Origin of the sequence: Fodinicola feengrottensis, assembly GCF_010993775.1 — a bacterium.
Lineage (GTDB): Bacteria > Actinomycetota > Actinomycetes > Mycobacteriales > HKI-0501 > Fodinicola > Fodinicola feengrottensis.
The window spans coordinates 1-53,964 of sequence record NZ_WOTO01000021.1 but is presented as its reverse complement, the minus strand read 5'-3'; the positions used below and the strand labels follow the sequence as shown (position 1 = coordinate 53,964).

General features: G+C 66.6%; 67 protein-coding genes and 8 pseudogenes. 36 read left to right on the top strand and 39 right to left on the bottom strand.

All coding sequences use genetic code 11. The features are described from left to right. Positions 1–162: 162 nt before the first annotated feature. The 3 genes from GNX96_RS20280 (at position 163) to GNX96_RS20270 (ending at position 1,521) form a co-directional block, all read left to right on the top strand. Positions 163–744: an acyltransferase family protein gene (locus GNX96_RS20280; protein WP_163569294.1), complete on the top strand. Its 582-nt coding sequence runs from the start codon at positions 163–165 to the stop codon at positions 742–744. Between the two features lie 2 nt (positions 745–746). Beyond that, complete coding sequence (locus tag GNX96_RS20275) at positions 747–1,121, top strand: hypothetical protein (protein WP_279580927.1); 375 nt, start codon at positions 747–749, stop codon at positions 1,119–1,121. A gap of 100 nt (positions 1,122–1,221) precedes the next feature. Beyond that, positions 1,222–1,521 (top strand): hypothetical protein, encoded by a 300-nt coding sequence (locus tag GNX96_RS20270; protein ID WP_163569292.1) that lies wholly within the window; start codon positions 1,222–1,224, stop codon positions 1,519–1,521. A gap of 1 nt (position 1,522) precedes the next feature. On the opposite strand, the gene merB is transcribed toward GNX96_RS20270, so the two are convergent. Further along, positions 1,523–1,900: an organomercurial lyase gene (gene merB, locus GNX96_RS53490; protein WP_279580964.1), complete on the bottom strand. Its 378-nt coding sequence runs from the start codon at positions 1,898–1,900 to the stop codon at positions 1,523–1,525. A 113-nt stretch (positions 1,901–2,013) separates the two neighbouring features. On the opposite strand from merB, the gene GNX96_RS53485 reads away from it, so the two are divergent. Next, positions 2,014–2,484: a hypothetical protein gene (locus tag GNX96_RS53485; RefSeq protein WP_279580926.1), complete on the top strand. Its 471-nt coding sequence runs from the start codon at positions 2,014–2,016 to the stop codon at positions 2,482–2,484. Positions 2,485–2,542: 58 nt separating this feature from the next. Continuing rightward, positions 2,543–2,956, top strand: coding sequence for a heavy metal-responsive transcriptional regulator (locus tag GNX96_RS20260; RefSeq protein WP_163569291.1), 414 nt, complete (start codon positions 2,543–2,545; stop codon positions 2,954–2,956). Here the strand turns inward: GNX96_RS20260 and GNX96_RS64210 are convergent. From GNX96_RS64210 to GNX96_RS20245, 4 genes are all read right to left on the bottom strand, one after another. Next, complete coding sequence (locus GNX96_RS64210) at positions 2,953–3,018, bottom strand: hypothetical protein (RefSeq protein ID WP_390624083.1); 66 nt, start codon at positions 3,016–3,018, stop codon at positions 2,953–2,955. The genes GNX96_RS20260 and GNX96_RS64210 overlap by 4 nt on opposite strands. Continuing rightward, positions 3,015–3,359: an SCO5389 family protein gene (locus GNX96_RS67275; RefSeq protein WP_279580925.1), complete on the bottom strand. Its 345-nt coding sequence runs from the start codon at positions 3,357–3,359 to the stop codon at positions 3,015–3,017. Before GNX96_RS67275 ends, GNX96_RS64210 begins: the two co-directional genes overlap by 4 nt. A 775-nt stretch (positions 3,360–4,134) precedes the next feature. Next, positions 4,135–5,451: a DUF222 domain-containing protein gene (locus tag GNX96_RS20250; protein WP_279580924.1), complete on the bottom strand. Its 1,317-nt coding sequence runs from the start codon at positions 5,449–5,451 to the stop codon at positions 4,135–4,137. 778 nt (positions 5,452–6,229) lie between these two features. After that, on the bottom strand, positions 6,230–6,427 hold the full coding sequence (locus tag GNX96_RS20245; RefSeq protein ID WP_163569289.1) for a hypothetical protein: 198 nt from the start codon (positions 6,425–6,427) through the stop codon (positions 6,230–6,232). 172 nt (positions 6,428–6,599) lie between these two features. Here GNX96_RS20245 and GNX96_RS20240 point away from each other — a divergent pair, with 172 nt between their 5' ends. After that, entirely contained in the window at positions 6,600–6,803 is a 204-nt protein-coding gene (locus GNX96_RS20240) for a hypothetical protein (RefSeq protein ID WP_163569288.1), read from the top strand. Positions 6,804–6,815: 12 nt separating this feature from the next. Here the strand turns inward: GNX96_RS20240 and GNX96_RS20235 are convergent, their stop codons facing one another. From GNX96_RS20235 to GNX96_RS53460, 8 genes are all read right to left on the bottom strand, one after another. Then, the gene (locus GNX96_RS20235) at positions 6,816–8,030 is read right to left on the bottom strand and encodes a S53 family peptidase (protein WP_163569287.1); all 1,215 of its coding nucleotides are present in this window, start codon (positions 8,028–8,030) and stop codon (positions 6,816–6,818) included. 30 nt (positions 8,031–8,060) lie between these two features. Next, positions 8,061–8,228: a hypothetical protein gene (locus GNX96_RS20230; RefSeq protein WP_163569286.1), complete on the bottom strand. Its 168-nt coding sequence runs from the start codon at positions 8,226–8,228 to the stop codon at positions 8,061–8,063. A gap of 116 nt (positions 8,229–8,344) precedes the next feature. Beyond that, the gene (locus GNX96_RS20225; RefSeq protein ID WP_279580923.1) at positions 8,345–9,697 is read right to left on the bottom strand and encodes a hydantoinase B/oxoprolinase family protein; all 1,353 of its coding nucleotides are present in this window, start codon (positions 9,695–9,697) and stop codon (positions 8,345–8,347) included. Continuing rightward, positions 9,583–10,065, bottom strand: coding sequence for a hydantoinase B/oxoprolinase family protein (locus tag GNX96_RS53480; protein ID WP_279580922.1), 483 nt, complete (start codon positions 10,063–10,065; stop codon positions 9,583–9,585). Before GNX96_RS53480 ends, GNX96_RS20225 begins: the two co-directional genes overlap by 115 nt. Beyond that, a complete protein-coding gene (locus GNX96_RS53475) occupies positions 10,062–10,457 on the bottom strand; it encodes a hypothetical protein (protein WP_279580921.1) in 396 nt (131 codons plus the stop codon). Before GNX96_RS53475 ends, GNX96_RS53480 begins: the two co-directional genes overlap by 4 nt. A gap of 102 nt (positions 10,458–10,559) precedes the next feature. Continuing rightward, entirely contained in the window at positions 10,560–10,709 is a 150-nt protein-coding gene (locus GNX96_RS53470; RefSeq protein WP_279580920.1) for a hypothetical protein, read from the bottom strand. A gap of 27 nt (positions 10,710–10,736) precedes the next feature. Beyond that, on the bottom strand, positions 10,737–11,924 hold the full coding sequence (locus GNX96_RS53465; protein ID WP_279580919.1) for a hydantoinase/oxoprolinase family protein: 1,188 nt from the start codon (positions 11,922–11,924) through the stop codon (positions 10,737–10,739). Next, positions 11,921–12,163, bottom strand: coding sequence for a hydantoinase/oxoprolinase N-terminal domain-containing protein (locus GNX96_RS53460; protein ID WP_279580918.1), 243 nt, complete (start codon positions 12,161–12,163; stop codon positions 11,921–11,923). Before GNX96_RS53460 ends, GNX96_RS53465 begins: the two co-directional genes overlap by 4 nt. 115 nt (positions 12,164–12,278) lie before the next feature. Here GNX96_RS53460 and GNX96_RS20215 point away from each other — a divergent pair, with 115 nt between their 5' ends. Beyond that, positions 12,279–13,034, top strand: coding sequence for a GntR family transcriptional regulator (locus GNX96_RS20215; RefSeq protein ID WP_163569285.1), 756 nt, complete (start codon positions 12,279–12,281; stop codon positions 13,032–13,034). Here the strand turns inward: GNX96_RS20215 and GNX96_RS20210 are convergent. After that, the gene (locus tag GNX96_RS20210) at positions 13,003–13,878 is read right to left on the bottom strand and encodes a polysaccharide deacetylase family protein (RefSeq protein ID WP_163569284.1); all 876 of its coding nucleotides are present in this window, start codon (positions 13,876–13,878) and stop codon (positions 13,003–13,005) included. The two genes, GNX96_RS20215 and GNX96_RS20210, sit on opposite strands and share 32 nt — an antisense overlap. A 262-nt stretch (positions 13,879–14,140) precedes the next feature. Here GNX96_RS20210 and GNX96_RS20205 point away from each other — a divergent pair, with 262 nt between their 5' ends. The 6 genes and pseudogenes from GNX96_RS20205 (at position 14,141) to metX (ending at position 19,248) form a co-directional block, all read left to right on the top strand. After that, entirely contained in the window at positions 14,141–14,719 is a 579-nt protein-coding gene (locus GNX96_RS20205; protein WP_279580917.1) for a hypothetical protein, read from the top strand. 43 nt (positions 14,720–14,762) lie between these two features. Next, a complete protein-coding gene (locus GNX96_RS20200) occupies positions 14,763–14,942 on the top strand; it encodes a hypothetical protein (protein WP_279580916.1) in 180 nt (59 codons plus the stop codon). Beyond that, positions 14,939–16,045, top strand: coding sequence for an o-succinylbenzoate synthase (menC, locus tag GNX96_RS20195; RefSeq protein ID WP_163569281.1), 1,107 nt, complete (start codon positions 14,939–14,941; stop codon positions 16,043–16,045). Before GNX96_RS20200 ends, menC begins: the two co-directional genes overlap by 4 nt. A 41-nt stretch (positions 16,046–16,086) precedes the next feature. Continuing rightward, positions 16,087–16,525, top strand: a pseudogene (locus GNX96_RS20190) (cupin domain-containing protein). Positions 16,526–16,781: 256 nt separating this feature from the next. Continuing rightward, positions 16,782–18,095 (top strand): bifunctional o-acetylhomoserine/o-acetylserine sulfhydrylase, encoded by a 1,314-nt coding sequence (locus GNX96_RS20185; protein ID WP_163569280.1) that lies wholly within the window; start codon positions 16,782–16,784, stop codon positions 18,093–18,095. Further along, positions 18,092–19,248: pseudogene (metX, locus tag GNX96_RS20180) on the top strand (homoserine O-acetyltransferase MetX). The gene GNX96_RS20185 and the pseudogene metX overlap by 4 nt, the downstream one beginning before the upstream one ends. A 99-nt stretch (positions 19,249–19,347) precedes the next feature. On the opposite strand, the gene GNX96_RS20175 reads toward metX, so the two are convergent. The 3 genes from GNX96_RS20175 to GNX96_RS64190 form a co-directional block, all read right to left on the bottom strand. Next, positions 19,348–19,980: a phosphatase PAP2 family protein gene (locus GNX96_RS20175; protein WP_163569279.1), complete on the bottom strand. Its 633-nt coding sequence runs from the start codon at positions 19,978–19,980 to the stop codon at positions 19,348–19,350. Between the two features lie 117 nt (positions 19,981–20,097). After that, complete coding sequence (locus tag GNX96_RS20170; RefSeq protein WP_279580915.1) at positions 20,098–20,436, bottom strand: Lrp/AsnC family transcriptional regulator; 339 nt, start codon at positions 20,434–20,436, stop codon at positions 20,098–20,100. After that, positions 20,418–20,555: an AsnC family transcriptional regulator gene (locus GNX96_RS64190; protein ID WP_390624076.1), complete on the bottom strand. Its 138-nt coding sequence runs from the start codon at positions 20,553–20,555 to the stop codon at positions 20,418–20,420. Before GNX96_RS64190 ends, GNX96_RS20170 begins: the two co-directional genes overlap by 19 nt. Before the next feature lie 112 nt (positions 20,556–20,667). Here GNX96_RS64190 and GNX96_RS64185 point away from each other — a divergent pair. Both GNX96_RS64185 and GNX96_RS64180 read left to right on the top strand, forming a co-directional pair. Further along, positions 20,668–21,045: pseudogene (locus GNX96_RS64185) on the top strand (Glu/Leu/Phe/Val dehydrogenase dimerization domain-containing protein); the annotation flags it as partial. A gap of 133 nt (positions 21,046–21,178) precedes the next feature. Further along, positions 21,179–21,712, top strand: a complete 534-nt coding sequence (locus GNX96_RS64180) for a Rossmann-fold NAD(P)-binding domain-containing protein (protein WP_390624080.1) — start codon at positions 21,179–21,181, stop codon at positions 21,710–21,712. Here the strand turns inward: GNX96_RS64180 and GNX96_RS20160 are convergent. Then, entirely contained in the window at positions 21,654–21,908 is a 255-nt protein-coding gene (locus GNX96_RS20160; RefSeq protein ID WP_279580913.1) for a hypothetical protein, read from the bottom strand. The two genes, GNX96_RS64180 and GNX96_RS20160, sit on opposite strands and share 59 nt — an antisense overlap. 312 nt (positions 21,909–22,220) lie before the next feature. Between GNX96_RS20160 and GNX96_RS53455 the strand changes: the two genes are divergently transcribed. Beyond that, positions 22,221–22,415, top strand: coding sequence for a hypothetical protein (locus GNX96_RS53455; protein WP_279580912.1), 195 nt, complete (start codon positions 22,221–22,223; stop codon positions 22,413–22,415). 152 nt (positions 22,416–22,567) lie between these two features. Here GNX96_RS53455 and GNX96_RS53450 read toward each other — a convergent pair whose 3' ends face one another. Both GNX96_RS53450 and GNX96_RS53445 read right to left on the bottom strand, forming a co-directional pair. Further along, the gene (locus GNX96_RS53450) at positions 22,568–22,882 is read right to left on the bottom strand and encodes a phytanoyl-CoA dioxygenase family protein (RefSeq protein WP_279580911.1); all 315 of its coding nucleotides are present in this window, start codon (positions 22,880–22,882) and stop codon (positions 22,568–22,570) included. 65 nt (positions 22,883–22,947) lie between these two features. After that, positions 22,948–23,406 carry a phytanoyl-CoA dioxygenase family protein gene (locus GNX96_RS53445; RefSeq protein WP_279580910.1) on the bottom strand — a complete coding sequence of 153 codons (459 nt, stop codon included), beginning with the start codon at positions 23,404–23,406 and terminating at the stop codon, positions 22,948–22,950. A gap of 110 nt (positions 23,407–23,516) precedes the next feature. Here GNX96_RS53445 and GNX96_RS20150 point away from each other — a divergent pair, with 110 nt between their 5' ends. Next, complete coding sequence (locus GNX96_RS20150) at positions 23,517–24,140, top strand: hypothetical protein (protein ID WP_279580909.1); 624 nt, start codon at positions 23,517–23,519, stop codon at positions 24,138–24,140. After that, positions 24,047–24,970 (top strand): VOC family protein, encoded by a 924-nt coding sequence (locus GNX96_RS20145; protein ID WP_279580908.1) that lies wholly within the window; start codon positions 24,047–24,049, stop codon positions 24,968–24,970. Before GNX96_RS20150 ends, GNX96_RS20145 begins: the two co-directional genes overlap by 94 nt. A gap of 167 nt (positions 24,971–25,137) precedes the next feature. Here GNX96_RS20145 and GNX96_RS20140 read toward each other — a convergent pair whose 3' ends face one another. Further along, a complete protein-coding gene (locus GNX96_RS20140) occupies positions 25,138–25,482 on the bottom strand; it encodes a hypothetical protein (RefSeq protein WP_163569278.1) in 345 nt (114 codons plus the stop codon). Between the two features lie 59 nt (positions 25,483–25,541). On the opposite strand from GNX96_RS20140, the gene GNX96_RS53440 reads away from it, so the two are divergent. Both GNX96_RS53440 and GNX96_RS53435 read left to right on the top strand, forming a co-directional pair. Beyond that, entirely contained in the window at positions 25,542–26,120 is a 579-nt protein-coding gene (locus GNX96_RS53440; protein WP_279580907.1) for an alpha/beta fold hydrolase, read from the top strand. Next, on the top strand, positions 26,110–26,433 hold the full coding sequence (locus GNX96_RS53435; RefSeq protein ID WP_279580906.1) for a hypothetical protein: 324 nt from the start codon (positions 26,110–26,112) through the stop codon (positions 26,431–26,433). The genes GNX96_RS53440 and GNX96_RS53435 overlap by 11 nt, the downstream gene beginning before the upstream one ends. Positions 26,434–26,494: 61 nt before the next feature. On the opposite strand, the gene GNX96_RS64175 is transcribed toward GNX96_RS53435, so the two are convergent. Next, positions 26,495–26,737, bottom strand: coding sequence for a cupin domain-containing protein (locus tag GNX96_RS64175; protein ID WP_390624075.1), 243 nt, complete (start codon positions 26,735–26,737; stop codon positions 26,495–26,497). Then, positions 26,722–27,057, bottom strand: a complete 336-nt coding sequence (locus GNX96_RS53430) for a helix-turn-helix domain-containing protein (RefSeq protein ID WP_279580905.1) — start codon at positions 27,055–27,057, stop codon at positions 26,722–26,724. The genes GNX96_RS64175 and GNX96_RS53430 overlap by 16 nt, the downstream gene beginning before the upstream one ends. Before the next feature lie 113 nt (positions 27,058–27,170). Between GNX96_RS53430 and GNX96_RS20125 the strand changes: the two genes are divergently transcribed. The 7 genes and pseudogenes from GNX96_RS20125 (at position 27,171) to GNX96_RS20095 (ending at position 33,950) form a co-directional block, all read left to right on the top strand. After that, the gene (locus GNX96_RS20125; protein ID WP_163569277.1) at positions 27,171–27,419 is read left to right on the top strand and encodes a DUF3311 domain-containing protein; all 249 of its coding nucleotides are present in this window, start codon (positions 27,171–27,173) and stop codon (positions 27,417–27,419) included. A 79-nt stretch (positions 27,420–27,498) separates the two neighbouring features. Beyond that, the gene (locus GNX96_RS20120; RefSeq protein ID WP_279580904.1) at positions 27,499–29,205 is read left to right on the top strand and encodes a sodium:solute symporter family transporter; all 1,707 of its coding nucleotides are present in this window, start codon (positions 27,499–27,501) and stop codon (positions 29,203–29,205) included. Next, positions 29,175–29,816: pseudogene (locus tag GNX96_RS64170) on the top strand (LLM class flavin-dependent oxidoreductase); the annotation flags it as partial. The gene GNX96_RS20120 and the pseudogene GNX96_RS64170, both read left to right, overlap by 31 nt. 100 nt (positions 29,817–29,916) lie before the next feature. Further along, positions 29,917–30,165 carry a hypothetical protein gene (locus GNX96_RS53415; RefSeq protein ID WP_279580901.1) on the top strand — a complete coding sequence of 83 codons (249 nt, stop codon included), beginning with the start codon at positions 29,917–29,919 and terminating at the stop codon, positions 30,163–30,165. Positions 30,166–30,189: 24 nt separating this feature from the next. Beyond that, positions 30,190–31,044 (top strand): tryptophan 2,3-dioxygenase, encoded by an 855-nt coding sequence (locus GNX96_RS20105; protein ID WP_279580900.1) that lies wholly within the window; start codon positions 30,190–30,192, stop codon positions 31,042–31,044. Between the two features lie 251 nt (positions 31,045–31,295). Beyond that, positions 31,296–32,451, top strand: a pseudogene (locus GNX96_RS20100) (magnesium and cobalt transport protein CorA). A 35-nt stretch (positions 32,452–32,486) separates the two neighbouring features. Continuing rightward, positions 32,487–33,950: a mannitol dehydrogenase family protein gene (locus GNX96_RS20095; protein WP_279580899.1), complete on the top strand. Its 1,464-nt coding sequence runs from the start codon at positions 32,487–32,489 to the stop codon at positions 33,948–33,950. A 10-nt stretch (positions 33,951–33,960) separates the two neighbouring features. Here the strand turns inward: GNX96_RS20095 and GNX96_RS20090 are convergent, their stop codons facing one another. From GNX96_RS20090 to GNX96_RS20070, 6 genes are all read right to left on the bottom strand, one after another. Beyond that, complete coding sequence (locus GNX96_RS20090) at positions 33,961–35,076, bottom strand: 5-methyltetrahydropteroyltriglutamate--homocysteine S-methyltransferase (RefSeq protein ID WP_163569275.1); 1,116 nt, start codon at positions 35,074–35,076, stop codon at positions 33,961–33,963. A 10-nt stretch (positions 35,077–35,086) separates the two neighbouring features. Beyond that, positions 35,087–35,446, bottom strand: a complete 360-nt coding sequence (locus GNX96_RS53410; RefSeq protein WP_279580898.1) for an IclR family transcriptional regulator domain-containing protein — start codon at positions 35,444–35,446, stop codon at positions 35,087–35,089. Beyond that, positions 35,376–35,885: an IclR family transcriptional regulator gene (locus GNX96_RS53405; RefSeq protein ID WP_279580897.1), complete on the bottom strand. Its 510-nt coding sequence runs from the start codon at positions 35,883–35,885 to the stop codon at positions 35,376–35,378. The genes GNX96_RS53410 and GNX96_RS53405 overlap by 71 nt, the downstream gene beginning before the upstream one ends. Positions 35,886–36,217: 332 nt before the next feature. Further along, entirely contained in the window at positions 36,218–36,574 is a 357-nt protein-coding gene (locus tag GNX96_RS20080) for an FAD-dependent oxidoreductase (protein ID WP_163569274.1), read from the bottom strand. Positions 36,575–36,659: 85 nt separating this feature from the next. Next, the gene (locus tag GNX96_RS20075; protein ID WP_163569273.1) at positions 36,660–37,109 is read right to left on the bottom strand and encodes an FAD-dependent oxidoreductase; all 450 of its coding nucleotides are present in this window, start codon (positions 37,107–37,109) and stop codon (positions 36,660–36,662) included. A gap of 270 nt (positions 37,110–37,379) precedes the next feature. Further along, on the bottom strand, positions 37,380–37,922 hold the full coding sequence (locus GNX96_RS20070; protein WP_163569272.1) for a PadR family transcriptional regulator: 543 nt from the start codon (positions 37,920–37,922) through the stop codon (positions 37,380–37,382). 201 nt (positions 37,923–38,123) lie between these two features. On the opposite strand from GNX96_RS20070, the pseudogene GNX96_RS20065 reads away from it, so the two are divergent. From GNX96_RS20065 to GNX96_RS20055, 5 genes and pseudogenes are all read left to right on the top strand, one after another. Beyond that, positions 38,124–38,957, top strand: a pseudogene (locus tag GNX96_RS20065) (MFS transporter); the annotation flags it as partial. A gap of 79 nt (positions 38,958–39,036) precedes the next feature. Next, a complete protein-coding gene (locus GNX96_RS64165; RefSeq protein ID WP_390624079.1) occupies positions 39,037–39,381 on the top strand; it encodes a hypothetical protein in 345 nt (114 codons plus the stop codon). A gap of 193 nt (positions 39,382–39,574) precedes the next feature. Then, positions 39,575–40,540, top strand: a complete 966-nt coding sequence (locus GNX96_RS53400) for a glycoside hydrolase family 3 protein (RefSeq protein ID WP_279580896.1) — start codon at positions 39,575–39,577, stop codon at positions 40,538–40,540. Continuing rightward, positions 40,477–41,994: a glycoside hydrolase family 3 C-terminal domain-containing protein gene (locus GNX96_RS53395; protein ID WP_279580895.1), complete on the top strand. Its 1,518-nt coding sequence runs from the start codon at positions 40,477–40,479 to the stop codon at positions 41,992–41,994. The genes GNX96_RS53400 and GNX96_RS53395 overlap by 64 nt, the downstream gene beginning before the upstream one ends. 4 nt (positions 41,995–41,998) lie before the next feature. Continuing rightward, positions 41,999–42,637: a TetR/AcrR family transcriptional regulator gene (locus GNX96_RS20055; protein WP_163569270.1), complete on the top strand. Its 639-nt coding sequence runs from the start codon at positions 41,999–42,001 to the stop codon at positions 42,635–42,637. A gap of 2 nt (positions 42,638–42,639) precedes the next feature. Here the strand turns inward: GNX96_RS20055 and GNX96_RS53390 are convergent, their stop codons facing one another. The 8 genes and pseudogenes from GNX96_RS53390 to GNX96_RS53370 form a co-directional block, all read right to left on the bottom strand. Then, positions 42,640–42,858, bottom strand: a complete 219-nt coding sequence (locus tag GNX96_RS53390; RefSeq protein ID WP_279580894.1) for an FAD binding domain-containing protein — start codon at positions 42,856–42,858, stop codon at positions 42,640–42,642. Between the two features lie 194 nt (positions 42,859–43,052). Further along, positions 43,053–43,457: pseudogene (locus tag GNX96_RS53385) on the bottom strand (FAD binding domain-containing protein); the annotation flags it as partial. Further along, positions 43,438–43,921, bottom strand: a pseudogene (locus GNX96_RS20045) ((2Fe-2S)-binding protein). The pseudogenes GNX96_RS53385 and GNX96_RS20045, both read right to left, overlap by 20 nt. Beyond that, positions 43,918–46,200, bottom strand: coding sequence for a xanthine dehydrogenase family protein molybdopterin-binding subunit (locus GNX96_RS20040; protein WP_163569269.1), 2,283 nt, complete (start codon positions 46,198–46,200; stop codon positions 43,918–43,920). Before GNX96_RS20040 ends, GNX96_RS20045 begins: the two are co-directional and overlap by 4 nt. 165 nt (positions 46,201–46,365) lie before the next feature. Next, complete coding sequence (locus tag GNX96_RS53380) at positions 46,366–46,767, bottom strand: IclR family transcriptional regulator domain-containing protein (protein WP_279580893.1); 402 nt, start codon at positions 46,765–46,767, stop codon at positions 46,366–46,368. Then, on the bottom strand, positions 46,728–47,132 hold the full coding sequence (locus GNX96_RS53375; protein ID WP_279580892.1) for a helix-turn-helix domain-containing protein: 405 nt from the start codon (positions 47,130–47,132) through the stop codon (positions 46,728–46,730). The genes GNX96_RS53380 and GNX96_RS53375 overlap by 40 nt, the downstream gene beginning before the upstream one ends. Further along, positions 47,129–48,463 (bottom strand): APC family permease, encoded by a 1,335-nt coding sequence (locus GNX96_RS20030; RefSeq protein ID WP_279580891.1) that lies wholly within the window; start codon positions 48,461–48,463, stop codon positions 47,129–47,131. The genes GNX96_RS53375 and GNX96_RS20030 overlap by 4 nt, the downstream gene beginning before the upstream one ends. Continuing rightward, entirely contained in the window at positions 48,433–48,579 is a 147-nt protein-coding gene (locus GNX96_RS53370; protein WP_279580890.1) for a hypothetical protein, read from the bottom strand. The genes GNX96_RS20030 and GNX96_RS53370 overlap by 31 nt, the downstream gene beginning before the upstream one ends. A 200-nt stretch (positions 48,580–48,779) precedes the next feature. Here GNX96_RS53370 and GNX96_RS20025 point away from each other — a divergent pair, with 200 nt between their 5' ends. The 3 genes from GNX96_RS20025 (at position 48,780) to GNX96_RS20015 (ending at position 51,660) form a co-directional block, all read left to right on the top strand. Further along, a complete protein-coding gene (locus GNX96_RS20025; protein ID WP_163569268.1) occupies positions 48,780–50,690 on the top strand; it encodes a primary-amine oxidase in 1,911 nt (636 codons plus the stop codon). Between the two features lie 293 nt (positions 50,691–50,983). After that, positions 50,984–51,469 (top strand): SAM-dependent methyltransferase, encoded by a 486-nt coding sequence (locus GNX96_RS20020; protein ID WP_279580889.1) that lies wholly within the window; start codon positions 50,984–50,986, stop codon positions 51,467–51,469. After that, positions 51,466–51,660 carry a hypothetical protein gene (locus GNX96_RS20015; protein ID WP_163569266.1) on the top strand — a complete coding sequence of 65 codons (195 nt, stop codon included), beginning with the start codon at positions 51,466–51,468 and terminating at the stop codon, positions 51,658–51,660. Before GNX96_RS20020 ends, GNX96_RS20015 begins: the two co-directional genes overlap by 4 nt. On the opposite strand, the gene GNX96_RS20010 is transcribed toward GNX96_RS20015, so the two are convergent. Next, complete coding sequence (locus GNX96_RS20010) at positions 51,644–52,519, bottom strand: SDR family NAD(P)-dependent oxidoreductase (RefSeq protein WP_163569265.1); 876 nt, start codon at positions 52,517–52,519, stop codon at positions 51,644–51,646. The genes GNX96_RS20015 and GNX96_RS20010 overlap by 17 nt on opposite strands. A 79-nt stretch (positions 52,520–52,598) precedes the next feature. Here GNX96_RS20010 and GNX96_RS20005 point away from each other — a divergent pair, with 79 nt between their 5' ends. After that, on the top strand, positions 52,599–53,183 hold the full coding sequence (locus GNX96_RS20005; RefSeq protein ID WP_163569264.1) for a TetR/AcrR family transcriptional regulator: 585 nt from the start codon (positions 52,599–52,601) through the stop codon (positions 53,181–53,183). On the opposite strand, the gene GNX96_RS20000 is transcribed toward GNX96_RS20005, so the two are convergent. Next, positions 53,158–53,964: glycoside hydrolase family 88 protein (locus GNX96_RS20000; RefSeq protein WP_279580888.1), on the bottom strand; the 807-nt coding region annotated here is incomplete at its 5' end. The two genes, GNX96_RS20005 and GNX96_RS20000, sit on opposite strands and share 26 nt — an antisense overlap.

Here is a 53,964-nt window from a genome sequence, read left to right as displayed (position 1 = left end):
GCTTGGATCTCGACCCTCATCCACCTGGAATGAGGAGACACGCCCTAGCCACGCGAGCGGTGCGATACCTGAGGATGGTCCTGGGTAGCGCGTAGGGGTGAGGAAAGATCGCTCCCGCTCGCGGGACGCCGGTTCGGGTCGGTCGCCCATAGTTTTCTGGGCATGACAACACCAGCCACCATCGCAGCCGCGCCGGCTCATCCGGCGTCCCGCTGGTCCGCTGCCCCGACCGGTATCCCGCTCGGCGGCCGGGACCGATTCATCGACCTGATCAGGGTGCTGGCGATCGCGGCGGTTGTCCTGCAGCACTGGGCGATGCCGGTGATGCAGTTCCGCGACGGGCAAACCCTGGTCAGCAGTGCGTTGCAGACTCCCGGCGCTCAGTTGGTGACCTGGATCAGCCAGATCATGCCGCTGTTTTTCTTCGCCGGTGGCGCGGCCAACGTGGTCAGCTGGCGATCGGCGCGGCGGCGTACGAAAACCGCGTCCTCGTGGCTTTCGGTTCGGCTGGGCCGGCTGAGTTTCCCGGTGCTGGCGGTCGCCGCCGTCTGGATTCCGCTGCCGTACCTGTTGGAAATGCTCGGCGCGCCGGCCGGTCCGGTGACGGAGGCGACCTTCTGGGTGGCCCGCGTGCTGTGGTTCCTGCCGGTTTACCTGATGTGCGTCGTGTGCACTCCGGTGGCGGAAAAGATGGCGGCTCGTCGGCCTTTGCTCGCCCTTGGCGGATGTTGGCCGGCGCGGTGATCGTGGAAATTCTGCGACTCGCCGTATCTGATTCTTTTGGTTACGCCAACTTCATTTTCGTCTGGCTGCTGATCCACCAGCTCGGTATTATGTACGCCAACGGCCAGTTGGGTTTCCTCACCCCGAAACGTGCCGCGGCCGTCGCCGCCGGTGCGTACGCGACGGTGGCCGCGATGGTGACCTTCGGGCCGTACCCGGTGATGATGTTGGCTCTGCCCGGCGCGTGGGAGCGTCGAACCAGGCGCCACCCACGCTGTGCCTGTTGGCCCAGTGCGTCGGGCTGCTGGCGCTGGCGTTGGCCCTGCGGCCGGCTTTGCTGGCACTGGCGGAGAAACGATTGGTGGACCGGCTCATCAGCGCCGTCAGTGACCGGATGATGACCGTGTATATCTGGCATATGACAGCCCTGATGGTGGGCGCCGGGATCTGTGTGATCGCGCTGCATATCAACACTCCGGCTCCGCTGAGCATCACCTGGTGGCTGACCGCGCCGCTGTGGCTCGGCCTGCTGGCCGCCTTGCTCTACCCATTGGTACGCGTTTTCGGCCGGCTGGAAAGCATCCGGATGCCGCGTATACCCGACGCCGTCGGCCCGGTGCGGGCCACCGTCGCCACCCTGCTGATCGCCGGCGGCCTGCTGGGCATCATGCTGGCCGGATTCACTCCGACGGCCACGCCGCTGCTGCTCGCTCCGATCCGATCCCAGCGGCCGCCGCGGTCGCCGTCGGGCTGGCGGTGCTCAGTCGTACGCCGGCCCGAAAGTCAGTCGAGGCCTGATTCACCTCCGCCGGCGGTCGTCCACTATGGACGGCCGTCGGTGTTGTCGTTTTGTCAACAGCGGCTGGAAAATCTCTCGTCCCGTACGTTCCGCTTGGGCTGCCGTCAAAACGACCGCCGGCTGGCCGGGATTCTTGTCCACCCAGGCCTGTGCGGCCGTACGGCTGGCGAAGAAGTCGAGCAGTGGACAGCAAATATCGGCCGCTGGGCCATCCACGGTCGGAACGACGACCACCACCGCGGCCGTCGCCGGCTCCCAGGTCGTACGCCCGCCCCGAAACTCGACAGTGATCGGCTGGCCATCGGTTGGATCGGCTGACGAGATCGTCGCGTCCACGCCAAGCATCGGAGGCATCCCGAGCGCGTCGATCGCACACATAGCGTAGACCCGTACTCCGCCGGCGAGGGCCACTTGGTGTCGAGTGGGCACTCCGGAAAACGGATAGGCGGCGACGACCGCCGCTGGTCGTCGAGCCGAATGAAATCGCCCTCGTGCAGCGCTTCGAGGACCTCCGGCGGCATGTCCGGCGGCTGGCCGGTCGTCGCGAATGCCCGCAGAATCGCCTGTTGCGCGGTCCGAAGCGGCGGCGGCGCGAGCCGGCGATCGGTGGCCAGGACCGTACGCAGAGCAGGCGGCAGCAGCGTCTTGGTCAGCAGCGTTTTGGTCAATGCGGCCCGGAGCTGGTCGATCGTTGGTGCGCCTTGGAAATCGCCGTTCCCGTCCGGATAGAGCCGGCACGACACGCTCGGTCGTTGGCCGGGCTCGGCGAACGGGTCGATGCCGTCGACCAACAAGGTCGGCGACCCGTACATGCCGGCCGCGGCCGCTCGGGCCGGGGCGTCGATCACCTCGTGAGTGATGGGTGCGTCGGGCGCCACGAGGCGAAGACGCTCGTCGAGCAGCGCCACGTGGGGGCACTCCGAGACGGCCAGTACGCGAAGCTCCATCGCGATCCTCCTTAGTCCGCCTGACGGTAAACCTTCCAGCTGACTGGAAGGTCAAGCCGCTATCGTTGCGGACATGCGGATCGGAGAGCTCGCCGAAGGTTGTGGAGTGACGGCGAAAACTGTGCGCTATTACGAGCAGATCGGGTTGTTGCCGGCACCGGCGCGGACCTCGGCCGGGTATCGCGACTACCCAGTGGCCGCCCTCTCGCGGCTCCGCTTCGTTCGTACGGCCCAAGCCGCCGGACTCACGCTCGCGGAGATCACCGGCGTACTGGGCATCCACGATGCTGGTGCGTCGCCGTGCGCGCACGTGGTGGCACTCATCGACGCGCATCTGGTGGAGATCGCGGACCGCATCGCGCAACTGCGGGCCGCGCAGGTCGAACTCGAACAGCTGGCGGCCCGGGCGGCTACCCTCGACCCGGCCGACTGCACCGGCTCCGACGAGGTCTGTCGGATCCTCACAGCGGCCGGGTCTGGCTGTTAGCAGTTCACTAGCTCAGGGGACTGGTTGAGCAGCTGCGCGCGTACGGACGTGAAGGTCTTCAGGGCCTCATCGGCGGCCGCGTCGGTCGGGGGCGGCGGCCACCCGGTGGCAGTTCTGGAAGGCCAGCCGAATCCCGAAATGCCGCTCCAGCGCGGCCCGGATCGAGTCGCTCGCCATGGCGCGCAGCAGTTGCCCCGCGATCCTGCTCGGTCGGCGGCTCCACCTGGTTGTCGGCGAACGGGCGACCCTCAGCCGTCTTCCCGCTGGCCAGATCGTCGGCTACCCGTGCCACCGTACGGTAGGCGTACGGCAGGGATTCCTTGATGCAGGCAACGAAATCCGCGTCGTCCACCGGCCCGGCGGTGGCGCGTTCAAGGAGTTCCGGGGAGACGGTCAGTGACATGGGTGGGTCCCTTCGGTGCAGAACGGTCAGATGGACATGAAACTCATTCTCATCTTGGCGCCGTCGCTCAGTCGCGTCAACCCGTAGCGCGATGACAACACTGGGTGATAAGGTCCCGCGCCGCGGGTGGGAAATGCATGCCAACTACTCTCCGTAGCCCTCACTCCCCAGATTGACGTCCGCATGGCACCCAAAGTCCGTACCGTCGCACCCTCGCTGATCAGGTGCCGGCCAGACCATTCGGCAGACCGCGCCCGGCGCGGTGGCGATCACGAGCGCGCCGGAATTATGATCCGGATGTAACTGACAGGTTCCCAGAGTTTGGATGCTGTCAGACAATCGGAACTGCTCGGGCCTCAGTGGAGATCCGCATCCAGGTGGGTGGCATCGGCGTCACGTGAGCGATTGTCGGTGGCTAATTTTTGAGAAATGACGATATCCAGGCGTCATTGGAGATTCTGGCTGATCAATCGTACGATGCGCTCGTAAAGGCGCGTGTACTGAACCAGCGAGGGACCTGTCCAAGTCGGCTCGATGACATGAATTTACCTCCGGACTTCCCAACGAATATGCCGCCGGCGCCCTCCAGGGATTCATTCAAGCTGCGGATTCTGCTCGTTACCGGCAGGCGTCTTGCGGCTCGACCGAGCCGGGTTCGACGAGATAACGTCCTCGGCACCCGTCTTCGCCCGGGCAGCGAGTCTTCTACGCTGCGTTCCCACTGTGTTGACGTTGCTGTCCTAACAACTTGCACCTGTCACCACCAGTATCGCTGCTAAATTTGGCGCTGTTTGTCGGTGGTTCTCGGGTTCGGGTCTGCTGAGAAGAATGGGGCGATGGCTTGGGCAGGGTCGTGGGCCGCCGGGTGGTGGTGCCCGGCGGCCGGGTGGGTTTTCCTATGCGGCGAGTTGGTTGATGCCGCGGATGGGTCTTCGTTCGCGGTCAACGTACGCGGGCGGTAGGAATTCAACGATTCCGTCGACGATGCGTACGTCCCAGCCGCCGTGGTGCACCAAACGATGGCACCGGTCGCACAGGAGCACGCAATTTTCAAGGCAAGTATGCCCACCATCGGCCCAGTGCTGCACGTGGTGCCCCCTCGTCCAGCGGGGTGGCCGCATCGGGCGCAGCCTTTGTCTCGCGCTATGAGTGCTTTGCGTAGGGCTGGTGTGATGAGTCGTTCGTTGCGTCCGACGTCCAGCGGTACGCTGTCGCTTCCCAGCACCATCGGAATAATATCCGCGTCACACGCAAGCCGGCGGACGCCCTCTGGGGAAATCGGTGCGCCACTGTGCGGATAAGCGACACCGAGCCGTTCCCGCAGCATGTCCCAGCTCATGGTGATGGTGAGATGCGGCCGCTCGGCACCCTGAATCGGGAGTTTCCCGGAGTCCGCGATCAGATTCAACGCTTCCGCTAACGCGTCGCCGTTGCGCTCGGACACTGACCGCTGATCAGGGGTGCCATTCTCAGCGGGGCGGGGTTTGGCCAGTGGGCTCAGAATTTCACTGAACAAAGTGCCGGTTTCACCGTCGAACGAGCCACTGAAGTTCAGCCGTCCATCTGTCCCGGTGTGCAAGGACTGTTCGCGGCGTGGTTTCTCGTTTTCGTGTTCGGAGGGCGCGGGTCCGTCGGGGTCCAGGTGGTCATGGATGCGTCGCCCGACTTTGGCCAGGCCGGGTGCGGTGTACCGTTTCGCGTGTTCCACCAGCGACGCTTCGGCTTCTTCACGGTCCTGGATGGTTACCCTGGCCGGGAGCCTGGTCACGACCCCAACAATCGTGTCGATTTGGGAGTCGGCGAGTTCCCCGCGGCGCATCGCTTGGCTCGCGATGCTGAGTGTGGGTGCGAGTGTTTCGCCGGTGAGGGCTTGGCTGGGGCACAGGTTCAGGGCTCGTTTGTAGCGTCGGGATGCCTCTGTGGGGGACAGCCGCAGGAGGTCTTGCAGCATGCCCAGGGTGTTGCGGTGCCCGAGCGTCTTGCCGACGTTTCCCCGGTGGATCGCCGCGACAATGTCCAACACCTCGACCTGCAGCAGCCGGACCGCTTTTTTCTTTCTCCTGCAGCAACTCACCCAACTCGTCCGGGTCACACCTCCAGAGCTCTGGAGCAGTGAGGTCATCGCCGGCGGCCATGACATTAATTCTACCGCCGGCACCGACAGTTTGGTCGCGTACGGGTGATCAGGAAATGGATACTTTCACAATAATCCCAACGAAACATAGAGCGCGCGCGTTCAACTCTTGCGAGCGGGAACGTTGGGCCTCTGAAGTAAGGCTCAGCAGCATGGCGCTGATATTTCGAGACCGCGGGCGCTGGAGTGGCTCGCCCCAGCGGCGGCGCTCCGATTGTTTGGCGGCGATCCCACCAGATGGACAGTGTGTGTTGCTCCTACAGATGCTGTGAATCGTGAGAAGTGTCCCCAATGGGAATTTGACTATCCACTGTGGACTCAAAGCCGTCGATGTCGAGTTACGTGCACTAGGCGCACGTGACTCGACATCCACACATCAGTGAAGTCACCCTGCGTACGATCGCCATTCCACCGACGGTACGAATGTGACTGCTGATTTCCAGATGAGGCTGTAGTGACAGAACGGCGGCGCCCTCACGCCAAGCTCTCCGGAGATCACCACCCGGATCGGCCATATGAGGTTCCGCGACGCTCGGTGTCCCCTGGCCGCATCGACGCGATGCGTGCGCCAAACGCACGCATCGCGTCGACGCGGCGAGCCGGTGAGCACGCTCTTCGCGCGAATCGGTGGATCGAGGCTGGGCGCACCCATGCGGACAAAACTCGGGTGCGCCGAGTAGCGAGGCGTCGAATTGTCACTGAACGCTAGCTTTTGTGGCCAGGGGCTGGAGCGTGGTTAGTACGAGTCGGCGTATTTCGCTGAGGGGGCGCCGACACCCGTGACGTCGTCGTAGCCGGCGGTCGCGTGCAGCGGGCCGTTGTGACCGAAGGTGAACAGGGAGGTCGCGATCGGGCTGCTCGGGTCGTGCACGTTGGTGTAGTCGTTGCGGACGACACCGAGGAGCTTGTTGGCGCCGAGCGGGGTGTCCGTCACGTCCTCGAAATTCGGGGTGTCGTAACGGATGTGTAGTCTGTGGGTTGGCGAAACCAATCGCGGTGCCGGCCGATTGTTGGGCGAGGGCCTGGATTCCGGCGAAGACCGGGGTAGCCAGGCTGGTGCCGCCCCAACGGGTTTCGTGATATCGCAGCGAACCGTCTGGATAGAGTTGGCTCTGGCCGACCAGTATGCCGGTGTTGTTGTCGGCGACCGCCGCCACATCCGGCGAGACCCGCATCGGCTTGGCCGCGATGGCGCCGTCCGGGAGCTGTTTTGCCAGTGCTGGTGGGACAACCTGGCGCTGGTACGCGGGCTGCGCGTAGAGCGTGCTGACCCCCCGCCGCCGCTGCCGCTCCCGTACGAGGTCGGGTAGCCGGTGCCCGGCTCAGGCGTCCACGCGGTGCGATCCGCGGAGAGTTTGGACTTTTGGGTGCCCCACCCGATCTGGAACTTCTCCCGGCCGTCCGGGCCGGTGGCCAGCGAGGTGCCGCCGACCGCGGTGGCCCAGACGGAGTCGCCGGGATAGCTGACCCTGGTCGCCGGTCGACCCGGCGCCGCAGCCGGTTTTCGGGTCGTTGTAACCACAGTCGCCGGGAGCGAAATAGAAACCGATGCCCTCGGCCGCGCCCTGCTGGAAAATCCGCTCGTACACGTCCCGGGTCGAGGCCGTCAGCGAGCCGTCCACCGCCGTCGACCACGAGTTGCTGACGATGTCGGCCGAGTGGTTGTCCAGGATCTGGTTGAAAACATCAATGAAATCCGGATCATTGCACGACGCTGCCGCCATGTACGCGACCTTGGCGTCGGGCGCGATGGTGTGTACGGCCTGGATGTCGATGGCCTCTTCGTCGTACCAGATGTTGCCGCCGCAATTGGTCACGTCGGTGTATTGCGCGGGCACGGTCTGAGTGAGCTGACCGGCGCCGAAGCTGGCCATCCCGTGGCCTCGGTAATACGTGTCGGAATCCGCGGCGATCGTCGGTGAGGCATAGGCGTCGACAACGGCGACGGTGACACCGCGGCCGGTCAGCCGCGTACGGTCGAGGTTGTACGCTTTGCGCAGCTCCTTCGGGCCGAATCCACAGGTCGTCCAGTTGCCGGTTGAGCCGTACGCGGCCGGGTATCCGGGCGCCTTCTTTTCGCCGTAATACTGCGAACACGGGTCGGCTCGCACGGTTACCGGTTCTGGGCCGGGGGTGGCGTCGTGGGGCTGGGCGCGGTGCGGTGCGGTGTCGAGGCCGGTCACCGAAAGCACGTCCGCGGCGATTGCGGCTGGTACGGTCACCGGCCCGGTCGGCGCCCGATAGGTGCCCGACTTGGCGGCGAAGTTGTGCAGTGTCGTACCAAAAGCCGCCTGCGTTGCGGAGGTGCTGCCATGCACTGTCAGGTAGTGCTCGTTCGCGCCAGTGACGGTGAGGCCGGTCGACGACAGCCACGACCGGACGGCCCGCACCTGGTCGGCGGTTGGCCCGAACCGGGCGCCGAACTGGGTCGGGCTGAGGTAGTGCTTGAAGGTTGGGCTGTGCGGGTCGGGCACCGCCGTGGCGAAGCTGGTCAGCCCGCGCGGGTCCCGGCCGGTCAGGTAAACCCGCGCGTCCACCGGCGCGCGGCCGCGTCGCTCTGGCCGCGGTCATCGGCCGCGACCGCGGCGGTGGGGCGGGGCGTCGGCGATGGCCGTACGGGCGGCGGCGTCATTCGAGGCCGCCGCGCCGGTGGCCATCGCCGCGACCAGGGCCGGCACCATGGCCGCGGCCGTCAGGGCCAGCAGCCCGGCCCGGTTATTCGATGTGACTCTCAAATGTCATTCCCTTGTAGTGACCTTTGGCTATCTGGCGCCGATTGTCGCCGGTGCGCACCATATGGGTGACCTGATGGCGAGACAACCTTTTCGACCGGCATGGAAAACCGGCCGAATCACTCTGCGCGCAACCGCGCGGTTTCCACCAGGTCCAGGAGATAGCTGCTGGGCGGTCGGACCAGGGCGCCGGCGGTACCGACGTACGAGACAGCGACACCGTAGGCGGACCGTGCGGCCTCAAGGGACACATACCCGTTAACGACATCCATCAGCACGGCCCGCGGGTCACGGGTATACGGGTCGCCGAAGCCGCCGCCGCCGCCAGGCATTTCCAGTAGCACATCGTCGGACGGTTCCAGTGGAACGAGCTGTTTGGCGGGCAGTGCTTCGCCGGCGCCGGTGGTCAGGGCGCCGGTCGCGCCGGGTTGGCCACCGGCGGCACCGGCGGCCGGGAACCGCAGGCGATCGACGTTCGCGTTGACTGACCAGAGGGTCGACGTACCGCAGCTCACCTGCAAGGTTTGTCCCAAACCACCGCGAAAAGCTCCGGCACCGCCGGAGTCGGTACGCAGTTCCCTGCGGTGCTGGCGAACAGGGGTGAGGGCTTCGATGACCTCGGTGGGGGCGGCTCGTACGCCGGTGGGGAAGCCGGTCGCTGAGAGGCCATCCTTCATCGCCCGGGCACCGGAGCCGCCGGCGTGAAAAGTGGTCAGGGTAAAGGGATCTCCGCGCCAGACGCACATCCAGAGCGCGTCGGCGCCGTGCGCGAGCAGGCGGCCAGGCAACGCTTGTGTCAAGGCGGCGAAAATCAGGCTGGGCAGGAAATGGCCGACGAGGTGCCGGGAGGCGACGGGGGCTGGCGGCAGGCAATTCAGCACCGAACCCGGCGGTGCGGTGACTTCGACCGGGCGAAAAGAGCCGGCGTTGTGTGGCACATCCGGGGCGATCGCGGCCTTGATGGCAAAAGACGCGTATGCGCGGGTGTAATTCAGCACCACGTTGACCCCGTGCCGGCTTTGCGGTGAGCTACCGGCGAAATCCAGCAGGATGCGGCGGCCGTCGATGGTCACGGTGACGGCCAGCCGGAGTGGGTGGCCGTCGAAGCCGTCGGTCTGCAGCTCACTTTGGTACGTGCCGTCAGCGGTGGCTTGGAGCGCCTCCGCGAGCGCCCGCTCGGAACGGTCCATGATCTGCGCGGCCACCGGGTCGAGCGAGTCCAGGTCAAGTTCGTCCATCATCAGCCGCGACAAGCTCGCCGCGCCGACGTCGTTTCCGGCCATCTGGGCGTAAAGGTCGCCGACCGTCTCGTCCGGCGTACGAACGTTCGCGCGAATGATGGCGATCAGCTCGTCGTTCAGTTCACCCGCCCGGCTGAGTTTTTCATGATCGGCAGCCGCAGGCCCTCTTCGAAGATCTCGGTCGCCGACGCGGACAGGATGCGGCCGCCGATGTCGGGGGAGTGGCAGCAACTCGCGAACCACGCCACCAGCCGCCCCCGGCGGAAAACCGGGGTAGCCACCGTGATGTCGTTGATTTGGCCAGCGGTCATCCAAGGATCATTGGTGATCAGCACATCTCCGGGCACCAGCTCGGTGGGGCCGAACTTCGCCGCGATATGGGCCATTCCGGTGGCGATGGCGTTGATATGCCCGGGAGTCCCGCCGACCGACTGGGCCATCATCTGCCCGGTGGAGTCAAAGGCCGCGCAGGCCAGGTCCAGGGATTCCCTTACCACCGGCGAGAAAGCGGTGTTGACGAGGGCGTTTTGTTGTTCGGCAAGGATGGCGGTCAGCCGGTTGGCCACGATGGGCACCATAATTGTCATCGGTACGCTCATCGCGCCGGCCATTCCAGGTGGAGGCAGCCGTCCGCGCTCGCCGTGCACTGCGCGCCGGGCGGCACCACCACGGTCGACTCGCGTTCCTCGATCAGCGCCGGCCCGTCCACCGCGAAGTCCGCTTCGAGCTGATAGCGATCAAAGACTGGGGTGTCGACAAAGCCTCCGGCAGCGGGAAAGTACGCAGCTCGGCTGCCCTTTTGGGCAGCGCTGGGAGAAGCCGTGACGCGCAGGGTGAGCGGTTGGTGCGGCCGTGGTCCGCTGACCACCACCCGCCAGGTTAGTACCTCGACTGGTACGTCCGGTCCGACCCGGCCGTAGCGCCGCTGGTATTCGCGCTGGAAGGCCGAAACAAGGTCGTCCGGCCATCGGCCGGCGGCCGGGACCGGCACTCGCAGCTCGCTCTTCCCTGACCGGCGTAGCGCAGGTCCGCGAGCCGCTGATGGCTCATCGCCATCGGGTCGACGCTGGCGTCGACGAGCAGTCGCTCACCTTCACAGCGCATCGACGTGAAGATCTCTTCCACGTCCGCTTGGCGGAAATCGGTCAGCCGGCCCGCCGGCCGAGCGGGCGAAGTCGAAAGCCATCGGTGCGGTCAGGAATCCGACCGCGCTCATCACCCCGGCGGCCGGCGGCACGATCACCCGCCGGATCGGATCGCAGCGCGGCGGCTACCCCCCGGCCGCGTGCACCGGCCCGGCGCCGCCGAAGGCGACCAGTGGCAGCTGGGCCGGATCCTGGCCGCGCTCGCAAGTGTGGACGCGAGCCGCGTTGGCCATGTCCTCATTCACCAGCGTGTGGATGCCCCAAGCCGCGTCCACAATGGACAGTCCGAGCGGTTCGCCGACATGCCGCCGTACGGCGGTCGCGGCGGCCCGCGGATGCAGCGGCATGTCGCCGCCGAGAAAATAGTTGGGGTCGAGATATCCCAGCAACAGATCGGCATCGGTGACCGTGGGTCGCTCGCCGCCGTGTCCGTAGCAGGCGGGGCCAGGCGCCGAACCGGCCGATTCCGGCCCCACCGCTAGTAAACCGAGCGCGTTCGTACGAGCCAATGACCCGCCGCCCACGCCGATCTCGATCATGTCGATGACCGGCACTTTTACCGGCAACCCCGAGCCGGCTCGGAGTCGGTAGCGGCGGTCGACCTCAAAGGCGTGGGTGACCAGCGGCACGCCCTCCTGGACAACGCAGAGTTTCGCAGTGGTGCCGCCCATGTCGAACGCGAGCAGGTCCTGCCAACCGGCCGCGGCGCCGAATGCGGCCGCCGCGAGGGCGCCGCCGGCCGGTCCGGACTCCAGCATCCGGACCGGATACCGGGCCGCGGTGTCCACTGTGGCCAATCCGCCGTGGGAAAGCATGATCTGCGGTGCCGGACCGACGCCGGCCGCCGCCGTCCGGTCGCGAAAGTCAGCGAGATAGCGTGCGGCCAGTTCACGTACGTAGACGTTGGCGACCGTGGTGGACGCTCGCTCGTACTCCCGGATCTCCGGTGCGACGTCACTGGAAATGCAAACCTGAAGGCCCGGCGCCGCTTCCTTGAGGATCGCCGCGGCTTCCTGTTCGTGGTCAGGATTGGCAAAACTGTGCAGGAAACAGATGGCGACCGCTTCGACACCGTGCTCGACGAGCTCATGCGCGAGCATTTGCACGTGCATTCGGTCCAGCGGCAGATCCACCGTACCGTCCGCCAAAACCCGTTCGGGCACGTCAAAACGCAAATATCGTGGCACCAGCGGGCGGGGTGGCTCGAGCATGAGATCGTAGAGTTCGTACCGATGTTCGCGGGCCATCTCCAGCACGTCGCGAAAACCGGCGGTGGTCAGCAACGCGGTGACTGAACCGGTTCGCTCGATCAATGCGTTGGTAATGAGGGTCGTTCCATGCACGAACTGGGTAATGCGCGTTGCCCCTCGACACCCAGATTGCCGATACTCTGGAGCAGCGCCTGCTCCATGCCCCGGGCTGGCTCTCCCGTGGTGGTGAGGACTTTCCGTACGGCAATGATGCCCGTCGAATCGACCGCGGCGAGATCGGTGAAGGTGCCGCCGATGTCGACCCCGGTCCGGATGCCGGCCGGGGCAGCGTCAGCGGACATGGGTCGGCGACCTCCGGCTGCGATGGATTAGGCTCTGAGCACGGTATAGATCGTCCGACGATTAGACAATAGGAGTGTCGATCATCGGAGGAGTTCCACCTACTGGGATGGGGCCATGATCGGGAACAACAGCTCGCTGTCGATCCGGCAGATCGCCGAGATGCGGGCGGCCTACGACCGCGAGAGCACCGCGAGCCGGGTCGCCGCCGCGATCCGCGAGCAGATCGTGGAAGGCGTCATCCGGCCCGGCAGCCAGCTTGTCGAAGAACACATGTGCACGGCGTTACGGGTGTCCAGGAGCACGCTGCGCGAGGCTTTTGCGCAGTTGCAACGCGAACGTCTGGTGGTGCACGAACTGAACCGCGGCGTTTTCGTACGAGAGCTGACCGCTTCCGATGTCGTCGACATCTACCGGACCCGCCGGTTGATCGAATGCGCCGCGATCCGGGAGGCGCAGGAGGTGCCAGTCGTGGTGCTGCGCGACATGCGAGCGGCGATCGAGACCGGCCGGATCGCCGCCCGCGAGCAGCGCTGGCGGGATGTCGCGGCGGCCAGCATTCGCTTCCACCAGGCCCTGGTGGGGTTGACCCACAGCGAGCGGGTGGACGAGATCATGCGCCAGCTGATGGCCGAGTTCCGGCTGGCGTACGCGGCCATGGAAGACCCACGGATGTATCACGAGCCCTATCTGGCCAGGCATCCAGCGATCTTGGAAGCGCTCGGGCACGGCGATCTGATCCGAGCTGAGAGCCTGCTCCGGCGTTACCTGGACGACGCCGAGGCGCAGGTCCTTCGCGCCTTCGGCCCCCGCCCGCTATTTATGAGAAGTCGTCGGACAATCAGTCCGAGTCGGATGAGCTGGTGTCGTTGACCACCGGCTCGGTCAGCCGGCTGATGCCCGGCTTCTCCTTGGCCGATGGCGCGATCACCGAGCCGTCGGCCGGCAGGTAGTCCTGCAGGACCGCCGGAGTCAGCCCGGCCTGCTTGACCGCCTCCAGGACTTTCGCGAAGCCGACCACGAAGTTGTCCTGAAAGTGCAACAGGATGATGTCCCCTGGCTCGATCTGGCGGACGCCGCGGCGCAGGTGCACGATGTTGTTGCCATGCACGTTGACCTGCCACAGCACGAGGTAGTGCAGGCCGCAGGTGGGCAGCACCCGCAATGTCGTGGAGTTGAACGCGTCGTAGCCGAACGGCGGCCGGAACAGCCCCGGCCGATGCCCGAACATCCGCTGATACTTCGACGGGATGCCGCAGATCTGCTGCCGCTGTCGGCCGGCGAACACCTTGGCGATGTTCGGGTGCTGTTCGGTGTGGTCTTCCAGGTGTATGCCGAGGCCTTGTAGCCGGCGGAAGTAGTCCGGCTCGCAGCTGGCGACCGCGCCGATCAGGAACACCGTCACCGGCACGTTCGCCTTGCGCAGCAGCGCTTCGGTGCGCGGGTCTCGGTTGTCGCCATCGTCGATCGTGATGAAGACGACCTTCTGCTTGGTCGGGATGTCCCGTACGACCACCGCACCGCTGTTGTCCTGCGGCGGCGGGCCGGCACCGAGCCAGGCCGGGTCCGGCCGGATCGGCACCCGCTCGGGCCGCGGAGGCTTGTCGAAATGCGGGAGGTCGGGCAGCGCGGTCGTGCCGACCGGCTTGCCGATCGGATCCCGGTCGTTGCAGTCCTTCGAGCGCGGATGTGGCCGCTGCTCAGCGGTCGCTGGCACCGCCCGTCCAGCCGAAGCCCTCTGTTGCAGTGGCGGTGTGGCCGCCGTACAACCGGCCACTAGGGCGCAAACCCCCACAAAAACCGCCAGAACCCCGCGCCTGCCGAGCACCCCCGTGCCTCCCCGTTGAGTTGGGCCGACGATCATGAACAATGTATAGACGCTCGACGGACCCAGGTTGGTTGCTAATGATGCGAAATTGTTGCCCAAAGGTTTTTTTTTCGGTCCGCTCGGCGCCCCCCCCTCTGACAGGGCATTTCGGATGATTCCGCAGGTGGTGGAATTGACCGATCCGGCGTCTTACCGCGCACTCGCCGCCCTTTTCCAGCGGATCTGGCAGGACCCGCAACTGCCGGTCGACCCACCGATGCTGCGTGCGCTCTCGTACGCCGGAAACTACGTCGTCGGTGCGTACGCGGGTGAGGAGATGATCGGCGCCGCCGTCGCCTTCTTGGGCGGACACGGCCTGGGCCTGGATCGGCACCTGCATTCGCACATCACCGGGGTGATCACCAGGCACCGCGCCGGCGGAGTCGGCTATCTGCTCAAGCAGCACCAACGCGCGTGGGCGCTGGAGCGTGGCCTGCCCCGCGTGTGCTGGACGTTCGACCCGCTGGTCCGTCGCAACGCATACTTCAACTTCCACAAGCTCGGCGCCGAGCCGACCACGTACCTCCCGGATTTCTACGGTCCGATGGATGACGGCATCAACGCCGGCCAGCCAAGCGACCGGATGTATATCGACTGGGATCTCGCGAGTCCGCCGGCGGTCGCGGCGGCCGCTGGCGCGGTCGCGCACCGCGCCGGATCTCGCTGGCGCCGAGATCCTGCTCGGCCATGATGGCGAGGCGCCTGGTCGGGCGCGGCCGGTCGGGACGGGACGGGTGTTGGTCGCCATTCCGGTCGATGTCGAGCGGTTGCGGGGCAATGACCCAGCGCTGGCCATCCGGTGGCGCTATGCCGTGCGGGAAGCTCTTATGAGCTGTTTCGCCGAGGGACGTCGGGTCGTCGGGGTGTCCCGCGAGGGGTGGTACGTGATGTCTGGCTTAGAGGAGAAGTCGTGAAGATCGCCGGGATCGAGCTGCGCCGGGTAGCGATGCCGCTGGTGGCGCCTTTCCGTACGTCCTTCGGCACCGAGACAGAACGGGACGTGCTGCTGGTCAGGGTCGACGCGGGGGCGGCTGAGGGCTGGGGCGAGTGCGTCGCGATGTCCGAGCCGCTCTACTCGTACGAGCACGTGGACGGTGCCGCCGAGGTGATCCGGCGCTTCCTGGTCCCGATCCTGGCGGCCGCGCCGAGCGTCGACGGGTACGCCGTCGGGGAGCTCTTCGAGCCGATCAAGGGTCATCCGATGGCCAAGGCCGCGGTTGAGATGGCGGTGCTGGACGCCCAGCTGCGGATCGCCGGCATGTCCTTTGGCGGCTTTCTGGGCGCAGTGAAGGAGACCGTGCCGGCGGGCGTGTCCGTTGGGATTATGGACACCATCCCGGCGCTGTTGACGGCGGTCGAGTCGTATTTGGCGGCCGGCTATTCGCGGATCAAGCTGAAGATCGAGCCGGGCTGGGACCTGGAGCCAGTCGCGGCCGTACGCGAACAGTTCGGTCCGGACGTGCTGCTCCAGGTCGACGCGAACACCGCGTACACCCTCGCCGACGCCCGGCACCTGGCCCGTCTCGACCCGTACGACCTGCTGCTGATCGAGCAGCCGCTGTCCGAGGACGACATGCGCGGCCATGCCCAGCTCGCGAGGGTCCTACAGACCCCGGTCTGTCTGGACGAGTCGATCACGTCGGCCCGCGCTGCCGCTGATGCGATCGCCCTTGGCGCCTGCTCGATCGTCAACATCAAGCCCGGCCGGGTCGGCGGCTATCTCGAAGCCCGCCGCGTCCACGACGTGTGCGCCGCCAACGGGATCGCGGTGTGGTGCGGCGGCATGTTGGAAACCGGGCTCGGCCGAGCCGCCAACATCGCGCTCGCCGCCCTGCCGGGTTTCGTCCTGCCCGGCGACACTTCGGCGTCCGATCGCTACTACGCGACCGACATCACCGAGCCTTTCGTCCTGGAGGACGGTCATGTCCGCGTCCCCACCGGCGCTGGCCTCGGCGTCACTGTCGACTCCGCTGAGCTGTCCGCCCGTACGACTGCCACCGAGTGGATTCCGTTCTGAGGCCTTTGAATTCCGGACCCGTTTCATGATGGACTCGGTGGATGGATGGCGACGCGTTTCATCGCAGGTTGCACCACATCGGCCCGGCGCGGTTCTCCGGTGACACCGGGCAGACCGGCGGCATGCGCCGGGTCGAGGCGATCAGCGGAAAGTCGGTAGGCGCCGAAAATCTCTGGATGGGACAGACCCACGTCGCGGCCGCGACCAGTTCGGCCAACCATCATCACGGGCATTCCGAGACCGCGATCTATGTGCTGAGCGGGCATCCGGAGTTCGTCTTCGCCGACCCGGACGACCCGGCCAAAGAGGTTCGGTTGGTGACCAAACCCGGCGATTATGTCTTCGTGCCGCCGTGGGTCCCGCATCGCGAGGAAAACCCGGACCCGGACGACGAGGCCGTCGTGGTCATCGCTCGTACGACCCAGGGACGCCATTGTGGTCAACCTGCCAGATTTGAGCTGGCCCACAATCACCGACTGAGGATCTGGCGCAACCGCGCCGAATCGGCTACCGTCGGTCGCATGTCACTGCTGGTTGCGCGTCGATACGTCGACTTCATGCGGCTTTCCAGCACTGCGTGTTGCCTGTTCGGCTGATTTCCCACATCTCTGGCCCAGCGCCGAAACTTTCCTTCCAGATCCCGGGTAGTTCCGGGAATCCAGTGCTGTCCGCATGGTCGCGGTCAGTGCTGTCGCCTACCCCAAAAGCCGAAGACAAATCACGTGGAGGACCCGCAATGACCGCTCCAGAGACCGGTTGGTCTTTCGAAACCAAGCAAATTCACGCCGGTGCGTCGCCCGACCCGGCGACCGGCGCCCGGGCCACTCCGATTTACCAGACCACGTCGTACGTTTTCCGGGACACCCAGCACGCGGCGAACCTGTTCAGCCTGGCCGAGGCCGGCAACATCTACACCCGGATCAACAACCCCACCCAGGACGTGCTGGAGCAGCGGATCGCGGCTCTGGAAGGGGGAGTGGCGGCGGTCGCCTTCGCCTCCGGCCAGGCGGCCGAGACCGCGGCGATCCTGACCCTCGTACGCAGTGGTGATCATTTCGTTTCCAGCGCCTCGCTTTACGGCGGCACTTACAACCTTTTCCACTACACGCTGCCCAAACTCGGCATCGAGGTCAGTTTCGTCGATGACCCGGACAACGTGGACCAGTGGCGGGCTGCGGTACGCCCGAACACCAAGCTGTTCTTCGCCGAGTCGCTGGGAAACCCGCGTGCCAACGTGTTGGACGTACGAGCCGTCGCCGATCTCGCGCACGAGGTGGGTGTGCCGCTGGTGGTCGACAACACCGTGCCCACGCCGTACTTGCTGCGCCCGATCGAGCACGGCGCGGACATCGTGATCCACTCCGCCACCAAATATCTCGGTGGCCACGGCACCACGGTCGCCGGCGTGGTCGTGGACGGTGGTACCTTCGATTTTGGCAAGGACCCGGCCAAATTCCCCGACTTCAACGAGCCGGACCCGAGCTACCACGGCCTCAAATACTGGGAGGTGCTCGGCCCGGGTGCGTTCGCGGCCAAGCTGCGGGTGCAGATCCTGCGGGACACCGGTGGTGCGATCGCGCCACTGAACAGCTTCCTTATCCTGCAGGGACTGGAAACTCTCTCGCTGCGGATCGAGCGACATGTGTCCAACGCGCAGGCTTTGGCTGAATGGCTGGAACAGCGGGACGAGGTCGAGAAGGTCTACTACGCGGGTCTGCCGTCGAGTCCGTGGTACGACGCGGCGCGCAAATACCTGCCGCGCGGTGCCGGAGCGGTGGTGGTTTCCTTTGACCTGCGTGGCGGGGTGGCGGCCGGCAGGGCCTTCGTCGACGCGACCGAACTTTTCAGCCTGCTGGTCAATATCGGGGACGTACGCAGCTTGATCGTGCACCCGGCCAGCACGACCCACAGTCAGCTGACCGAGCAGCAGGAGCAGGCCGTCACCGGGGTCACTCCTGGGCTGGTGCGGCTTTCGGTGGGCATTGAGGGCCTGGACGACCTCAAAGCCGACCTGGAGGCCGGTTTCCGGGCGGCCAAGGCCGCTGGATGACCGACGGTTCCGCTCGCCCACCCGCCTGCGGAGCTTGGCGGGTGGGCGACGAGCCGGGCCGGCGGCAGTGGTATGCCGCCGGCCGGTCCTTGCTGCTGGAATCCGGTGACGTGCTGCCGGATTTCCGGCTGGCGTACGAAACCTGGGGCACTCTCGCGCCGGATCGCACGAACGCGGTGCTCGTCCTGCACGCCCTCACCGGCGACAGCCACGTCGCCGGTGAGGCGGGTCCGGGGCACCCGACCGTGGGCTGGTGGGACGGGCTGATCGGCCCCGGCCGGGCGCTCGACCCGGAACGTTTCTTCGTGATCGCGCCCAATGTGCTCGGCGGGTGCCAGGGCAGCACGGGTCCGGCCTCGATGGGCCCGGACGGGAAGGCAGGGGAGCAGGTTCCCGGCGCTGACCGTACGCGACCAGGTCGCCGCCGAGGCCGCGCTCGCCGACGCGCTCGGCATTGACAACTGGGCGGCCGTGCTCGGCGGTTCGATGGGTGGCATGCGGGCCTTGGAATGGGCCGTGACGCTGCCCGACCGGGTGGCGGCCGCGCTCGTGCTGGCCGCCCCGGCGCGTACGTCCGCGGAGCAGATCGCCTGGAGCTGGCCGCAGTTGTGCGCGATCGAGGAGGACCCGGGTTGGCACGGCGGCGACTACCACCAGCTGCCTGACGGCGAAGGACCACATCGCGGCCTCGGGGTGGCCCGCCGGATCGCCCACATCACGTACCGCAGCGAGCCGGAATTGCAGGCCCGCTTCGACCGGAGATACCAGCAGGGCGAAAATCCGCGCGATGGTGGGCGGTTCGCGGTCGAGTCCTATTTGGACCATCACGCCGCGAAGCTGGTCCGCCGGTTCGACGCGCGCCAGCTACGTCACCCTCACCCGTACGATGAACAGTCACGACGTGGGCCGCGGTCGCGGCGGCGTGGAGGCCGCCCTGGGCCGTGTCACGGCTCGGATGTTGGTCGCCGGGGTGGACAGTGATCGGCTCTATCCGTTGGCGCAGCAGGCAGAAATCGCCGAAGGCGTCCCGACCGCCGATAAACTGCGGGTGATTTCCTCACCGTACGGCCATGACGCGTTCCTCATCGAGATCGACCAAATCGGCGTCCTGGTCGCCGACCTACTCGGAGTGCAGCTGCCCTCCAGGTCGTAGTACTAACTCTGCTACCAACGGGAAAACTGGGACTGGTAGGTGCCGGAGTTGGTGGTGGACTCGACCCGCTTGGGGCGTACGGTGCCGGCCACCACGAAATCAGGGCTGCCCAAAACCGTTGCCAGCACCGGAAAATCGCGGAGCCGGTGGACGGCCACGGTGGTCCAGCGGACAAGCCCGAGTGGGAGCGCAAGGCCAATTGCCGCTCCCCCCAGCGCCATCCCCGGCGGCCACGTCGTGGGGATAATGCACGCCGATGAAAACGCGGGACACGCCGACCAGCAGGGCCAGCGGCACCGCGATCCACCCGAGCTGTCGCCACACCAGGATCAGCGCGACGGCGGCGGCCGCCGCGAGAACGGCGTGGTTGCTGGGAAAAGACCAGTCGGTGGCGGCTGGGCAGGTGTCGATCGTGGTGACGCCGGCGACCGTACGACATGGGCGTACTTCCTGGACAATGTCCTTCAGGCCGGTGCTGACCAGGTATGAGACACCAATGGCGACCACCCCGAGCAAGGTCAGCGCCATTGCTCGGGCGGGACCGCGGCGAGCGTGCCACCAAGCCAGCGCGAACAGGCCCAGGACCACGAAAAGGCCGAGCTGGGTGACCACCGAAGCGGTCAGGTGGACGAACCAGGGCGTCTTGCCCGCGGCGTCGGCGATGTCCTTATAGAGACCGCTGTCGAAGGGGCCGCCGGGCGTCGTTGCCGCGGCGAGCGCGAGGAGGTGCATGGCCTCAACGCTATGAGCGGCCCTCCGGTCCGGCATCGAACGCAGGGAGCGGCCGGGGGCAGACCTGCGGGCGATCCCGCCGGCGCCGGCGTCATCCGTATGTCTGACCCAGGACTCCTAATCCGCCAGTCGCTCAAGGGTCGTGTTCGTCATCTGCCGGTAGATGATCGAGCTGCGGAAACTGACGATTTCCCGGCGGTCGCTGAGCTTGTCGACCAGGAATCCGTGCAGATGGTCGATGTCCTGGACGGCCACGTGGATGAGGAAGTCGTCGTTGCCGGCGGTGCCGAAGACTGCCAGGACTTCGGGCAGGCGGACCACCCACTGATGGAAGGAGTCGATGACGAAACGGTTCAGCGGCCGTACTTGCGCGCTCACCATCGCCTGCACGCGCCGGTTGAGCGCGCCCAGGTCGATATCCGCGTGATAACCGCGAATCACCCCACGCTGGCGCAAGAGGCGAGTGCGCTCCAGGCATGTCGACGGCGCGAGCCGACCTTTTCGGCGATCTCCCGGTTGGACTGGCGGGCGTCCTCCTGTAGATGCCGGACAATCGCCGAATCAAGTTCATCCATGGCCGATCTGTCTCCCTGGATCCGAATGATGTTCGGCATTGAGGCTCAGCTCTTGGGAATCACCCTAACCTGACGGCCAGGTGTTGTTGGTCGTTCAGAGGCAGCGGAGAGGATGCACGTGCGATTCTGGGAACACGAGGAACTGGTCGTACGACAGGGCAGCCGGTCGGGGATCGCGCTGGTCGTCGCGGTGCACTCGCGGGTGTTGGGACCGGCCACCGGCGGCTGTCGGCTGCGCCGCTATCCCGACTGGCACGCGGCCGCCGACGACGCGCTGAGGTTGTCGCAGGCGATGACGTACAAATGCGCCGCCGCCGGACTTCCCTACGGTGGAGCCAAAAGTGTGATCGCGCTGCCCGAGCGGACACCGCTCACCGATGAGCTGCGGGAAGCGATCCTGGAAGACCTCGGCGACCTGATCGACAGCTTCGACGGAGCATATTTGGCTGGACCTGACGTGGGCACCGGGCCACTGGACATGGTGGTGATCAGACGGCGTACGCCGCACGTCTACTGCCTGCCCGAGAGCGAGGGCGGCACCGGGTCGTCGAGCGGCCCGACCGCGATCGGGGTGCTGGCCGCGCTGCGGGCCGGCGCGGCCGCGGCTGCTGGGCAGCGCGGAGGTGGCCGGCCGGCGGATCGTGGTCAGCGGGCTGGGCTCGGTGGGGGGCATTCTGGCCCGTACGCTCGCTGGCAGCGGCGCGGAGGTCATCGTGTCCGATGTGGACACCCGGAAGCGTCAGATGGCCGCCGAGCTCAATCTTTCCTGGGTAGAGCCAGAAAAGGCACTCTCGACACCGGCCGACATCGTGGTGCCGGCGGCCGTCGGGGGCGTGCTCAGTCCGGACACCGTGGCCCGGCTGGACTGCGCGTTGGTGGTGGGGGGCCGCCAACAACCAGCTCACCGACGACGCGGTGGCGGACCTGCTCGCCGATCGCGGCATTGTCTGGCTGCCGGATTTCGTGGTCAGCGCGGGCGGCGTGATCTACACGCTGTCCTGCGAAATGGACGGCCTGGACCATGCCGGTGCCGTGACCAGGGTGGAGGGGGGATCGGCGAGACGGTCGCGCGGCTGCTGGCCAGCTCGCACGTCAACGTCAACCGCACGACGCCGTTGCGAGAGGCGGTCGCGCTCGCCGAACGCCGGCTTGGCTGATCCAGTAGAGCAGCTCTACGTCGAGGGTTAGCTGCCGGTGGTGGTGTCGGTGACGCTGGTCTGCAGCTCGCCGGAAACTGTCCAGGGAGGCGCTGATGGTCTCCTTCTGGTTGCCGGAGACGAACGTGACGATCACCGAGGTGTCCGAGACCTGGCTCGACGAGGCCGTGTAGCCGTCCGCCGGGGAGGTGCCCACCACGTCGACGCGGCCGTTGCCGTACTTGAAGGTCGCGCTGCCGTGGTTGCCGGTGACGGTCTTGGTCTTCGACTGCGGCGGGGGGGTGGCGGAGCAGACGTGTGTGGGGCGCTGGGTTGGGTCGGGGGCGGCTTCACGCCTCCGCCGCCACCGCCGCCCGTACCGCTGCCTCCACCGGGGTTGCCGACCCCTGACCCCCCATGGCCCTGCTGCTGGCCTCCACCGGGGTTGCCGCCGGCCGGGTGCGAACCACTCGCGCCGGGGGACGGGCTGTCCTGAGCGTCGGTCTGGCTGTCGCTGCCGGCCGCTCCGGTGCTGGTGGGCGTCGGACCAGCCGACTGGGTCGCCGAAGCGGGCGTGGTCGCCGCCGCGTCGGCGTGGGACGTGCCGAGAATATGGGGGATGCCGTACCAAATGGCGACGTTGATCAGGACGCCGACCACCGCGACACCAGTTATTGCTAGCCGTCGAGTGCCGTTCACGCCCGGGACCCTACTTGATCGGTGAAACAAGTGATAAGCCGCCCACCGTTAACAATTAAGGGTAATTACGCAATGAATGACGACAGGTAATGATTTCGTCCGTACGGTGGGACATCATCCGGCGAGATTTCGGTCTTTGCCGTGAATTGCCGGAATTTGCCCGGTGATGACATTCGGCTATTCGTGCTTGCGTACGACCGTCTGCTGACCGGTCATGGCGATCGTCGGTTCGCCGTCCTCGTCCACCCACACTCCACACTCTCCGCCACCTTCGCTCACAGCGAGTTTCAGTGTGCTGCCGTCCATCCGCAGCACCGGGTGGTAGTAGACGGCCACCTTCTCGGCCTCCGCCTGGATGTAGTGCCCGATCAGCGCCCGCCGGAACCGGTCCGTGCTGGTGTTCGGAAAGCTGCCATGCGCGAGGGAACCGTTGAAAAAACACACATCCCCGGCCTCCATCGGCACTGGTACGGGCGCCTGCCGTGCCGGCAACGGCACACGTCACGTCCGTGAAGCTCACCTTGGTGTCGGCCTTTTCGGTGCACAGCACCGGCCACTCATGACTGCCCGCCCGGTACGACCATCATGCAGCCGTTTTCGGTGTCGGTACGGTCCAAAGCCAGCCAGGCCGCCATGCAGGTGCCGGGCTCGACCTTCAAGTAGAAGTTGTCCTGATGCAGCGCCTGGCCACGGGATCCGGGCGGCTTGAAGTAGAGCATCGACTGCACAGCGTAAGGCTCGGCGCCGAGCAGGTCGACCAGCCAGTCCCGAATCCGTTCGTCCAGCAGCCAGCGCAGCGAGGTCTGGTCCCAGCGGTGCATCTGCCCCAGCCGCGGATATCTGCGCAAGGGGTCGCGGGTGTCTGACCCGACGCCGGCCTCTTCGTGCTTGCGCGGGCTTTGGTGTCTCACAGTCATGTAGTGCTCACGGAGTCGCTCGGTCTCGGCGGCGTCGAACAGCCCGCGGGCGACCACGTATCCGTCGCGGCGGAAAAGACTGGCGGACGAAACGCTCATCGGAGGTCCTTCGCTCGTACGATCAGAACCTCCCCATCCTCAGATATCCCGGTCGTACGAGCCAGGAACGATGAACGCAAGGAGTCGGACTTTTGACTCATCCAGAGCCGATGCTGGCTCGGTTGCCGCTGCCCGTACGGCTGGAGTCGCCGCCTACTTACTGGCGTTGTGAGCCGGCATGGTCCTGGCTTTCCCGGCCACTGCCCGATTTTCTGCTGTGGTGCGTGCTCGACGGGGTCGGCGAGCTGACGCTGGACGGTCGACGCTGTGCGCTGCGACCAGGTGTCTGTGCGGTGTTCGCGCCGGGTGACGCGCCGGTCGCCGAGCACGATCCGCAGCGTCGGCTACTCGTTTACGGCATGCATTTTTCCGTCCACACCACCGAACCAGCGGAGGCCATCGTGCCGCCTGGGCGGTGGCAGTCGGTCAGTGACCTCGACCTGCTGGCGGCGGTGGCGCGCCGGTGTGACAGCAGCTACCGGCGCGGCGACGCGCGCTGGGTCGGAGGCAGGCGCAGCTCGGTCTTGAGCACCTGCTCTGCCTGTTGTGGGGAGGACAATCTGCATCCGTCGTACGGGCGGACCACCGGCTGGCGGAAATCGCCGAAGCCATCCGGCTGGATCCAGGCCGGCCGTGGACGGTGGCCGAACTGGCCGCCCGGGCGGCCCTGTCCCGAGCCCAGTTCACTCGGCGTTTCATCGCGTACACGGGAGAACCGCCGATCCGCTACCTGACCCGCGCCCGCCTCGACCGGGCCCGGCACCTGCTCACCGAAACCGACCTCACCGTCGCCCAGGTCTCCGCCGCGCTGGGCTACCAGGACCAGAGCTACTTCGCTCGGCAGTACAAACGCCACACCAACCACCCCCGCCGAGCCACGAAAGGGCGACTGTCGGACGCTGACGGCAAGATGAGGGTCATGACGCAAAATGGCGAGTTGACGAGGAAGCAGCTGTCCGACGCGGTGACCGGGCTCGGCTGGCGGTTGGTGCTGAACTGCCTGGAGACGTTCGTACGAGCGGAGTCCCTCACCGAAGCGGTGGGAACAGCGGCGAAGGTCGTGGCCGCGGTCGACGGTGACGAGCGGGTTCAGTTGGCCGTCGACGATTCCGGGGTGACGGTCGTCGTGCGGCCACCTGCGGGCCAGGGCGGCACCGAAGCCGAGGTCGAGCTGGCCCGGCGGATCGCCGCGGCGGTGCCGGTCGGCGGGGCCGGGCCGCGGTCCGTGCAGTTGCTCGAAGTGGCCATCGACGCCCTGGACATCCCAGCGATCATGCCGTTCTGGGCAGCGGTGATGGGGTATGAGGCTGATGGCAAGGAGGTGTTCGACCCGCTCGGGCAGGGCCCAACGATCTGGTTCCAGCGGATGACCGAGCCGCGCCAGCAGCGCAACCGCATCCACTTCGACATCTCGGTCCCGCACGACGAAGCGGATGACCGGATCGCGGCAGCGCTGGCCGCCGGCGGGGTGCTGGTCTCCGACGACAGAGCCCCAGCTTTCTGGATTCTGGCCGACGCCGAGGGAAATGAGGTATGCGTCTGCACCTGGCAGGCGCGCGACTAGGCAGTGTCTGGTTATTCCGCCGGGCGATAGCCGAGCCCAGAAGCCGCCTGCAGGCACCGTGGGAAAGCCCCCATAGCGCTGCTATGAAGGCTTCCCCACGGCACCAGCAGCCAACTTCTGGATCTCGACTCTCATCCCCCCGGAATAACCAGACACTGCCTAGGCGCCTAGGACTGAGCGATGTGTACGACGACGTTCTTGGCGGTGATTTCCTGGACCGAGACTCGCAGCCCGCCCACCTCGATCGGGGGCGCGCCGGCGGTCAGGTTGACCCGGTGGCCGGCCACCTCGATGGTGACCTGCTGGCCCCGCACGTCGACGAGTTTCGCCTTCACACCAAGGATGTTGGCCTCGGCGTTGACGCCCTGATCAAAGGTGACAGTGCAACCGCTGGTGGTGCAGCTGGTGCCGACGCCGTTTCCGGCGGAGCCGCAGCCGGCGCCAAACGCTAGGACTAGGCTGGCGAGCAGGACGACGACTGCCGATGACCGACTGTTGCGGACGGAGTGCATGTGCCAAGTCTAAAGGGCTCTTGGGACGGCCGCCCCACTGACCACAGTGGACAGTCGCGATGAGTGCGCCGTACAGACGGGTTGAGGTACCGGTCAACGGCGGCTTCCTCACGGTGGGAATTTGGGGGGTGGGTGAGCCGGCCACTCTGCTGGTGCATGGCATTACTGGCTCTCACCTGGCCTGGTCGCTGGTCGCCGAACGGGTTGCCGGCGATGGAAACGGGATGGGGACCGGCACGGTCATCGGCCTCGACCTGCGTGGCCGCGGCGGCAGTGGCGAGGTGTCCGGGCCGTACGGGATGGCCCAGCACGCGGACGACTGCGCGGCGGTGCTGGCGAGCCTCGGCGCCGCGAACGTGGTGGTGGCCGGGCACTCGATGGGCGGTTTTGTGGCTGTGGTGCTGGCGGATCGGCATCCGGACCGGGTTCGCCGGCTGGTCCTGGTCGACGGCGGCCCGCCGGCCCCGGTGCCGCCGGGGGACACCGCACAGGACCGACCGGATCGCGGCCGTGTTGGGTCCGGCTGTGCAGCGGCTGGAGATGCGTTTTCCCAGTCGGCAGGCCTATACCGAGTATTGGCAGGCCCATCCGGCACTGCGGGACTGGAATGCGGCCATCCAGTCCTATGTGGACTATGACCTCACCGGCCTGGAACCTTCCTTGCGCAGCAAGGTGAATGCCGACGCGGTAGCTGCCGATTCGCTCGACTTGCTGGAAGGCGGCTCGCCCGAAGACGCCTGGACGCGGCTGAGGCACGACGCGGTTTTCCTACGCGCCGAAAGAGGATTACTGGACCAGCCGGTGCCGCTCTATCCAGATCCGACGCCGATCGCCCAGCGGATGCCGGTGCGTACGCTCCCGGGCACCAACCATTACACGATCCTGCTGGCCGAGGCCGGCGCCGCCGCGGGTGGCCGCGGCCGTACGATCCGGCCCGCCCTGCTGATGTGACGCTTGGCCGCCGCCGAGCCACGTACTTTGGGTACGGGTGATAGGGGGGTCCGGATTTTCGCTATCCGTCGGACTTTGTTCCTATGGGTTGGGGGGGGCGTGACCGAGATGAGGAACTCGACATCGCTGTCGTCGGCGTTGCGATACCGGTGCGGCTGGTGCGCGCGTCGAAGGTGATGGATTCGCCTGATTCGACGGAATAGGCCACGTGTCTGATGTCGACAGTGAGTACGCCGGAGAGGACGACCGCGCATTCAACCGATGCGTGGCTCCACAACTCGTCACTGCTTACCTCGCCTGGCACCAGGATTCCCCGAGAACCTCCAGCTGCCCATTGCCGGGCGTCAACCGCTCGTACCGGACTTTTCCCCGCGGGCCCATCAAACTCGAGCGCTCACCTGGCCGGCTCACCCAGACGGCCGGCGCCTGGTCGTCCTCGAAGAGCGAGGCGACCGACTCGCCGAAAACGTCGGCCAAGCGCCGCAGGGTGGTGAGGCTGGGCTCGGTGACGCCCCGCTCCACCTGGCTCAGCAGGGTCGCCGAGACGACGCCGGCTTGCGCGGCCAGCTCCCGCAGGCTGAGGCCGCGGCGCGTACGCAGCTCACGCAGCTGAGATCCGATCATCGCCGCTCCCTGCAGTCAGACTTCACAACCCTTGACGGATTGGTTACATGGATAAATAGTGTGCAGTGAAAGTGCACACTCTACGCACCGGCCGGCCCCGATGGGGAGATCTCATGGCAGCAACCGCGAAGGCCACCCGGCACCCGTACCGGTGGCTGCTCGTCCTCCCGTTCATCTGGCAGCTCGCGCTCGCGCCAGCCGTCAACAACGTTCGGTACGCGCCGTTCAACATTCCGTTCCCGATGCTCTGGCAGCTGCTGGGGGTGGTCTTCGCGTCGGTGGTTATTGGTGTCGTTTTCTGGCTGGACCAGCGATCCGGTGTGGCGGCCGAAGAGGACGTACCACTGGACGACCCGCGATGACCATCACGATCTTCTTGCTGATCGTGCTGGGTACCGGCGTCGCCGCGATCGGATTTTCGCGGGCCAAAGGCGAACCAGCATGACCGAGTGGGCTGTCGGCGGCCGTCGTTTCGGTTCGGTGCTGTTCTGGTTCATGAATGCCGGCGAGGTTTACACGACCTTCGCCGTGCTGGGAATTTCCGGGTACGCCTGGGCGCTCGGCGCGCCGGCCTATCTGGCTTTCACGTCGGTGTCGCTCAGCTATGCCATCGGCTACTGGCTGATGCCGAAAATCTGGGCAGCCGGCCGCAAACACGGCCTGATCACCCAGTCGGACTTCTTCGCCGCCCGCTACCAGGCCAAGTGGCTTGGCGTGGTGGTGGGACTCGTGGGTATAGCCGCTTTGGTGGTGTACGTGCAGATTCAGCTCGTCAGCCTCGGTTTGATCGTTCGGCTGACCCTGGGCAGCACGCTCTCACCGACCGGCGCGGTGCTGGTCGCCGGCATCCTCATGATTCTCTTCGTTTTCGTCTCCGGGCTGCGTGCGGCGGCTTTGTCGGCCGCGGTCAAGGACATCCTGATGATCGTGGCGGTGGTCGTGCTCTCGGTGATGGTGGCCAGTCGGGTCGGCGCCACCTCGATCTGGGACGTGTTCCGGCTCGCCGAACAGCAACATCCGGGCATCGGGAAATTCCCCGGTCTGGATCCGTCCTCGACGACGACCACGATCTGGCTGATCACCTCGGGGCTGAACGTGGCGCTGGGAAACTGGGTGTTCCCGCATCTCTTCCAGGTCGCTTACGCGGCGCGTACGGGCACCTCGATCCGGCGGAACGCGATCTGGCAGCCGCTTTACTCGCTGGCCTACTTCTTTATTATCCTGCTCGGCTTCGGCGCCTTGGTGGCCCGTACGAAACCTGCCGGCGGTGACCTGAACGCGGCCCTTTTGCAGTTCGTCTCGGACAAATATCCGCCGTGGGTGCTCGGGTTGGTCGCTGGCACCGGCTTCCTGTTGGCCCTCGCGCCCGGCTCGGTTCTGCTGCTCACGTCCGGTTCTCTGTTCGCCCGCAACGTGATTGTGCCACTTTCGGCCCGGCCTGTCCGACCAGGCGACCCTATGGATCTCGCGGCTCTCGATGGTGGGGTTCGCGGCCGTGGCAGTGTGGTTGACCCTGGCCCAGAACTTGTCGCTCGTCACGATCCTGCTGTCCGCGTATTCGGCGATCGGCATGCTCGCGCCCGGTGTTTTCCTCGGCTTCCTGTGGAAACGTGTGACGGCGGTGGGTGTGCTGGCCGGAATCGTGGTGGGTTTCGTGGCCTTGTTGGCTCCTTTCGCGAAAGCCTTCTGGGCCGCCGCGCTGCCGGACTGGGAACCAGGTTTGATCGCGATGCTTGTCAACGCGGCGGTCACGGTCATCGTCAGCCTGCTCACGCCGGCACCGGACCGGGACGCGATCGCCGTTGGCGTGGAACAGAAGGTGGCGGCATGACCGAACCGGTGACCGAGCTTTACAACCTGCGAGTAACTGTTGACGAGGTCCAGGGACGGCCGGTCTGTGGGCTCGCGGTCGGCGACTTTTTCGAGCTGGTCAACAGCAACGAGCTGCGGATCCCGGAAGGCAAACATTTCTGTGTGTACGCCCTACAGTCCGTCCTTCCGTTGTTGCCGGCCAAACAGCGCCAGCTCCCCGATGGTGACTGGCTGGAGCGGGACAATCTAGTTGCCTGCCCAGACCCGGAAGAGCGGTTGATCATGCGAATAGAGCGGACTGGCCGATGCCGACTGTCCACAGAGGACCTGACGTGACCAAGATCGGATTGGCTTTCCAGAGCGACAAATCCCCGCAGACGTACGCTCAGCTCGCCCAGGCGGCCGAGTCGTACGACATCGACGTGCTCAGCGTGTTCAGCGATCTGATGTTCCAGCCGCCGATTCTGGCCCTGCTGGAAATGGCTCGGGTGACCGATCGGGTCCGGCTGGGGGCCGCTTGCTGGAACCCGTATTCCCTGCATCCGTACGAGATCGCCGGCCAGCTGGCCGCGCTTGACCTCGCGTCCAACGGCCGCGCCTATCTCGGGCTTGCCCGCGGCTCGTGGCTGGGAGATGTCGGCATTGAGCAGCCGCGTCCCATCAGCCACCTCCGCGAGGCCGTCGAGGTGATTTATCGGTTGATGGAAGGCAAAACCGACGGATATCACGGCGAGATCTTCCAGCTGGCTCCGGACGTACGACTGCGATACGCCGTGCGCAGGCCGCGGCCGCCGCTGCTGATCGGCACCTGGGGGGAGCGTACGGCCGCGTTCGCCGACGGGCTCGCGGACGAGGTGAAGATCGGCGGGACCACGAACCCGGCGGTGGTCGCTCGGATGCGCAAGCGCCTGAAGTCCAGCGCCTTGGTGGTCGGGGCGGTCACCGTCGTCGACACCGACGGCGCCGCCGCGCGGGCCAGGGCCAAGACAGAGGTGGCCACTTACCTGCCCGTGGTCGCCGAGCTGGACTCCACCGTGCAGGTGCCCGTTGACCTGCTCGTACGGATGCAGGCTCTGGTCACGGCGGGGGAGTCGGAGGCGGCTGGCGCGCGCGTACCCGGACGAGCTCCTGGACCTCTTCGCCTTCGCCGGCACCCCCGCGGAGGTGGCCGCGCGTGCGCGCGCGGTGATCGACGCGGGCGCGGCGAGGGTCGAGTTCGGTACGCCACACGGCCTCAGCGACGAGCGTGGCGTGCACCTGCTGGGCGCCGAGGTTGTCCCGCGCCTGCGACGATGAGGCACAAGAGCGAAGGGGGCCGGCATGGCAGTGGAGTCGAACCAGCGGCAGATCGAAGGTGGCGTGCACCGCGATCTGGCCGAGTCGATGACCTATGGCAGGTATCTGGACCTGGACACGCTGCTCGGGGCGCAGCATCCGGTCAGCGTGCCGGAACATCACGACGAGATGCTTTTCATTATCCAGCACCAAACCTCCGAACTGTGGATGAAACTGCTCATTCACGAGTTGCGGGCCGCGCTCACACATCTGGCCGCCGACGACCTGGCGCAGACGCTGAAGTTGTTGGCCCGGATCAAGCACATCCAGCGTCAGCTCTTCGAGCAATGGGCTGTGTTGGCCACCCTGACCCCGATCGAGTATGCCGAATTCCGTCGATTCCTGGGGCGTTCGTCGGGATTTCAGTCGGTGCAGTATCGGCTGGTGGAATTCCTGCTGGGTAACAAAAATGCCGACATGGTGGACGTTTTCGAGTACGACCCGCCAGCCCAGGAGTTGGTACGCGCCGCCCTGCACACCCCGAGCCTTTACGATGAGTTTCTGCGCTATTTGGGCCGGCACGGACACAATGTGCCACCAGACATTTTGGAACGGGACGTTTCGCAGGCGTACCAACCGCAACCCCGGCTGGTGCCGGTGCTCAAGCGGATCTACGAGAATCGGCAGGAGTTCTGGCCCGAGTACGAGACGTGTGAGGAACTCATCGACGTCGAAGAGAGTTTCCAGCTCTGGCGCTTTCGGCACATGAAGACCGTCGAACGAGTGATTGGCTTCAAACCGGGCACCGGCGGCTCCAGCGGAGTGGCGTTCCTGCGGGCCGCGCTGGACCTGACCTTCTTCCCGGAGATCCTGTCCGTCCGGACCGAAATCGGACGGTGACCGATATCGCGCGTACGGCTTCACTCGGTAGCAGTATGCTTGCCGGGGCCGCCGGGCCAGAACCGGCGTGACCAGTGCCTTTCGAGGATGAGGAGGTGGGGCTCGTCATGCCGAGTCAACCTCCTAGTTGTCGCTGAAACTGCCCGACACATCTCCTCGCACACCCGTGGGCTTTTCCCCTGCCCACGAAAGCTGCCGCTGATGCGGTCGGCATAGTCGCCGTCCCTCGTCACCGCGAAGAAGGCATTTCGATGATGACTAATCGCCTGCGCGTGTTGTTGCCCAAGAAAACCCAGCCGGTCGCGTACGCGGCCAACGGTGCGCATTCGCTCACGCCCGAGCATCAGCTGGAGCCAGCCGACGAGCGGCGCTGTCCGCCGGTCGAGAAGAGCGTGATCGACAGCGCTGTCTATCTCGACGGCCAGCGGACCAATTCGCCGCCGACCCTCGCGGACACGTATCAGGTGTTGTCCGACAAGCCGGGCAGCATGGCGTGGATCGGTCTCTACCGGCCGGCCGAGGCACAGGTGATGTCCGCCGCCGAGGAGTTCGGGCTGCACGAGTTGGCGGTGGAGGACGCGATCACCGCGCACCAGCGGCCGAAGCTGGAGCGTTACGGCGACACGCTTTTCGTGGTGCTGCGGGCGGCTCGCTACCAGGATGAGACCGAGAAGGTGGAGTTCGGCGAACTGCACGTCTTCATCGGCCCGGACTTCGTGCTGACCGTACGGCACAGCGAGGCGCCGAATCTCGCGGCCGTGAGACGGCGCATGGAACACGACCCTGACCTGCTGCGACTGGGTCCCGAAGCGGTTCTCTACGCGATCATGGACACCGTCGTCGACGGCTACGCGCCGGTCGTGGCCGGACTGCAGAACGACATCGACGAGATCGAGACCGAGGTTTTCAGCGGCGACCCCAAAGTGTCCCGGCGCATCTACGACCTGTCCGGTGAGGTTATCGAGTTCCAGCGGGCCACCCGGCCGCTCCTGCAGATGCTCGAGGGCCTGTCCGCGGGGTTTCGACAAATACGGCACGGACGAGGAGCTGCGCCGCTACCTGCGAGATGTCGCCGACCACGCGACGACTGTTGCGGAGCGGGTGGACGGTTTCCGGCAGATGCTCAGCGACATTCTGACGATCAACGCCACCCTGGTCAGCCAGGCACAGAACGAGGAGATGAAACATCTGGCCGAGATCAGCTTCGCGCAGAACGACCAGGTGAAGAAGATTTCTTCCTGGGCCGCGATCCTGTTCGCGCCGACCTTGATCGGCACGGTGTACGGGATGAATTTCGACGTGATGCCGGAATTGCACTGGGTCGCCGGATATCCGTTCGCGGTGATGTTGATGTTGGTCGTCTGTTGCACGCTTTACGTGGTGTTCAAACGCCGCGACTGGCTGTGAAGCGGTCTCGGAACATGTAGTACTAGGCTGGGGGTGTGAGGATCCCGGCCCTGCCAGGGCTGTCTCGGCGCGCTGTCGCCGGGTGGCGCGGCCTGTTGGCGCGTCCGGCGCAAACCGGGATCGTGCACCTTGGCCTGGGCAATTTTCACCGCGCCCACCAGGCTGTTTACACGTCAGCCGCGATGCATGAAGAGCCAGGGCCGTGGGGAATCCTGGCCGCGGCCAACTCGTCGCGTACGGTTGTGTCGGCGTTGGCCGCGCAGGACCTGCTCTACTCGGTGGCCGAGCTTTCGCCGCTGGGCGTGCGGGTATCGATCCCGTCCGTCCACACTGGACTGCTGATCGCCGCCGAGGACCCGGCCGCGCTGGTCGCCGCGATCGCCGCGCCGGCCACCCGGGTGATCACCCTGACGGTGACCGAGAGCGGCTACTCGTACTCACCGCAGACCCTCGGTCTCGCGGTGGACTCCGCGCAAGTGCGGCACGACCTGGAAAATCCGAGCACTCCGCGGACCCCGATTGGCCTGATCGCCCGCGGCCTGCACCGCCGGATGCTGGCCGGCGGGTCCGGCATCACGGTGGTGAGCTGCGACAATCTGGTGTCCAACGGCAGCCGTACGCGGCGGTTGGTGCGCGAGTTCGTGGAGGCGATGCGGGTGCCGGCGCTGCTGGACTGGGTGGACGCGCACGTACGGTTCCCGAGCACGATGGCGGACCGGATGGTGCCGGCCACCACCGAGGCCGTGCGGGCGTTGGTGAGTGAGAAGCTGCGGGTGGTGGACGCGATCCCGGTGCCAGCCGAACCATTCAGAATGTGGGTGCTGGAAGACAATTTCGCCGCCGGCCGGCCACGGTGGGAAGCCGGCGGCGCGATCTTCACCGACGACGTCGGGCCGTACGAGGTGATGAAACTGCGGCTGTTGAACGGAACACACAGCCTTATCGCATATTTGGGACTGCTGGCTGGTCAGGCGTTCATCGCCGAGGCGATCCGGGTGCCCTTCATCGAGGAGGCCGCCCGACGGGTGATGACCGAGGACTATCTGCCGACTTTCACCGCGCCACAAGGGATTGACCTGCCGTCCTATGTGGAGGAGTTGTTTGGCAGGTTCGGGAATGCCGCGCTCGGCCACCGTACCAGCGAGGTCGCCTCCGACGGTTCGTTGAAGCTGCCGCAGCGGATCGCCGAGTCCGTACGGGAAAACCGTCTCGCTGGCCGGATGCCGGATTTCCTGGCACTGACCGTCGCCGCGTTTTTGCGTTGTGTCGCACCACTGGACGGGCATCTGGTGGCAGGTGCTGAATTCATCACCGACCCGGCTCTGGATCGGCTGCGCGGATTGCCCGTTGCCAGCACCTCGGCGCAGGTGGCGGCGGCTTTCCTGGAGTTCTTCGGTGCCGAGCTGGCCGCGGACGCCGAGTTTTTGGCTCGTACGACTGAGTTCCTTGACATCTTGCAGGCGCAAGGGCCGGCCGCCGCAGTGGCGGCCACTCGCTAGTACTGTAGTACTAGCCCCAGACTTCGGCGGCGGTTTCCACGATCAGTGCGAGCTTGGCGACCTGCTCGTCGTAAGTGAGCGCATTTCCTTCCACCGTGGACGAGAAGCCGCATTGCCCAGAGATTGCCAACTGGTCGAGGTCCACGTACTTGGCCGCTTCGTCGATGCGCCGCTTGAGGTCATCCTTGCTTTCCAGCTCCGGACGTTTGGTCGTCACCAAACCCAGGACGACCATCTTTCCCTTAGGCACGAACCGAAGCGGCTCGAAGCCGCCCGACCGCGCGTCGTCGAACTCCAGGAAGAACCCATCGACGGCGAGCTCGCCGAACAACGGCTCGGCAACGAAGTCGTACCCACCCTCGGCCACCCACGACGATCGGAAGTTGCCCCGACACAGGTGAGTGGTGACGGTGAGGCCCTCGGGTTTGTCTTTGAGGGCTTCGTTGATTTGCCTGATGTTGCGCAGGTGTTGGTGTTCGCCGTCGGCACCCATCCGGGTGATCTGCGCACGCTGCGCTGGATCATTGAGATAGGCGAGGCTGGTGTCGTCGAGCTGCACATACGTGGCACCGAGGTCGGCGAGGCCACGGATTTCCGCCGCGTACGCGGCCGAAAGGTCATCCCAGAACTCGTCCAGATCCGGATAGACCCGCTCGTCGATGGACGCCCGGCCGCCGCGGTAGTGGACCATGCTGGGCGACGGAATGGTTTGTTTGGCGGTGGTAGTGACGATCGACCGCAGGAACCGGAAATCTTCTCCGAAGATGGTCTTTCGCAGCGAGATCGGCGCGTCCACGTGGATGCCGGAGGGGGTGAACTCGATCGTGCCTTCGCTGTTACGGAACTGGACCTGGATGTTCTCGGTGACCTTGGTGACCCCGCCAAGCTGGTAGATGAAGTCCATGTGCCACGACCCGCGGCGGAACTCGCCGTCGGTGGCTGACCGCAGGCCCACGTTTTCCTGCATCCGTACGACTTCGCGGATGCAGTCGTCCTCGACTGCCCGCAACTGTGCCGAGTCGAGCCGGCCGGCCGCGAAACTTTCCCGCGCTTCCAGGAGTTTTTGCGGGCGGAGCAGGCTTCCCACGTGGTCGGCGCGAAAGGGTGGCCGGGTGCGTACGGTCATGGGTGCTTCCTCAGGCGGTGTCGTCGATGGTGGTGGGCTCCGGCCGGGCCGGCGATCCGCGCAAGACTCGGGAAACCCCGCGGGCGGCGGCGCGTACGGCCGCGGCCAGCGACAGCGGATCGGTGCCGTTGGTGCGCACTACCAGCGAAATCGACGCGGCGACCTCGCCCTGCGGATCGCGGATCGGGGCCGCCACCGACAGCGCGTCGAGGGTGATCTGTCCGTCGCTGACCGCGACGCCGGTGCGGCGGACCTCGGTCAACACCCGGCGCAGCTGCTGCGCACTGGTGATCGTCTTGTCAGTGAACCGTACGAGCGGCTCGGCCAGCACCTGCTCCTGAACGTCGTGCGGTGCGTACGCGAGAAGCACCAGCCCCACGCCGGTGGCGTGCAGCGGCCCAGCGCGCGCCGACCTTGGTGCGTACGGTGACCGCGTCCCAGCCGGTGATGCGTTCGACGTACACGCCGTCCCGACCGTCTCGGACCGCGAGCTGCACATTTTCGTGCGTAGCCTCGTACAGATCCTCCATGAAGGGCAGTGCGGCTTCGCGTAGACCGAGGCTGCGCGGTGCCAATGCGCCCACTTCCCAGAGCCGCAGACCGATCCAGTAGCCACCGCGCTGATCACGCTCCAGTGCACCCCACGACACCAGTTCGCGGACGAGCCGATGGGTGGTCGTCAGAGGCATCCCGGTGTGCCGGCTGATGTCACTCAACCGCAGCGTCGGTCGTTCCGGGTTGAACACCTCCAGGATGCTCAGCACCCGCTCAGCCACACTTCGCGCCGGCGCCGAGGTGTCACGCTTCACCCGACTGCCCCCTCCGCCGGCATCACAGCTTCCGTTCACCTTGCTCGGTCCCAGCCAGTCCCGAAAGCCGCCTTCCACTCACTGGAAGTCGTAGCTCGAGCCTCCGGACACCCGACAAGAGTGACCGGAGAAACTACCGTGCGGGTTCGACGGGTTGGGGGTCGTATACGTCGGAGTCTTCCAGGGTGGCACGGCGGATGGCTGGTACGGCACCGCAGACGCGGAAGAACGTACGGGTGAGGCTGCGGCCGACGGGGTTGCGGCTGATGGCCTGCCGGGTGTTGCGAACGGCTTCGCCGACGGTTTCGAAGCCGTATTTTCGCAGCGCCGCTTCATAATTCTCGATGGCGGGAAGGAGCGCGGAGGTTCCGGCATCGACGCGGGTGAGGGGGCTGGCACAGCAGCCGGGCATCGCGGAGAGCGGTGTTTCCGCCGAGCCCGCCCACTGGCGGCATGTGGTGGATGGCGTCGCCGAGCACGGTCACGTTGCTGGTCCGCCACGCCGGGACGGGGGTGGCGGCGGTGAAACCGACGGCACGGAGCTGGTCGTGCGCTGATTCGGCGATGAGCCGGCGCAGGTGGGGATGCCAGGTGGCAATGCGGCCTTTGATGGTGGCCCGGATGGTTTCTCCGGTGGCGTCGCTGAAATCGGGCGGAAAAAAGTGTCGCGGTGGCCGATCATCGCCCACATCACGTAGTCGTTGTCGCGGGAGTCCTCGATCAATTCCTTCGCGTCCAGGCCGAGGGTGGCGAGTTGGTCGCCGATGCGCTCGGCTATCTCGGCGGGGTCTTCGCGGCGACGGAAGACGGCGGTGAAAAGGAAGTCCTGGCGAGGCCAGAAGACGTTTTTTTCCTGGTCGTCAGGCTGGAAGGCAGCCAACGCAGAGTTTGCTCAGTCAGCATCAGTTTGCCGGCGCAACCCACCGCCGGAATGTCGGTCACGGTGGCGGCGGGCAGGAGTTGGGCGCGTACGCGCGAACGGCTGCCGTCGGCGCCGATCAGGATATCGCCGGTGGCGGTGGTGCCGTCAGCGAAAATCGCGGTGACCGTGCCGTCCATATGGGACTCGTAGCGGACGAATTCCTTGTCGAAGTGGACAAGATCGCCCAGGCCGGCGAGCAGGATCTTACGTAACGTAATGCGGCTGACGGCGTGCTCGCCATGAGTGGGGTCGGTCGAGTCCGGGCCGGGGCCGTCCGCGCGAAGAGTCACCAGCTCGTGCATTTTCTCATCCATGAAAGCGATCCCGCGTCCGGCGTCGCCCGCGGTGGCGATGAGTACGTCCCAGAGTGGGCCGGATAGGCAGTCGCGCAGAGCTGTCGCGCCGGCACTGTTGACATTGATGCGGTAGCCCTGTTGGCGGGCGTCGGGGGTGAAGTCGCGCTCGTAGACGGCGACGCTGACGCCGGCCTTTTTTTTTCAGGCCCTGGGCAAGGCAAAGACCGCCGATGCCACCGCCGATGACCAGAACGTGCGGGGATTTCGTTGACATAATCAACTCTTTTCGGAAAGGGGGACGGCGGCCAGCAGCCGGTCGTGCCACTGGAGCTCGGCCTCCAGCCGCAGGAAGATGTGCTCGAACGCGAGCGGTTCCAGGCCGGTCAGATAGGGCTCGGCCTCGGTGAGCAGGTGGCGCATGAAGTCGAGATGCGTGGCGTACGCGTCCCGGCGGGCCAGGATGGCCGTACGGAACTCGGCTGGGTCCAACTCGTCGGCATGCTGCAGGACCAGGTGCATTGGGTCGGGCCGTAGCTGCGCGTCGGCGAGTACGGCGTGGATCTGCGAGGTGAGGTCGGCGCGGCCGTTGTCGGTGATCGCGTAAACCGTGCGGGCCGGCAGATTTCCGTCCTGTTCGGTGCGTACGACCTCGACGAGCCCCTCGTCCGCCATTCGCCGCAGGGCGCCGTAAAGCGAGCCCGGCTTGATGTCGGACCACAGCTCGACCCGATCCTGCTGAGCCGCGCCGCGGATCTTGTGCCCGTGCATCGGCCCGCCCTGGGCGAGCGCTCCGAGGATGAACAACCTGGTTCCCAGCATGTGACTACTCAAACACGAGTATCCATCGCTAGTCAAGTAGGACTACTCAAACACGAGCAAACCCGCGTACGGACATTGCCGCAATCCGCGCTGGTCACGGACATACTGGACGACTTTCGGTGAGGGGCTTCACGAGACGTACGCCCTCACGTACCGTTTAGCCGACCAACCACTCGGTCGGGTGACGTGAGGAGTGGGTCCATGGCCAACCCCAACACACAGACTGTTCCGCCGGATGTCGTCGAGAACGTGTCGAGACCGGTCGTCTGGACGATGGCGTTCGCGCAGTTCGGCCTGTTCGTCGCGTTGCTGGCGCCGGTCACCGTCAGCCTGGCGGTGAAAACCCAAACTCTGGTGAGCGGACCGGCGGCGGCCACGGTGAACGGGAACGTGCTGGCGGTGGCGGCCTTCGTGGCGATGATCGCGAACCCGGTGTTCGGCCGGCTGAGTGACCTGACGACCTCGCGGTGGGGCCGGCGGCGGCCCTGGATGGTGGGCGGTGGCCTGGTCTTCGTGATCGCGTTGGCGATGGTGGCGATCGCGCCCACCGTGCCGGCGCTGCTGGCCGGCTGGTGCCTGGCCCAGCTTGCCGGCAACGCGATTTTGGCGCCACTGCTGGCCACCATCGCCGATCAGGTGCCCGAGCACCGGCGCGGTGGAGTGTCCGCGAACGTGGGCGTGATGCAGAACATCGGCATCCTGGTGGCCGCGTACACGGCGAGCCTGTTCGTCCACAACATGGTCCTGCTTTTCGTGCTGCCGGCCGGGTTCGCGCTCGCGACCGTCGTCCTCTACGCGTTTGTGTTGCCGGACAAGGTGATCTCCGAGTGGCCGGTGATCAGTGGCTGGCTGGCGTTCGCGAAGACGTTCTGGGTCAATCCGATCCGGTATCCAGATTTCGGGTACGCCTGGATTTCCCGGTTTCTGTTGACGCTGGCGGCCTTTATGTTCATCTCGTACCGAGTTTTCTATCTGGAGAACCAGATTGGCCTCACCGCCGAGGATGCGGTGAAGGCGCTCGCCACCGGAGTGCTGATCTACACGATCGCGTTGGTGCTGGACGGCGAAATTCGGCGGCTGGCTGTCCGACCGTACTGGCCGGCGAAAGCCTTTCGTGATCGGCTCGACGCTGGTTTTCGCGGTCGGACTGGTCGTCCTCGCGCACATCCACTCGCTTGGCTGGTTCTACGTTGTGGAGGCCATCATGGGCCTCGGGTTCGGGATCTACGTCGCCGTCGACACCGCGCTGGTGATCGACGTGTTGCCGAGCAAGCACGATGCGGCCAAGGATCTAGTGTCCTGCGCCCGAGGTTCGCTACTTTCTCCGGCGCTCAGACGGCGACTGAGAGCACCGGAGAATCGCCCACATACACACCAGTATGAGGACGATCCTCCGGCGCACTCAGATCACCGTCTGGATCACCGAATAGAGCAACGAACCTCAGACGCAGGACACTAGGAGTGCTCAACATCGCCAACGCACTTTCCGCAGTCGCTCGCCGCGGCCCTGGGGGCGTCCTGCTGGGGATCGGCTCGGCGGCCACCGGCAACTACCTCGGCTGATGTGGGGCGCCGGCATCCGGTGTGCTCTGGGCGGCCTCGCCATCGTGCCCATTCGCAGCGTCCGCTGACAAAAGTCCGAAGGAGTACAGGTGACTTTTACACCCACCGACCCACCAGAGCTGGAGAAGGCGCTGGCCAGCCTCAGCGTCGAGCAGGTCGTCCGGCTGCTGACCGGGTCGGCGATGTTCGAGCTGTACGGCGAAGAGTCCATCGGCCTCGCGCCGATGGTGTTCTCGGACGGCCCAACCGGCGTTCGCGGCTCCGAGTTCACTGGCGGTCGGCGGGTGTCGCTGCTGCCGAACGCGACCCTGCTTGCCTCGTCGTGGGACGAAAAAGTGGCCGACGGCGTCGGCCGGCTGCTTGCCGAGGAAGCGCTCGCGCAGGGCGTGCATGTGGTGCTCGGACCAACCGTGAACCTGCACCGGACCCCACTGGGCGGCCGGCTTTTCGAGGCGTACTCGGAGGATCCACTGCTGACCGACCGGCCGGATGCCGCGGGGTACGTACGAGGCCTGCAGGCCCTCGGGGTCGGCGCGTGCGTGAAGCATTTCGTGGCCAACGAATCGGAAACCGAGCGGCACACCGTCAACTCGGTGGTCGATGCGCGGGCGCTGAACGAACTTTACTTGCTGCCCTTCGAAATCGCGATCCAGGACGCGCATCCGTGGACGGTGATGGCGGCGTACAACGACATCAACGGCGTCGCCGCGACCGAGCACGACGAGTTGATCAACGGTGTCCTCAAAGGACAGTGGGGCTGGGACGGGCTGGTGATGTCCGACTGGTTCGCCACCAAGACCACCGTGCCGTCCGCGAATGGTGGGCAGGACCTGGTGATGCCGGGTCCGCAGGGGCCGTGGGGTGACCAGTTGCTCGCGGCCGTACGCGCCGGTGAGGTGACCGAGGAGGTGGTAAGGGAGCACGCCCGCCGGCTGCTGCGGTTGGCCAGCCGGGTGGGTGCGTGGTGGACGGATCCGGTGCCGGTCGGGGCTTGCCGGGTCCAACCGACCCGGTCCGGCGGGAGCAACTGCGTGCCCTCGCCGCGGGTGGCATGACGGTGCTGACCAACGAGGGCTCGACGCTGCCGCTGGATCCTGCCGCGCCGACCGCGGCGAGGCCATTGGTGCTGGTCGGGCGGCACGCTCTTGGTACGGTCGCGCAGGGCGGTGGGTCCGCGCAGGTCCGTCCGCCGCACGTGGTGAGCATCGCCGAGGGGTTGGTCGCGGCGCTGGGTGCGGACCGGGTCCGGGTGGTCGACGGAGTCGAGGTGCGCCAGTCGCCGGACGTGGCCGATCCGCGGTTCGTACGGGATCCGGAGACCGGCATGCCGGGCATCCGGATCACCAGCCGGCGGGCCGACGGCGAGGAGCTCGCGTCGACCGCCAGCGACCTCGCGATGATCGCGCTGGGTATGACGACCAGCGCGCACGAAGGCGCCGCCGGGGTCGAACTGGCCGCCGAGTTGGACCTGGCCGCGCCGACCGAGGTAGAGGTGGGCGTACGAGGCGCCGGCCGTTGGACGGTCGAGATCGACGGCGTCGAGCACCAGGTCGAGCTGGTGTTGAGCGCGGGTGACCTCGGCGCGGCCATCCTGAGCCCGCCGGTGTGGACCACCATCGTCACCGCCGGCCAGGGCAGCCGGCTGACCGCCCGGCTGGACACCTCGCAGGGTGCACTGGGCCTGCTCGGCGTGGTCGCCCGGCCGGCGCCACGGCCGTCCGTCGAGGTCATCGCGGCCGCTGTCGAGGCCGCGTCGGGAGCGGGTACGGCCGTGGTGGTTGTCGGCCTGACCACCGAGCAGGAGACCGAGTCGGTGGACAAACACACGTTGGCGCTGCCGGGCGACCAGGACGAGCTGGTCCGCGCGGTGGCCGCGGTCGCCGATCGTACGGTTGTGGTGGTGAACGCGGCGACGCCGGTCCTGATGCCGTGGCTGGACGACGTGCACGCGGTGGTCTGGGTGGGCCTGCCGGGTCAGGAGGGCGGCAACGCGGTCGCCGACGTGCTGTTGGGGCTGCGGGAGGCCGCTGGCCGGTTGGTCACGACTTTCCCAGCTGCCGATGGAGATGGGCCGGCGTGGTCACCGGTCCCGACCGATGGATCGCTGGTGTACGAGGAAAGTGTGCGGGTCGGCTATCGCGGCTGGGACGGCGGCGAGAAGGAGCCGCGGTTCTGGTTCGGGCACGGGCTGGGCTGGACGACGTGGGCGTACCACAGCGTCCGCGTCGAAAACGAAAATGTGCTGGTAGAGCTGGAAAACACCGGGACCCGGCCGGGTCGCGAGGTCGTCCAGGTGTACGTCCGCCCAGAAGGTGAGTCGGTGCGGCTGGCCGGCTGGGCGATCGCGGACGACGTGCCGCCGGGGGAGCGGCGGACGGTGACCGTACGAATGGACAGCCGGGTGCTGCGGGTCTGGGAGGGGGTGACTGGCGGCCGCTCAGCGGTGGTGAGCTGCTGGTCGCGCGTGGGCTCGGGGACGTACGGGCTGCGCGCGGACGCCCTAGGCTGACCGGATGTCCTTTCCGCGGCGCTATCGACGGACAGTCACCGACCGCGCCAGCGCGGCCGGTGACCAGGCTCGCGCCCGGGTGCTGGAGGTGGCGCTCGACTTGTTCGCCGCCGCCGGCTATCGCGGCACGTCGATCGCGCAGGTCGCTGAGCTGGCGGGGCTGAGCCAGTCCGGTCTGCTGCACCATTTTCCCTCCAAGGTGGCACTTTTGGTGGCCGCGCTGGACCATCGGGATGAGATCGACGGCCGGCTGCTGGAGGTGGACAGCCAACCGCCGCTGGGTTGGGCCGCCTTCGATGCGCTGATCGCGCTGGTGCGGCGGAACAGTCAGCGGCCCAACCAGGTGCGGCTTTTCGTCACGCTGAGTGCGGAGGCGATCGATCCGGCGCATCCCGCGCACGACTGGGTTCAGCAGCACTACGCGGGCGTCTACGCGTGGCTGACCGCGGCCGTCGAACATGGCCTGGACGCCGGCGAATTCCGCTCCGAGGTGCCGGTCGAGCGGTTCGTCCACCTCACCATCGCCGCCCTGGACGGCCTGCAGATCCAGTGGCTGGTCAGCGGTGGTGAGCTGGACATGGTTGGCGACTTCGGGGCGTACGTGGCCGCCCAGAAAACCCGCTGGGGCCCGGTCGGGGGGTAACGTCAGCGGGCCTCGGCTGCGGTCAGGGCTCGGCGAGTGAGAACTCTCGCGAGGTGCCGGCGGAATTCCTCGGACGCGTGCATGTCCGCGGCCGGCGCGGTGCCGTCGGCAGCCAGTGCGGCCGCTTCCGAGACACTCGCGCCAGACGTGAGTGCCTCTTCGACCGCGGTCGCGCGCAGCGGGGTCTGGCCCATGTTGACCAGCCCGACCCGACCGTCCACTGTGGCTGCTCCCACGATCGCCCAGTCGTTGGCCCGCCGGACGAATTTCTGATACGCCCACGGGCACGCACCCGTACGCGGCAGCCGAACCTCCACCAGGATCTCATCCGGTTCCAGCGCGGTTTCGAAGAAGCCGCGAAAAAAAAGTCGTCGACACCAATGATCCGCCGACCAGCCGGACCCTGCGCGATCAGCGAACCGCCGGTGGCCAGCACGACGGCTGGGAGGTCCGAGGCGGGATCGGCGTGTACGAGGGTGCCGCCAATCGTGCCGCGGTGGCGCACCTGCGGATCGCCGACCAGCGATGACGCGTACCCGAGCAGCGGGGCTTCTTTCGTGACCACGTCAGCGGAAACCAGGTCGCAATAGCGCGTCAAGGCACCGATCGCGAGCTCGTCACCTTCCACTCGTACGTACGACAGATCCGTCAGCCGGCCGATGTCGATCAGCACGCTGGGGTTGGCGAACCGCAGTTTCATCAGCGGCAGCAAGGAATGCCCACCGGCCAGCAGTTTCGCCTCGTCGCCATGCTGACCGAGAAGGCCGATGGCCTCCTCGACCGTTTCTGGCCGTGCGTAGTCAAAAGCGGCGGGGATCACGCGCGATCCCTTCGGCGGCAAGGCGGACGGCCCGGACGATGTTGTGATAGCCGGTGCAGCGGCAGAGGTTGCCTTCCAGGCCCTCCCGGATCTCCTGCTCAGTCGGATCCGGATTCTCCGCCAGCAGCCCAATCGACGCCATCACCATGCCTGGCGTACAAAACCCGCACTGCAGCGCGTGCTCCTGCTGGAAGGCCCGCTGCATCGGATGCATCGTGCCGTCTTCGCTCGCCAGACCCTCCACAGTGGTCACTTGCCGGCCGTCCGCCTGAACGGCCAGAACCGTGCAGGACTTCACCGACTCCCCGTCGACGTGGACCGTACAAGCGCCGCACGACGAGGTGTCGCAAACCGATGTTGGTGCCCTTCAATCCTGCGACCTCGCGCAGATAATGCGCCAGCAGCAGGCGAGGCTCGACCTCATCCGTACGTTTCACGCCGTTGACGGCGATCTCGACCTTCACGCGGTTCCTCCGGCGGCTTGCTGGATCGCGGACCAGACCCGCTCCGGGGTGGTCGGCATCTCGATATGTCTGACGCCCAAATGGGAAACGGCGTCGATCACGGCGTTTTGCACGGCCGGGGTGGCACCGATCGTGCCCGCCTCGCCGATTCCCTTGGCGCCGAGCGGATTGTACGGTGTCGGCGTCTGCATGGTGACCAGCTCGAAGCTCGGCAGCTCGGTGGCCGACACGAACGGATAGCTGGCGAAGGTCGAGGTCAGCGGATTTCCGTCCTCGTCATAGAGAACCTCCTCGAACAGCGCCTGGGCGACGCCCTGCGCGATGCCGCCGTGCCGCTGCCCGTCGAAGAGCAGCGGGTTGAGGATCGTACCGGCGTCGTCCACCGTGACGATCCGGCGCAGCTCCGCCTTGCCAGACTCCGTGTCCACATCGACGACCGCGATATGGGCGCCGAAAGGAAAAGTCGCACCGTCGGTGGTGAAAACCGTGTAGACGGAAAGCTTTTCCTGTGCGGCCAGCTCAGCGAAGCTGATCGTGGCGGTTGGTACGCCGGCGACCGCGATCGCGGCCCGCCCGGTATCCACCACCAGATCGTCCACATTGGCCTCGAGCAGGTCGGCCGCACGCGTCTTTGCCAGCTCCACCAACTCTTTGGTGGCCTGGTGCACGGCGGCGCCGCCCTGCTGCAGGCTGCGCGACCCCATCGTGCCGCCGCCTACCGGAACCAGGTCGGTGTCGCCGTATTTGACGGTGATCCGGTCCATCGGGATGCCGAGCTGGTCACTGACCAACATCGACCATGCCGTCTGATGCCCCTGACCGTGCGGTGACGTGCCGGTGAGGACGGTGACGCTGCCATCGGGATGCACCTCGACGGTCGCGTTTTCGCTCGGCGAGCCCCCTTCGCCGCCGGCGCCGGTGACTTCCACGTACGCGCAGACGCCGATGCCCATCTGGACGACGTCCCCGTTGGCGCGCTTTTGCGCCTGCTCAGCCCGCAAACCGGCGTAATCCGCCGCGTCCACCGCGAGGTCGATAGCGGCCGCCGCGTACTCGCCACTGTCGTAGAGCGCTCCGCCTTTTGTCTTGTACGGAAAGGCTTCTGGTGGCAGCACGTTCTTCTTGCGCACCTCGATCGGGTCCATCCCGATCTCCGCGGCGAAAAGATCCATCGCCCGTTCGATCGCGGCTGTCGCCTCTGGCCGACCCGCGCCGCGGTAGGCCGCGACAGAGGTTTTGTTGGTGGCCACACTGCGAGATCTGTACTGCAACGTCGGAATGTCGTAGACGCCGGTGGCCATCGAGTAGGTGAATGCCGGCAGCATCGCACCGAAAAGCGGGTAGGCGCCGCAGTCCTGGATCACATCCAGCCGGTACGCCTGCAGCGTGCCATCGCGACGGCCGCCGAGCGTGATGGTCTGCACCTGGTCGCGGCCGTGCGTCATGCCGACGAGGTTCTCCGAGCGGGTTTCGACCCACCGCAACGGCCGTTTGAGCCTGCCAGCCATCCACGCGACCGCGGCGGCCTCCGGATCGGCGCCGATCTTGGCGCCGAACCCGCCGCCGGTGTCCGGCGTGATGACGCGGACCAGATCCGGGTCGATGCCCAGGATGGCGACCAGCCCGGCCTTGGTCATCTGGGCCGCCTGGTTGGGAATCCACGCGGTCAGCCGGCCGTCCTGCCCCCAAACCGCGGCCGCCGCCCGCACCTCCATGGGCGCCGGCGCGAGCCGCTGGTTGACGATCTCGCGGCTGATCACCACCTCGCAGCCCTCGAAAACGCTGTCATCGAGGTCGCCAGGGACGGTGAAGATCAGGTTCGTACCGGCCGCTGGGAACAGCAGGACCTCGTCGTTCAGCGCCTTGCGCGGATCGACCACCGCCGGCAGCGGATCGAAGTCGATGTCGACCAGCTCGGCGGCATCCTCGCCCTGGTAACGCTCCTCCGTGACGATCGCGGCCACCAGGTCGCCAACGAACCGTACGGTGTCGGCGGCCAGCAGCGGCCGATCCATCCCCTTGGTGAACATCGGCAGCGCTGGCGGGATCGGTGGGAGCTCGACGTCCTTCGCGGTGAAAACTCGTACGACTCCCGGCGCGGCCTCCGCCTCCGACGTGTCGATCGCGGTGATCCGCCCATGCGCGATGGGCGATCGTACGAACGTCACATACGCGGCGCCGGCGAGGCGCTCGTCGACGAGGTCCTCGGTGTAGGTGGCCCCTTTTGTCAGAAACAGCGGATCTTCGGTGCGGAGAACCCGCGTACCGAGAATGCTCACCAAACGCCTCCACAGGCAGTCGTAGTCCGATAGAAGATGTCTATCAGCCGGCGCGGTCTGTGTTCACCGGAGTCTCGACCTCCGAACCGCGGTGTTCCACGAAGAAAGGTGATCTGTCCGTGACCACAGCTCTGGACCGCGCTCGCGGACGTGCTGCTGGCGAGATCAGGACACTAGGCGAGCAGCGGTGCGAGACGGTCGGCATGTTTGCGCAGGAGGGCGATCATGTCGGTGTTGGGTTCGGCGATCCGATCGGGTGGGCCCGCTGACGGCGAGGCCAGCGACCAGGGCGCCGGTGTCCTGGTCGCGGATGGGGACGGCCAGGCAGCCGCGGTCGGTACGCAGCTCGCCGCATTGGCGGGCGACGCCGGAGGCGGCGACCTCGCGGAGTTCGGTGTCCAGTTCGGTACGACCGACGATGGTGTGTTCGGTGAAGCGGCGAAGGTCCCGGACCATCGCCCGCCAGTCGGGTTGGTCGGCGAGCAGCAGTTTGCCCAGCGCGGACGCGTAAAGGTAGCGGGCGAGGACTACCTCGTCGCTCGGTGGGTGGTCGCGGTCCGGGTCCATGAGTACGAGACGGCCGGCGGTGAACGAGGCGAGGTGGACGCCCCACCGGACGTTGCCGCGCAGATGGCCGACAACGGCGCGTACGGCCGCAGGTGGGCGGGTGTTGGTGGGAGCGGCCAGCCGGGCGGCCCGGCGGCCGAGCGCGCGAAGCCGCGCAGGTCCGGCAGCCGGACCAGGTATTCCTCGCCGACCAGCAGGTTCAGCAGTCGGTACGTGGTGGCCGGCGGCAGCTTGAGGGCGGCGGAGATTTCCTTCGCGGTGACGCCAGGCCCGGCCGCGACCACCTCCTCGATGATCGCGAGCGTGTTGCGAAGGGCCCGCGGCTGCCGGCCGGGCAGCGGCGAGGGGTCCATGCCTGAGGTCATCTGTCGGTGCCACCCAGCACGTCAGCCGCCAACGTCTCGTCGTACACCCCGATACCGGACAGGGTGGCCGGCCGGCGCAGCCGCAACCAGCCGAACCACCCCAGCGCGGCCAGGACGAGGAGGCCGAAGGCGTACGGGTAGGGGCCGTTCCAGGTGACCATCGTGAAGGCGACCAACACGGCGACCAGCACCGGCGCGATCACCGCGGCGGTCAGCACCGCGCCCACGGTCAGTTCGCCGATCCGCCGCAGGAACACCGGCGCGGACACGCAGACCAGCAGATATGCCACCAGATAGCCGAAAACCGCGATGTTGATCAGGGTCACCAGCAGGACGCCGGCGGGCATCCCAGCCAGCAACAACACGGCCGGTACGGCGGCGGTGACCGGGATCGCCACCATGATCGCCACTCGCGGAGTCCGGTGCCGTGGATGGGTGGCGCCGAACTGGTGCGGGGCGATGCCGTCCCGGCCCATCGAGAACAGCACCCGGGTCAGCGCGGTGCCGGTTGCCAACGTACAGGCGAAAAACGAGGCCGCGATGCCGATGTCGAGCAACAGGGACAGCCAGGGCAGGTGCTGTGCGGTGGCAAGCGCGGTGACCGGCCGGCCCTGCCCGGCGAGGCCGCCGGGCAGCCGGCTGAGGCCGACCACCTGGGTGTAGGTGGCGGCCACGAACAGCACGCCGGCGAGCCCGGCGGTCCATTGCACGGCCCGCGGGATCGTCTGGAACGGCCGGCGGGCCTCGACGCCCAGAGCCGCCGCCGCCTCGAAGCCCACGAAGGCCCCGAGAGCGGGCAGTACGCCGGCACCGACGATGCCGCCGAGGTTGGCCGAGGAGATCGCGAATGGCCGCAGGTCCAGGTGCGGCCCGATGCCGGTCAGGAGCACCGCGAAAATCACCAGCATCAGCCCGATCGACACCGCCTCGACGACCAGGATGACCTGCGCGGACAGTCGTACGGCCCGGAGTGTGCAGACGGTGGCGAGGGCACCGAGGGCGAGTACGCCCAGAGCCGCGACGGCCACTGTGCTGGGCCCGCGCGGCACCCCGAGGCGGGCCAGCAAGTCGCCCAGGTAGATGGCGCAGCCAGTCAGCATGCCCATCCCCAGCACCCCGTAGCCGACGAGCATCGCGCAGCCGCACGCGAAGGCCGCCGACGGGCCGAGGCCCTTGGCGGTGAGGCTGTAGAGCGAGCCGGCCACGGCCATCCGGCGGGTGAAGTAGGCGATGCAGCGCCCAATCAGCAGCGCGAGACCAGTGGCGATGACGTACGACCAGGTCACCGTCGCGCCGGCGGTCACCGCGGCCATCGCCGGGCTGGTCGCCATCGCGCGGCCGACGGTGCCACCGCCGAGACGGACTGGGCGATCACCTGGAGCGGCCCCAGCCGGCGCCGGTCCAGCCCGGACACCGGCGACCGGTGGCGCAGCTGCAGCTCCACCAATGGACGGTCCTTTCGTATCTGCGGGTGAAAGGTAGCGTCCGTCCGCTATGCCGAGGTGGGTCATTCCCGGGTTGTGAGAATGCCGCTTTCCGTCTTCCCGGCAGCCAGGTTGTGGCGAGCCCGTCGGCGTACGGTGAAGGCACTGCCGGATCCGGGCGGCCAAGTAGGCTGACGCAAACGTCGTGAAGAGGAGCTGAGAAGTGACGATCGTCGACGGGCTGGTGGCCGCCAGCCACCCACTGGACCGGGTCACGAAGGACGAGATTCGCCGGGTGAAGGAAGTCCTGGCCGAGGCCGGACTGCTCGGCGAGAGCGTGCGATATGCGTTCTGCGGTCCGGAGGAGCCGTCGAAGGCCGAGGTGCTGGCGTACGGCGAAGGGACCGAGCTGGACCGTCGGTTCCGGGTGCTGCTGCTGGACCTCGCGACCGGTGACTCGCACGACGTGCTCATCTCGGTCACTCGGTCCACAGTGGACAGTGCAATTCGGCTGGACACGGCCAAAACCGGTCAGCTGCCGATTATCGACAGTGAGTTCGAGCTGGTTGAGGAGGTCGTCGCGGGCGACCAACGGTGGGTGGACGCGCTGGCCAAGCGCGGGATCGACCCCGCGAGCGTACGAGCCGTGCCGTTGTCCGCCGGCGTCTACGACGAGCCGGACGAGACCGGCCGGCGGCTGCTGCGGACGATCGGTTTCCAGCAGTTCCACGAAAAAGACCACCCGTGGGCGCATCCGGTCGACGGTTTGTCAGCGTACGTGGACATGACCCGCAAGATCGTCACCAAAGTCATCGACCACCAGGTTTTCCCGGTGCCGGCCGAGCCGGGCAACTTCGACGACCCGGAGCAGGTCGGTCCGCTTCGTACGACCTTGAAACCGATCGAGATCACCCAGCCCGAAGGCCCCAGTTTCGCGGTCTCCGGCGGCGAGGTGAGCTGGCAGAACTGGCGGCTGCGGATCGGTTTCAACGAGCGCGAAGGCCTGACCCTGCACCAGATCTCCTTCGACGACCGGCCGATCGTCTACCGCGCGTCAATCGCCGAGATGGTCGTCCCGTACGCGGATCCGTCGCCGGTCCGGTTCTGGCAGAACTACTTCGATGCTGGCGAGTACATGTTTGGTCGCTACACCAACTCGCTCGAGCTAGGTTGCGACTGCTTGGGGGAGATTCACTACGAAGACGTGGTGATCGCCGACGACTTCGGTGAGCCGCAGACGCTGCGCAACGCGATCTGCATGCACGAGGAGGATTTCGGGGTGCTGTGGAAGCATTCCGATCTTTTCACCGGTTCCTCGGAAACCCGCCGGCAGCGCCGATTGGTGATTTCCTTCTTCACCACGGTCGGCAACTACGATTACGGCTTCTACTGGTATTTCTCCCTCGACGGTACGATTCAGTGCGAAGCCAAGGCGACCGGTGTGCCGTTCACGTCGGCCTTTCCGGGGGCCGGTCACCCGTACGCCACCGAGGTCGCGCCCGGTCTCGGCGCGCCGTTCCACCAGCATCTTTTCTCGGCCCGGCTGGACATGATGGTCGATGGCCTGACGAACGCGGTCGAAGAGGTCGAGGCCGTACGGGTCCCGGTCGGCCCGGACAATCCGTATGGGAACGCTTTCCGGGAGGCCCGGACGCGGCTGGAGCGGGAGTCGGACGCGCAGCGAATGGGTGACCAGAGCCGCGCGCGTACGTGGCAGATCGTGAATCCCGAGGTGCGGAACCGGTTCGGCCGGCCGGTCGGCTATGCGCTTTATCCGGAAGGCCTGCCGACGCTGCTCGCTGACGAGTCGTCGTCGATTCACCAGCGAGCGGCGTTTGCGACCAAGCATCTCTGGGTGACCGCGTACGACCCGGCCGAGCGTTATTCGGCCGGTGACTTCGTGAACCAGCACCCCGGTGGCGGCGGCCTGCCGGCATGGACTTCGGCTGACCGGCCGGTGGATGGCGCGGATGTGGTGCTGTGGCACACCTTCGGGCTGACGCACTTTCCGCGGCCGGAGGATTGGCCGATCATGCCGGTCGACTACGCGGGCTTCACTCTCAAGCCGATCGGTTTCTTCGACCGCAACCCGACCCTGGATGTGCCGCCCAGTAGCAACGGGCACTGCCACTGAAGGGCAATAGCTGAATAATCACATTGTGCCCGCCCAAATCGGACGCTAGCGTCGATAGTTAGGTATGCAAACTATCTGACGGTGGGGCGAGGTGGGCGCGATGGCGGCGCGGGTCGAGATGGCCGATGTCAGTTGGACGGCGCTGGGAGTGGCGGTGGGTCGCGCGGCCGAGGACGCGCGGCCCGACCCGCTGTTCCATGATCCGCTGGCCGCCGCCTTCGTCGCGGCCGGCGAGGCGCATGCGCCTTTTCCCAGTGGCGCGGCGGCCGATTCTCCCGGATATCTGGCAACAGATGCAGGTGCTCATGGGCGAATATGTGAGCGTACGAACGAAGTTCTTCGACGACTACCTGCTGGCCGCGACCGCCGCCGGCTGCCGACAGGTGGTGCTGGTGGCGGCCGGGTTGGACGCCCGGGCGTACCGGCTGGACTTTCCCGCTGGCGTAAGGGTTTTCGAGCTCGACATGCCACCGGTCCTGCGGTTCAAGCAGCAGGTCATCGACGAGGTGGGCGCTCAGCCGCGCGGCGAGCGGATCGTGGTGGCGACGGACCTGCGCGAGGACTGGCCGACCGCGCTGCAGGCCGCCGGGCTGGATCCGGCCGTACCGACGGCGTGGCTCGCCGAGGGCCTCATCCCGTACTTGTCTCCGGCGGACAACGACCGGCTGATCTCCGGCATCACCGGACTGTCCGCGCCGGGCAGCCATCTTTCGGTGGAATACATCGACGCCGATTTCGCCAAGGTTCCGGACCTGATGCGCGATGTGGACCGGAAATGACGAACTGGTTCGCTGATCTGTGGAAAGGCGGTGTCGGCAACGACCCGGTCAGCTGGCTGGCGGATCACGAGTGGCTCGCTCGTACGGCCGATCCAGCCGAGCTGAGTCGGCGCCATCACCGCGACCTGGCGCCACTTTTCGCCGGCACCGCGGGATTCACGCCGCCCCAGTTCATCACCGCCCAGCGCTGACCGAAAGGCCCACCAGCCGGGCACTCTCGTCCCACAGTCGGTCGCAGCGAGCCTTGTCGGTGGTGTGTGGGGCGGTGGGAACTTGCTTGCGTTTGACGAAGAACTTCCCGGTCACGCCAGCGACCTCGGGAGAGGTGGCCAACCACGCGGGGCTGTCGGCACCAGCGTCCACGCCCGGCATGAAGGGAGCGACAAGGCTGCTGAACACTCTCAGGGAGCCGCGGGCGTCTCGGGCCAGACCGGTTCCGCTGATGATGCCCGGATGGACACCGTTCACCTTGATCTGGCTGTCGGCGAGCCGGTCCGCGAGCGCGTAGACGAACATCGCGTTCATGTTCTTCGTCCGCCCGTACGCGGCGAACGGTCGGGCGCTGGGCAGCGGTCCGAGTCCGCGACCGGTGTGGCAGTCCAGATCGTCGAGATTCACCGGCGTACGGGCCAGCGCGGTCGGTGATGCTCCGACCACGATGAACCGCGCCGCCCGGTCGCCGATCGGTTTGACCAGCGAGCGCATCAACAAATAGGGCGCGAGATGGTTCGTCACCAGGGTCCGCTGCAGACCTTCGGAGGTGACGTCCCGAATCTCCGCGATCACTGCCGCGCAGCTGATCACCACGTCCGGCGGATTGTCGGCGGCCTGATCCGCCAGCGCTCGTACTTCGGAGAGCAGGGACAGATCCGCGCGTACGAGCCGGAGGTCGGCAGCCGGGTGGGTGCCGAGAATCCGTTGCCGTGCCTGCTCAAGTCGGCCTTGGCTGCGTCCGACCAGGTCAACGGTCATGCCGTTGGCGGCCAGTAGTAGTCTCGCGATCTCCGCACCGATCCCGGAAGTCGCTCCGGTGATGACCGCCCGTTTCATATCATCGGTCCTCTCGTAGGTTGACAGCGTCAACCTAGCTCGCCAGGTTGACACTGTCAACCGGCGTTACGCTGCTCGCATGGCTCCTGGTACGCGTGACGCCCTGATCGAGGCGGCCGCCCATCTGCTCGATCAGGGTGGCGTCGACGCGGTGACCCTGCGCGAGGTCGGCCGCCGGGTCGGCGTCTCGCACAATGCCCCGTACAAACATTTCGCCAGCAAGGAGGCGTTGCTGGCGGCGGTCGCCGCGCGGGAGCTGGCGCGGCGAAGTGCGGTGCTGGCCGGCGCATCGGGGCCGCCCGAGGCCGTGCTGCGGGAAGCCACGCACGCATACGTCGAGTGGGCGAGCCGGTATCCGGCCCGTTTCAGGCTGGTTTTCGGTCCGTGGACGATCGAATCCAACGAGCTGGCGGCTGCCGCCGAAACCACCCAGGCCGCGCTGGTCGGGCTGGTCGCGGCGACCCAACGGGCCGGCGCGCTGCCGGCCGGCGATCCGGTCCGGTTGGCCTCGCTGATTCGATCGCTCGCCCATGGGGCGGCGGACCTCGCGGCGGCCGGCCACCTTGCCGCCGGCGGAAAGGGAAACGCGAGTCCGCGGCAGCTGGTCGACGACCTTTTCGGCTACCTGAGAGGTGCGGCTACGGAGCCTGGCAGGCCGGGGTGAGGGCAGCGATCCAGCGGCCGGCCTGCAGGAAGCCGCCGACGCCGTACGCGGCGGTGTCGGTGGCTTTCGCGGGCGGGCTGAACGGTCGAGCGGCGGGATTCTGGACGTAGCCAAGGAATCCGCTGGGCAGCAGGGCCTTGGACGTAAGTGCCTGCCACGCCTTCGTGGCGGCTGGTTCGTACGTGCGCGCGTCCAGGACGCCGGCCGAGACCCCCCAGGCGAGGCCGTACGTGAGCAGTGACGTGCCGGCGCTCTCCGGGCCGGGGGAGTCCAGCGGGTTGAGCAGATCGGTGTTCCAGAATCCGTCAGGGCGCTGGGTCAGCCGGATGGTGCCGGCCATTTTCCTGAAAACACGGAGATATTCGACCCGGCGTGGATCTGTGGACGGCAGCGCGGCGAGGACCTTCGCGAGCCCGGCGAAGGCTTCGCCGTTCGCTTGGGAAGAGAACGTGAACGACCCAGAGTCGTGTCTCCACAGCCCGACGGTCTCGTTGAAGAGCCCGCCACCGTCGACCTTTTCGGTGTAGTGGAACAGTTTCTGCATGGATGCGAGGATGGTGTTGTCGCTGTCCAGGAACGCCGAGCCGGGACGCAAGGACCGGCATCGCCGAGTTTTGATCGCCTCGTGGACGCCTGCCACAGTAGGTAGTATTGCCGTGACGATCTCGGCCGAGGGTCCATGAAACCGTTGTTTCGGAGCTGGGACCAGGTGTTCCGTGTTCCGGTGGAAATAAGAGTGGAAGGTCGCTTTGGGTACCGCCTCAGCTACTGCCTGGGTGTC

Excerpts from the sequence above, each read along its gene's own strand:
- GNX96_RS20090 (WP_163569275.1), bottom strand. The coding sequence starts at position 35,076 with ATGACCGTACGCACCCGGCCACCCTTTCGCGCCGACCACGTGGGAAGC.
- GNX96_RS20150 (WP_279580909.1), top strand. The coding sequence starts at position 23,517 with ATGCTGGCTCGGTTGCCGCTGCCCGTACGGCTGGAGTCGCCGCCTACT.
- GNX96_RS20125 (WP_163569277.1), top strand. The coding sequence starts at position 27,171 with ATGGCAGCAACCGCGAAGGCCACCCGGCACCCGTACCGGTGGCTGCTC.
- GNX96_RS20120 (WP_279580904.1), top strand. The coding sequence starts at position 27,499 with ATGACCGAGTGGGCTGTCGGCGGCCGTCGTTTCGGTTCGGTGCTGTTC.
- GNX96_RS20030 (WP_279580891.1), bottom strand. The coding sequence starts at position 48,463 with ATGGCGACCAGCCCGGCGATGGCCGCGGTGACCGCCGGCGCGACGGTG.
- GNX96_RS20185 (WP_163569280.1), top strand. The coding sequence starts at position 16,782 with ATGACCGCTCCAGAGACCGGTTGGTCTTTCGAAACCAAGCAAATTCAC.
- GNX96_RS20175 (WP_163569279.1), bottom strand. The coding sequence starts at position 19,980 with ATGCACCTCCTCGCGCTCGCCGCGGCAACGACGCCCGGCGGCCCCTTC.
- GNX96_RS20070 (WP_163569272.1), bottom strand. The coding sequence starts at position 37,922 with ATGCTGGGAACCAGGTTGTTCATCCTCGGAGCGCTCGCCCAGGGCGGG.
- GNX96_RS53440 (WP_279580907.1), top strand. The coding sequence starts at position 25,542 with ATGAGTGCGCCGTACAGACGGGTTGAGGTACCGGTCAACGGCGGCTTC.
- GNX96_RS53460 (WP_279580918.1), bottom strand. The coding sequence starts at position 12,163 with ATGTCCGCTGACGCTGCCCCGGCCGGCATCCGGACCGGGGTCGACATC.
- GNX96_RS53380 (WP_279580893.1), bottom strand. The coding sequence starts at position 46,767 with ATGGACCCGGACCGCGACCACCCACCGAGCGACGAGGTAGTCCTCGCC.
- GNX96_RS53445 (WP_279580910.1), bottom strand. The coding sequence starts at position 23,406 with ATGAGCGTTTCGTCCGCCAGTCTTTTCCGCCGCGACGGATACGTGGTC.
- GNX96_RS20215 (WP_163569285.1), top strand. The coding sequence starts at position 12,279 with ATGATCGGGAACAACAGCTCGCTGTCGATCCGGCAGATCGCCGAGATG.
- GNX96_RS20140 (WP_163569278.1), bottom strand. The coding sequence starts at position 25,482 with ATGCACTCCGTCCGCAACAGTCGGTCATCGGCAGTCGTCGTCCTGCTC.
- GNX96_RS20075 (WP_163569273.1), bottom strand. The coding sequence starts at position 37,109 with ATGCACGAGCTGGTGACTCTTCGCGCGGACGGCCCCGGCCCGGACTCG.
- GNX96_RS53375 (WP_279580892.1), bottom strand. The coding sequence starts at position 47,132 with ATGACCTCAGGCATGGACCCCTCGCCGCTGCCCGGCCGGCAGCCGCGG.
- GNX96_RS20005 (WP_163569264.1), top strand. The coding sequence starts at position 52,599 with ATGGCTCCTGGTACGCGTGACGCCCTGATCGAGGCGGCCGCCCATCTG.
- GNX96_RS20105 (WP_279580900.1), top strand. The coding sequence starts at position 30,190 with ATGGCAGTGGAGTCGAACCAGCGGCAGATCGAAGGTGGCGTGCACCGC.
- GNX96_RS53480 (WP_279580922.1), bottom strand. The coding sequence starts at position 10,065 with ATGAGCGTACCGATGACAATTATGGTGCCCATCGTGGCCAACCGGCTG.
- GNX96_RS20205 (WP_279580917.1), top strand. The coding sequence starts at position 14,141 with ATGATTCCGCAGGTGGTGGAATTGACCGATCCGGCGTCTTACCGCGCA.
- GNX96_RS20280 (WP_163569294.1), top strand. The coding sequence starts at position 163 with ATGACAACACCAGCCACCATCGCAGCCGCGCCGGCTCATCCGGCGTCC.
- merB (WP_279580964.1), bottom strand. The coding sequence starts at position 1,900 with ATGTGTGCGATCGACGCGCTCGGGATGCCTCCGATGCTTGGCGTGGAC.
- GNX96_RS20020 (WP_279580889.1), top strand. The coding sequence starts at position 50,984 with ATGCAGGTGCTCATGGGCGAATATGTGAGCGTACGAACGAAGTTCTTC.
- GNX96_RS20010 (WP_163569265.1), bottom strand. The coding sequence starts at position 52,519 with ATGAAACGGGCGGTCATCACCGGAGCGACTTCCGGGATCGGTGCGGAG.
- GNX96_RS67275 (WP_279580925.1), bottom strand. The coding sequence starts at position 3,359 with ATGTCACTGACCGTCTCCCCGGAACTCCTTGAACGCGCCACCGCCGGG.
- GNX96_RS20260 (WP_163569291.1), top strand. The coding sequence starts at position 2,543 with ATGCGGATCGGAGAGCTCGCCGAAGGTTGTGGAGTGACGGCGAAAACT.
- GNX96_RS53430 (WP_279580905.1), bottom strand. The coding sequence starts at position 27,057 with ATGATCGGATCTCAGCTGCGTGAGCTGCGTACGCGCCGCGGCCTCAGC.
- GNX96_RS20055 (WP_163569270.1), top strand. The coding sequence starts at position 41,999 with ATGTCCTTTCCGCGGCGCTATCGACGGACAGTCACCGACCGCGCCAGC.
- GNX96_RS64190 (WP_390624076.1), bottom strand. The coding sequence starts at position 20,555 with ATGGATGAACTTGATTCGGCGATTGTCCGGCATCTACAGGAGGACGCC.
- GNX96_RS20015 (WP_163569266.1), top strand. The coding sequence starts at position 51,466 with ATGACGAACTGGTTCGCTGATCTGTGGAAAGGCGGTGTCGGCAACGAC.